The sequence below is a fragment of the Leifsonia sp. PARNA 1/14 genome (genome assembly GCF_055720965.1).
Genome location: NZ_JBVQSP010000003.1, coordinates 234,386 through 279,087, shown reverse-complemented (window position 1 = coordinate 279,087; position 44,702 = coordinate 234,386). Strand labels below are relative to the sequence as shown.

At 70.1% G+C, this 44,702-nt stretch carries 40 protein-coding genes and 1 pseudogene; 31 read left to right on the top strand and 10 right to left on the bottom strand.

The genetic code is table 11. The features are described 5' to 3' along the window. A pseudogene (locus tag AC0HS0_RS10800) lies at positions 1-1,011 on the bottom strand (MGH1-like glycoside hydrolase domain-containing protein); the annotation flags it as partial. Positions 1,012-1,175: 164 nt separating this feature from the next. Here AC0HS0_RS10800 and AC0HS0_RS10795 point away from each other — a divergent pair. Continuing rightward, positions 1,176-2,462: a S53 family peptidase gene (locus AC0HS0_RS10795; protein WP_472963954.1), complete on the top strand. Its 1,287-nt coding sequence runs from the start codon at positions 1,176-1,178 to the stop codon at positions 2,460-2,462. 83 nt (positions 2,463-2,545) lie between these two features. Here the strand turns inward: AC0HS0_RS10795 and AC0HS0_RS10790 are convergent, their stop codons facing one another. Continuing rightward, the gene (locus tag AC0HS0_RS10790) at positions 2,546-3,238 is read right to left on the bottom strand and encodes a FadR/GntR family transcriptional regulator (RefSeq protein WP_472963953.1); all 693 of its coding nucleotides are present in this window, start codon (positions 3,236-3,238) and stop codon (positions 2,546-2,548) included. Then, a complete protein-coding gene (locus AC0HS0_RS10785; RefSeq protein WP_472963952.1) occupies positions 3,235-3,966 on the bottom strand; it encodes an SDR family oxidoreductase in 732 nt (243 codons plus the stop codon). Before AC0HS0_RS10785 ends, AC0HS0_RS10790 begins: the two co-directional genes overlap by 4 nt. A 57-nt stretch (positions 3,967-4,023) precedes the next feature. On the opposite strand from AC0HS0_RS10785, the gene AC0HS0_RS10780 reads away from it, so the two are divergent. Next, positions 4,024-4,785, top strand: a complete 762-nt coding sequence (locus AC0HS0_RS10780) for an SDR family NAD(P)-dependent oxidoreductase (protein WP_472963951.1) — start codon at positions 4,024-4,026, stop codon at positions 4,783-4,785. An 83-nt stretch (positions 4,786-4,868) separates the two neighbouring features. Here AC0HS0_RS10780 and AC0HS0_RS10775 read toward each other — a convergent pair whose 3' ends face one another. Beyond that, complete coding sequence (locus AC0HS0_RS10775) at positions 4,869-7,070, bottom strand: cytochrome P450 (RefSeq protein WP_472963950.1); 2,202 nt, start codon at positions 7,068-7,070, stop codon at positions 4,869-4,871. Positions 7,071-7,295: 225 nt separating this feature from the next. Continuing rightward, positions 7,296-8,087, bottom strand: coding sequence for an SDR family NAD(P)-dependent oxidoreductase (locus AC0HS0_RS10770; protein WP_472963949.1), 792 nt, complete (start codon positions 8,085-8,087; stop codon positions 7,296-7,298). A 162-nt stretch (positions 8,088-8,249) separates the two neighbouring features. Here AC0HS0_RS10770 and AC0HS0_RS10765 point away from each other — a divergent pair, with 162 nt between their 5' ends. From AC0HS0_RS10765 to AC0HS0_RS10735, 7 genes are read left to right on the top strand one after another with little or no spacing between them, the layout of a single operon-like run. Further along, positions 8,250-9,746: an MDR family MFS transporter gene (locus tag AC0HS0_RS10765; RefSeq protein ID WP_472963947.1), complete on the top strand. Its 1,497-nt coding sequence runs from the start codon at positions 8,250-8,252 to the stop codon at positions 9,744-9,746. Between the two features lie 30 nt (positions 9,747-9,776). Then, the gene (locus AC0HS0_RS10760; RefSeq protein ID WP_472963945.1) at positions 9,777-11,375 is read left to right on the top strand and encodes a GMC oxidoreductase; all 1,599 of its coding nucleotides are present in this window, start codon (positions 9,777-9,779) and stop codon (positions 11,373-11,375) included. 29 nt (positions 11,376-11,404) lie between these two features. Beyond that, positions 11,405-11,806, top strand: coding sequence for a C-glycoside deglycosidase beta subunit domain-containing protein (locus AC0HS0_RS10755; protein ID WP_472963943.1), 402 nt, complete (start codon positions 11,405-11,407; stop codon positions 11,804-11,806). Then, a complete protein-coding gene (locus tag AC0HS0_RS10750; protein WP_472963941.1) occupies positions 11,803-12,741 on the top strand; it encodes a sugar phosphate isomerase/epimerase family protein in 939 nt (312 codons plus the stop codon). Before AC0HS0_RS10755 ends, AC0HS0_RS10750 begins: the two co-directional genes overlap by 4 nt. A 2-nt stretch (positions 12,742-12,743) precedes the next feature. Continuing rightward, positions 12,744-14,225 (top strand): C-glycoside deglycosidase beta subunit domain-containing protein, encoded by a 1,482-nt coding sequence (locus AC0HS0_RS10745; protein WP_472963939.1) that lies wholly within the window; start codon positions 12,744-12,746, stop codon positions 14,223-14,225. A 9-nt stretch (positions 14,226-14,234) separates the two neighbouring features. After that, the gene (locus AC0HS0_RS10740) at positions 14,235-15,167 is read left to right on the top strand and encodes an alpha/beta hydrolase (protein WP_472963937.1); all 933 of its coding nucleotides are present in this window, start codon (positions 14,235-14,237) and stop codon (positions 15,165-15,167) included. Further along, positions 15,164-16,063, top strand: a complete 900-nt coding sequence (locus AC0HS0_RS10735; protein WP_472963936.1) for a nucleoside hydrolase — start codon at positions 15,164-15,166, stop codon at positions 16,061-16,063. Before AC0HS0_RS10740 ends, AC0HS0_RS10735 begins: the two co-directional genes overlap by 4 nt. 48 nt (positions 16,064-16,111) lie before the next feature. Here AC0HS0_RS10735 and AC0HS0_RS10730 read toward each other — a convergent pair whose 3' ends face one another. From AC0HS0_RS10730 to AC0HS0_RS10720, 3 genes are all read right to left on the bottom strand, one after another. Continuing rightward, positions 16,112-17,047 (bottom strand): LysR family transcriptional regulator, encoded by a 936-nt coding sequence (locus AC0HS0_RS10730; protein ID WP_472963934.1) that lies wholly within the window; start codon positions 17,045-17,047, stop codon positions 16,112-16,114. Between the two features lie 130 nt (positions 17,048-17,177). Continuing rightward, positions 17,178-18,035, bottom strand: coding sequence for a hypothetical protein (locus tag AC0HS0_RS10725; protein WP_472963932.1), 858 nt, complete (start codon positions 18,033-18,035; stop codon positions 17,178-17,180). Positions 18,036-18,042: 7 nt separating this feature from the next. Continuing rightward, a complete protein-coding gene (locus AC0HS0_RS10720) occupies positions 18,043-18,897 on the bottom strand; it encodes a hypothetical protein (RefSeq protein ID WP_472963931.1) in 855 nt (284 codons plus the stop codon). Positions 18,898-19,252: 355 nt separating this feature from the next. On the opposite strand from AC0HS0_RS10720, the gene AC0HS0_RS10715 reads away from it, so the two are divergent. The 16 genes from AC0HS0_RS10715 (at position 19,253) to AC0HS0_RS10640 (ending at position 36,276) form a co-directional block, all read left to right on the top strand. Further along, positions 19,253-20,545 carry an ABC transporter substrate-binding protein gene (locus AC0HS0_RS10715; RefSeq protein WP_472963929.1) on the top strand — a complete coding sequence of 431 codons (1,293 nt, stop codon included), beginning with the start codon at positions 19,253-19,255 and terminating at the stop codon, positions 20,543-20,545. A gap of 69 nt (positions 20,546-20,614) precedes the next feature. Further along, entirely contained in the window at positions 20,615-21,571 is a 957-nt protein-coding gene (locus tag AC0HS0_RS10710) for a carbohydrate ABC transporter permease (RefSeq protein WP_472963927.1), read from the top strand. 3 nt (positions 21,572-21,574) lie between these two features. Then, positions 21,575-22,417, top strand: a complete 843-nt coding sequence (locus AC0HS0_RS10705) for a carbohydrate ABC transporter permease (RefSeq protein WP_472963925.1) — start codon at positions 21,575-21,577, stop codon at positions 22,415-22,417. Positions 22,418-22,423: 6 nt separating this feature from the next. Beyond that, positions 22,424-23,971, top strand: a complete 1,548-nt coding sequence (locus AC0HS0_RS10700) for a family 43 glycosylhydrolase (RefSeq protein ID WP_472963923.1) — start codon at positions 22,424-22,426, stop codon at positions 23,969-23,971. Next, complete coding sequence (locus AC0HS0_RS10695; RefSeq protein WP_472963921.1) at positions 23,968-26,595, top strand: glycosyl hydrolase family 2 protein; 2,628 nt, start codon at positions 23,968-23,970, stop codon at positions 26,593-26,595. The genes AC0HS0_RS10700 and AC0HS0_RS10695 overlap by 4 nt, the downstream gene beginning before the upstream one ends. After that, positions 26,592-26,963, top strand: a complete 372-nt coding sequence (locus AC0HS0_RS10690) for a nuclear transport factor 2 family protein (protein WP_472963919.1) — start codon at positions 26,592-26,594, stop codon at positions 26,961-26,963. The genes AC0HS0_RS10695 and AC0HS0_RS10690 overlap by 4 nt, the downstream gene beginning before the upstream one ends. Before the next feature lie 12 nt (positions 26,964-26,975). Beyond that, complete coding sequence (locus AC0HS0_RS10685; protein ID WP_472963916.1) at positions 26,976-27,770, top strand: TIM barrel protein; 795 nt, start codon at positions 26,976-26,978, stop codon at positions 27,768-27,770. After that, positions 27,767-29,374: a GMC oxidoreductase gene (locus AC0HS0_RS10680; protein ID WP_472963914.1), complete on the top strand. Its 1,608-nt coding sequence runs from the start codon at positions 27,767-27,769 to the stop codon at positions 29,372-29,374. Before AC0HS0_RS10685 ends, AC0HS0_RS10680 begins: the two co-directional genes overlap by 4 nt. A 30-nt stretch (positions 29,375-29,404) precedes the next feature. Continuing rightward, entirely contained in the window at positions 29,405-29,800 is a 396-nt protein-coding gene (locus AC0HS0_RS10675) for a C-glycoside deglycosidase beta subunit domain-containing protein (protein ID WP_472963912.1), read from the top strand. Continuing rightward, positions 29,797-30,915, top strand: a complete 1,119-nt coding sequence (locus tag AC0HS0_RS10670) for a sugar phosphate isomerase/epimerase family protein (protein ID WP_472963910.1) — start codon at positions 29,797-29,799, stop codon at positions 30,913-30,915. Before AC0HS0_RS10675 ends, AC0HS0_RS10670 begins: the two co-directional genes overlap by 4 nt. A gap of 11 nt (positions 30,916-30,926) precedes the next feature. Further along, a complete protein-coding gene (locus AC0HS0_RS10665; RefSeq protein ID WP_472964181.1) occupies positions 30,927-31,958 on the top strand; it encodes a sugar phosphate isomerase/epimerase family protein in 1,032 nt (343 codons plus the stop codon). A gap of 21 nt (positions 31,959-31,979) precedes the next feature. Continuing rightward, positions 31,980-32,765, top strand: coding sequence for a nuclear transport factor 2 family protein (locus tag AC0HS0_RS10660; protein WP_472963908.1), 786 nt, complete (start codon positions 31,980-31,982; stop codon positions 32,763-32,765). 9 nt (positions 32,766-32,774) lie between these two features. After that, the gene (locus AC0HS0_RS10655) at positions 32,775-33,191 is read left to right on the top strand and encodes a C-glycoside deglycosidase beta subunit domain-containing protein (RefSeq protein ID WP_472963907.1); all 417 of its coding nucleotides are present in this window, start codon (positions 32,775-32,777) and stop codon (positions 33,189-33,191) included. Then, positions 33,188-34,369 (top strand): Gfo/Idh/MocA family protein, encoded by a 1,182-nt coding sequence (locus tag AC0HS0_RS10650; RefSeq protein WP_472963906.1) that lies wholly within the window; start codon positions 33,188-33,190, stop codon positions 34,367-34,369. Before AC0HS0_RS10655 ends, AC0HS0_RS10650 begins: the two co-directional genes overlap by 4 nt. Positions 34,370-34,381: 12 nt before the next feature. Then, positions 34,382-35,389 carry a sugar phosphate isomerase/epimerase family protein gene (locus AC0HS0_RS10645; protein WP_472963905.1) on the top strand — a complete coding sequence of 336 codons (1,008 nt, stop codon included), beginning with the start codon at positions 34,382-34,384 and terminating at the stop codon, positions 35,387-35,389. Continuing rightward, positions 35,389-36,276, top strand: coding sequence for a ThuA domain-containing protein (locus tag AC0HS0_RS10640; RefSeq protein WP_472963903.1), 888 nt, complete (start codon positions 35,389-35,391; stop codon positions 36,274-36,276). Before AC0HS0_RS10645 ends, AC0HS0_RS10640 begins: the two co-directional genes overlap by 1 nt. A gap of 63 nt (positions 36,277-36,339) precedes the next feature. Here the strand turns inward: AC0HS0_RS10640 and AC0HS0_RS10635 are convergent, their stop codons facing one another. Next, the gene (locus AC0HS0_RS10635) at positions 36,340-37,647 is read right to left on the bottom strand and encodes a restriction endonuclease subunit R (protein WP_472963901.1); all 1,308 of its coding nucleotides are present in this window, start codon (positions 37,645-37,647) and stop codon (positions 36,340-36,342) included. Positions 37,648-37,782: 135 nt separating this feature from the next. Beyond that, positions 37,783-39,051 carry an ROK family protein gene (locus AC0HS0_RS10630; protein ID WP_472963900.1) on the bottom strand — a complete coding sequence of 423 codons (1,269 nt, stop codon included), beginning with the start codon at positions 39,049-39,051 and terminating at the stop codon, positions 37,783-37,785. Positions 39,052-39,278: 227 nt separating this feature from the next. On the opposite strand from AC0HS0_RS10630, the gene AC0HS0_RS10625 reads away from it, so the two are divergent. The 6 genes from AC0HS0_RS10625 to AC0HS0_RS10600 all read left to right on the top strand — a co-directional run. Beyond that, entirely contained in the window at positions 39,279-40,298 is a 1,020-nt protein-coding gene (locus tag AC0HS0_RS10625) for a VOC family protein (protein ID WP_472963898.1), read from the top strand. 2 nt (positions 40,299-40,300) lie between these two features. Continuing rightward, on the top strand, positions 40,301-41,314 hold the full coding sequence (locus tag AC0HS0_RS10620; protein WP_472963897.1) for a cyclase family protein: 1,014 nt from the start codon (positions 40,301-40,303) through the stop codon (positions 41,312-41,314). A 47-nt stretch (positions 41,315-41,361) separates the two neighbouring features. Further along, the gene (locus AC0HS0_RS10615) at positions 41,362-42,495 is read left to right on the top strand and encodes an FAD-dependent monooxygenase (RefSeq protein ID WP_472963895.1); all 1,134 of its coding nucleotides are present in this window, start codon (positions 41,362-41,364) and stop codon (positions 42,493-42,495) included. Further along, a complete protein-coding gene (locus AC0HS0_RS10610) occupies positions 42,492-43,511 on the top strand; it encodes a fumarylacetoacetate hydrolase family protein (RefSeq protein WP_472963894.1) in 1,020 nt (339 codons plus the stop codon). Before AC0HS0_RS10615 ends, AC0HS0_RS10610 begins: the two co-directional genes overlap by 4 nt. Then, complete coding sequence (locus AC0HS0_RS10605) at positions 43,508-44,296, top strand: SDR family NAD(P)-dependent oxidoreductase (RefSeq protein WP_472963893.1); 789 nt, start codon at positions 43,508-43,510, stop codon at positions 44,294-44,296. The genes AC0HS0_RS10610 and AC0HS0_RS10605 overlap by 4 nt, the downstream gene beginning before the upstream one ends. Before the next feature lie 22 nt (positions 44,297-44,318). Next, positions 44,319-44,702: hypothetical protein (locus AC0HS0_RS10600; protein WP_472963891.1), on the top strand; the 384-nt coding region annotated here is incomplete at its 3' end.

Sequence of the window (44,702 nt, the reverse complement as noted above, 5' to 3'; positions counted from 1 at the left end):
GAAGCCGTCGCCGAGGTCCTGGGCGTCGAGAGGCGCGGGAGCGCCCGCGGTGCCGCTCAGCCGCACCCGGATCACGCGGCTCTCGCCCGGGCCGAGCTCGACCGCGTAGTGGAGGGCGGCCTTGGTGCCGGTCTGGGCCGGATTCACGGTCTCGGCGCCGCCGACGATGTGGTCGTCGATCCCGTCCTTCGGGTACGCGGGGGAGTCGTCGGCGCTCGCGCCGAACAGCCGCGCGGTGTTCGTCTCGTTGTCGCAGAACAGCGCCTCCGGCGCGCCCTCTCCGCGCAGGGCCAGCCCTCCGGACGGCCCGGCCCCGACGATGCGCTCGCCGTCGAGCCGCAGCGACGGCTTCTGCACGTCGTAGCCCCACGACCAGGTGTTGCGGAACCAGAGCGTCGGCAGCACGTGCAGCGTGGCGGTCTCCGGCCCGGCGTTCTCGACGGTGATGCGCATCAGGAGGTCGTGGGGGCCGTCCTTGGCGTAGTCGACCGTGACCACCCAGTAGCGGTCGTCGTCGAACGCGCCCGTGTCGACGAGCTCGTACTCGGGCTCGAGTCGGCCGCGGCCTGCGTTGGTGGCGATGAGGTCTGCGTACGGATACTCGGCCTGCGGATAGTGGTAGCGCCAGGTGTTCCAGCTGTGCGTGGGGGTGCCGTCGAGGTACCACCAGTACTCCTTGACGTCCTCCCCGTGGTTGCCCTGCGGGCCGGCGAGGCCGAACATCCGCTCCTTGAGGATCGGGTCGCGCCCGTTCCACAGCGACAGCCCGAGGCACCAGGTCTGTTTCACGTCGCAGAAGGCGGCCATGCCGTCCTCGTTCCAGCGGAACGCGCGGCTCCGGGCATGGTCGTGCGGGAAGAACTCCCACGCGTCGCCGTCGGCGCTGTAGTCCTCGCGGACGGTGCCCCAAGCGCGTTCGGCGACGTACGGGCCCCAGTCGCGCCAGGCCTCCGAGCCGGTCTCGGACTGAGTGATTCGACTGTTTTCGGCTTCATCCGAGACCTGCGCCATGCGCTCATTCTGACGGGTGCGCGGGCGGGATGCGAGGACCGCGGCGAGCGTCTCCGGCGGGCTGAACGGTCCTTCAGACTGCCGACTTCCGCTGCGGGATCGCTCCGGCGTACTGTTCCGCTCAGGCCGCCGCGACGAAGCGGTGGCGTGGCAGAAGGAGCACCATGAAATCCAGGTCGTTCGTCTCAGTCGCACTCGCCTTGGCCGGCGCCGCCACCCTCGCGGTCGCTGTCACGGCACCCGCATCCGCAGCCAGCCCCGACACCAGCGGGGTCTACACGGTGCATCCCATCCTCGAGAAGGCCACGCTGTCGGCGAAGGCGATCACACCGGCGCTGACGCCGGCCGAATGCCTGGCGCAGACGGCCGGACGCGTCGCGTGCCAGACGCCGCAGAGCATCCAGGCCGCCTACGACATCCCCGCCACGATCAACGGCGTCCCGGCCGGCACCGGTCAGACCGTCGTCATCGTCGACGCGTTCGGGAGCCCGACCGTGGCCTCCGACCTCGCGACGTTCTCGGCCGCGTTCGGCCTCCCCGCGCCTCAGCTGACGGTCTACTACCCGGGAGGCAAGCCGACCTGGAACGGTCGCGGCACACAGGCGGACTGGGCGGGCGAGACCTCCCTCGACGTGCAGTGGGCGCACGCCGTCGCGCCGGGAGCGAAGATCGCCCTGGTGATCGCGGCGAACGACCACGGCGCCACCATCGACAACGCGATCAAGTACGCGGTCGACAACAAGCTCGGCAACGTGCTCTCGATGAGCTTCGGCGAGTCGGACAACCTGATCTCTTCGGCGAACGCGAACAACGGCCAGGCCAACCAGGCCCGCAAGTCGTTCCAGAAGGCCGTCGGGCAGGGGATGTCGCTCTTCGCATCGTCGGGCGATGACGGCTCCGACAACGGCGCCGGCTTCGCGAACTTCGCGTTCCCGGCCTCCGAGCCGACGGTCACCGCGGTCGGCGGTACCGACCTGTGGGCCGGAAGCGGTCTGAACCAGCCGCGCGAGACCGTGTGGGGCGACTTCTCGAACTGCCCGCTGACCTGTGCGTTCGGCGTCGTCGGCGAGACCGGGGGCGCACCGAGCCTGTTCACGGCGAAGGGCGGTTCCGACGTGTCGTACAACGCCAGCGTCTACACCGGTATGCTGACGTACCTCGGCTACATGGACCCCGCCGATAACGGGTTCTACTTCGTCGGTGGCACCTCGGCCGGCTCCCCGCAGTGGGCGGCGATCACGGCCGACGCCATCCAGGCCGTCGGTCACACCGTCGGCACCGTCAGCCGGTACGCGCAGGGCTGGGCCTCGAAGGGCCTGCTCTACGACGTGACGGTCGGCGACAACACGACCCCGACGTTCAGCGGAGGCTTCTCCGCCACCGCCGGCTGGGACCGCCCGACCGGGTGGGGCACGCCGGACGTCAACGGGATCATCAACGCGCTGAAGTAGCAGCGCCATTTGCGCCGAATGGCGTCTCTCGCGGCTGAGAGACGACATTCGGCGCAAATCGCTTCGTGCTGGGGAGTCGCGGGCTAGGCACCGCGCACGATGCGGGACATGAGGTCGCCGGCCGCGGGCGCGTCGCGGCGGGCGATGGCCGCCGCGAGCTCGGCGTGCAGGCGCACGTCGGCCGGGGCGTCGCGCCAGCGGACCGGCGCGTGCGGCGTGCGTTCGCGCAGCGCCTCCCGCAGCACCGATTGGAGGCGGACGAACAGACGGTTGCGGCTCGCCGCGATCACGAGGCCGTGGAGCGCCTGATCGGCCTCGAAGAAGGCGGTCGCGTCACGGCGCGCGGCCGCGACCTCCAGATCGGCTGCGGCAGCGGCCAGAGCGGCCGCCTCCTCGTCGCTCCGGCGGGTCGCGGCGGAGCGGGCCGCCGCGGGTTCGACGGCGAGGCGCAGCTCGAGCAGCTCGGCGATATGGGCCTCCCGGTCGGCGGAGTCGAGCCGCCAGCGCACGACGTCGCCGTCGAGCGCGTCCCACTCGGTGCCCGCTGTCACGGTGAGTCCCACCCGCTGGCGAGCCACCAGGAGGCCGATCGAGACCAGCACGCGCGTCGCCTCGCGCACCACGCCGCGGGAGGCGCCGGTCTGCTCCATCGCCCACTCGACGGTGATGACGCGGCCCGGCGGGAGGTCGCCGGAGATCACCGCGCGGCCGAGCCGGTCGAGCACGCGCCGGTACGCGCGGCCGCCGTCGGTGGAGGCGCGTGCGGCAGCGCTCATAGCTGCGAAACCGGCGATACGACCACCTCGTCGAACCGCACGTGCGCGGGGGAGTCGAGCACGAACGCGATCGCTCGCGCCACCTCGTCCGCCTGGAGCATCGCCGCGCGCGCGTCGGGCCCCGGCACCTGCGGGCGCCGCTCGAGGAAATCGGTGTTCACATCGCCCGGGCAGAAGTGGCAGGACCGCACGCCGTGCGCGGCCTCCTGTGCGTTGAGGGTGCGGCTCAGCGCCGACAGCCCGGACTTGCTCGCGCTGTAGGCGACGCCCGCGATCGGGTTGAAGGCCCACGCCGCGTACGAGGAGACGAAGACGACCACTCCGCCGGCCTGCCGCAGGTGCGGCAGTGCCGCGGCGACCACGTGCGCCGGGCCCACCAGATTGGTGCGCACGATCTCGTCGAAGCTCGGGAGGTCCTGGTCGCTCCAGCGGCGCTCCGGCGCGTTGAGGCCGGCCGCGAGCACGAGTGCGTCGACGCGGCCCCAGGCGGCGTCGATGACCGAGAGCGCGGAGCGGATGTCGTCGTCGTTCGAGGCGTCGCCCGTCGCGACGAGGGCGTCGCCGCCGGCGGCGCGCACCGCCTCGGCCGTGGCCTCCAGTGCGGCCTCGCGACGCCCGGTGAGCGCCACGCGCCAGCCCAACCGCGCCGCCTCGACGGCGGTCGCGCGGCCCATGCCCGAGCCCGCCCCCGTGATCCAGGCCACCCGGCGCTCATCGTGCGAAACCATCGCGAACCTCCCGCTTCTCGCTACGCTGTCGCCAATAGTATGACTTTTGGAGGTCACATGCTCATCGACTTCGCCGGCCAGGTGGTCGTCGTCAGCGGCGGAGGCCGCGGCATCGGGCGCGGGATCGTAGAGCGGTTCGTCGCCGAGAACGCCACCGTGGTCGCGCTCGATCTGGCGTTCGGCGACGAGCTGCCCGGCGTCCGAAGCCTTTCCTGCGACGTCACGGACATCGCGTCCGTCCAGGCCGCGATCGCGGCCGTCGAGGCCGAGTTCGGCCGCATCGACGTGCTCGTGAACAACGCGGGCATCAACGTCGAGGGGGAGGTCGAGGCGCTCGCCCCCGAGCGCTGGCGCGCCGCCTTCGACGTCAACGTCTTCGGGGTCTTCGCGCTGTCGCAGGCCGTGATCCCCTCGATGAAGCGGGTCGGGCGCGGCCGCATCATCAACGCCGCCTCGTTCGCGGCGGTCGTCCCGAGCGTGGGAGCGGCGGCCTACGGAGCCTCCAAGGCTGCCGTCGTGCAGTTCACGCGCGTGCTCGCATCGGAACTCGGCCCGTGGAACATCACCGTCAACGCGTACGCGCCCGGCATGATCCCGACCGCGATGAACGGCTTCGCCGACCTCCCGGAGGCACGCCAGGAGCGCCTCCTCGACACCCTGTCGCTGCGGCGCTGGGAGCGGCCGGAGGACGTCGCCGACCTGGTCTGCTTCCTCGCGAGCGACTATGCCGGTTACATCACCGGCACGCTCGTCGACGTCTCGGGCGGCAAGTTCGCGACGCAGATCCCGAGCGTCGCGTACGAGCGCGCCGGGCTCTGACGACACCGGCGTGCTCCCGGGACATTTGCGGCAAATGTCGTCATTGAGCGGCTCAGAGACGACATTTGGGGCAAATCTGTGGGTCAGAGGTCGAGCACGAGCCGCTCGCCGACGCATCGGGAGACGCAGGTCATCATCGTGTCGCCGGCGAGCCGTTCCTCCAGGCCGAGCACCGAGTCGCGATGCTCGGGAGTCCCTGCCAGCACGCGCACCTCGCAGGTGCCGCAGGTGCCCTCCCGGCAGGTCGAGAGCACGTTCGCGCCCGCGCGGTTGACGGCATCGAGCGCGGACTCGTCGGCCGCGACACGCACGGTGGTCCCGGTGCGGCGCAGCTCGATGTCGAAGGGGCGATTCGGGAGAGCCGACACAGCCCGGGGCGCGAAGCGCTCGGCCACGACGCTGTCGGCCCGGCCTGCCCGGCGTGCCGACTCCTCGACGGCGAGCAGCAGCTCCTCGGGTCCGCACGCGTAGACCAGGCCACCCGCGGGGAGGCGCTTCCACAGATCATCGACGTCGTAGCGTCCGCGCTCGCCGCTGGGCCACAGGTAGACGTTCGAGCCGTAGCGCTCTTCGAGGTCGTCCGCGTAGGCCATCGTCTCGCGCGAGCGCCCGAGGTACAGCAGCCGCCACGGGGTGCCGGCCGTCTCGGCCTCCGCGACCATCGGCAGCAGCGGCGTGACGCCGATGCCACCGGCGAGGAACAGCGAGAACGGTGCCGGCCGCGGCGCGAAGTGGTTGCGCGGGCCGCGGATCCGCAGCCGGTCGCCGACCGCGACCTGTTCGTGCGCCGCCACGGAACCGCCGCGTCCGGCGGCCTCCCGCAGGATTGCCACCCGGTACCCGGCCTCCCCGGGCTCTCCCGCGAGCGAGTACTGACGCACGAGGCCGTTCGGCAGTTCCAGGTCGATGTGCGCTCCGGGCCGCCATGACGGGAGGCTGCCGCCGTCGGCGACGAGGGTGAGCTCGACGACGCCGGGGACCACCTCGCGGCGGTCGCTCACCCTCACGGGCAGCGACTCCGGAGCCGCTGCGCCTGCGGCCACGGCGCTCCGGCGCGCGGGCGCCGGCGTCGGCGTCCACGCCAGCGGTAGCGAGACGAGCCCGCGCCCCTCGGAGACGACCGTGTGCCGCAGCTCCGGCTCCGGCACGGCGAGCCGGAGGTCGGGGAGGCGCTCATGGAGCACGCCGAGCTCCACACGCAGCAGCAGCCGCGCGAGCGGCGCGCCGAGGCAGGCGTGGACGCCCTGCCCGAACCCGAGGTGCGGCGACTCCCAGGTGCGGTCGACGTCGATCCGGGTGGGCTCGTCGAAGCGGCCGGGGTCGCGGGAGCCGGCGGCGTACGCGAGGAAGACCTCCTCGCCGGCGCGCAGCGGCACGCCGCCCAGGCGCGTGTCGCGCGTCACGAGCCGCTTCATACCTGTGATGGCGGACTCGAACCGGAAGATCTCCTCCAATGCCTGCGCTCGCGACGAGTCGTCGCGTTGCACCCGGTCGTACAGCTCGGCGTCGGCCAAGAAGTGGGAGAGCGCGATGCAGATCAGGTTCGACGACGTCTCGTGCCCCGCCAGCATCAGCCCCGGGAACATCGAGAGCATCTCGAAGTCGGTCAGCTGCACAGCGCCGCTGTCGCGCTGCTCCCAGATGTGGCTGATGAGGTCGTCGCGGCGGTCGTGGCGGCGCTGCTCCATGAGCTCGCGGAGGTGATCGTGGAGGTCGAGCAGCTTGGCCGCCTTCTCGTCGGGCGTACCCGGGTGGTAGATGTCGCGAGGGCCCAGGAAGAAGCCGAGCGCCTCGCCGACCCAGTCCGCGCGCTCGGGGTCGAGGCCGACGATGCGGCTGACGACCCGTAGCGGCAACGGGAGGGCGAACACGGTCTTGAGGTCGGCCTCCCCGCGCTCGGCGAAGCCGTCGACGAGCCGGTGCGCCTCCTCGCGGATCCAGGGCTCGAACCGGGCGAGCCTCCTGGGCATGAAGAAGGTGTTGACGCTCGACCTCAGCCGGTCGTGGTCGGGGTTGTCGATGCCGAGCAGCGTGCCGCGGCTGGGAACGCATCCCTCGAACTGTTCGCGCCACGGCGACGGGACGGTGCCGACCGTCGGCTGCGACGAGAACGTCACGGGGTCGTGGAGGGCGGCGACGATGTCGTCGTAGCCGGTGAAGACGCGGGCCCCACCGAAAGTCTCGGAGGGCGGCGCCCCGCCTGCGCGCCGCGTCGCCTCGAGGTCGGCGAAGAGCCGCTCGGGATCGCTGAAGGGGCACGCCGACGGCGTGGTGGAGATGGTCATTCTCGGCTCCGGAAATGGGCCGCGACCCCGCTGGAGGCATGCACAAGCGGGACGCGTGAGTCCTCGTGCTCGCCCGGCGCGCTGGAGGCGCCGAGGGGGATTATTCGCTGCCGGCCGTGATGCCGGGCGCCCTCACCCCGCCTGTGTAGTCGATGACCTTACTCACTCGGGCGCACTTCTGTCAACAATCGACGAAAGCGCCGCGCCTTCGGCGGGAGGGCGGCGCTAGTCGGCGACGAGGGTGCCGCCGTCGATGACGATGTTCTGGCCGGAGACGAAGGCGCCGGCGGGGCTCGCCAGCCAGACCACGGCGCCGGCGACCTCCCGCACGGTGCCGAAACGGCCGAGCGGGGTGACCGCGCGGCGGGCCTCCGCCAGCGCCTCGTCGCCCGTGATCGGGCGCGCGAACTCGGTGTCGATCACACCGGGCGAGATCGCGTTGGCGCGGATACCCTGCCCTCCCCACTGGATCGCCAGGTTGCGGGCGACCTGCGCGTTCGCCGCCTTCGTGACGCCGTAGCCCGACAGCACCCGGTTGCCGCGGAGGCCGGCGATGCTCGACAGGATCAGGAACGCACCGCCGCCTCCGGACGCCATGACCGGCAGGGACTCGTCGGCCAGGGCCAGGACCGACCGAACGTGGAGGTCGAACATCCTCGTGAGAGCATCCGGAGTCGTGCGGCCGCCGGGAGAGTCGAGCGCCGCGCCGGCGTTGCAGAGCACGGTGTCGATGCGGCCCCAGCGGTCGACGGCGGCGCCGACGATGCCGGAGGCCGCCGTCGCGTCGGTCACATCGCACTCGAACGCCGCGGCCGCGATGCCGAGGTCTGCCAGGCGTTCGGCGGCCGCTGTCGTCGCCGCACCGGGGAGGCCGACGACGAGCACACGCGCGCCGGCCGCGCCGAGCGCCTCGGCGGCCGCGGCGCCGATGCCGGAGGCTGCTCCGGTCACGACGGCCACCTGGCCGTCGCACGAGAACAGGTATTCGGGGGCCAGCGGTGATGACGGGGTCGACATGGTGCCCAATCTAGTAACAGATCCATCCACTTAGGTTGAAAAACAACCTAAGAACGTCATAGACTAACTATGACGTCGGGGCCTTGCGCCCGTTCCTCACCGTGACGTTGCGGCGAGGGCACAAACCGTCGCGTCGATCACCCGATCGTTCGGGTCTCGCGTATGCCGCTCTCGCCACTGAGGTTCCGCCTCCTCGTCACCTCCCTCCTCGTCGTGTCGTTCCTCGGCGCGCTCGACAACACCGTCGTCAGCACCGCGATCGCGACGGTCGCCGGCCAGCTCGGAGCGCTCGAGCACATGAGCTGGATCGTCGTGGGCTACACGCTCGCCAGCACGGTCCTGCTGCCCGTGCTCGGCAAGCTCGGCGACCGGATCGGCCCGCGCTCGGTGTTCCTGGCCTCCGTCGTCGTGTTCATCGTCACGTCGATCGCGTGCGGCTTCGCGAACGGGATCGTCTGGCTGATCGTCGCCCGCGTAGTACAGGGGATGAGCTCGGCCGGCCTCCAGCTGATGTCGCAGACGATCATCGCCGAGGCGACGACCCCACGGCAGCGGCCGAAGTTCATGGCGATCATCGGCGCGGCCTTCCCTGTGGCGATCCTGATCGGGCCGGTGCTCGGCGGCGTCATCACCGACTACTGGGGCTGGCCGTGGGTCTTCTGGATCAACGCTCCGGTCGGGCTCGTCGCGCTCACGCTCGCGATCGTCGCCGTGCCGCACATCGAGCCGGGCCGGTCCGGGAGGTTCGACGTCGCCGGCGCCATAGCGCTCACGATCGGGCTGGTCGCCCTCGTGCTGGCGGTGACCTGGATCGGCGACCGCACGCAGACCCTCGCCACCATCGTCGCGTTCGCCGTCGCCGCCATCGCGTTCGTCGTCTTCTTCGTCGTCGAACTGCGGGTCGACGAGCCGCTCGTGCCGCTCGGCCACTTCCGCGACCGCACAGTCGCCACCGGAACCGTGATCTCCGCGATCGTCGGCATCGGCCTGTTCTCGATCACCTCCTACCTGCCCACCTACTTCCAGATGGCGTACCGCACGAGCGCGACGGTCTCCGGGCTGGTGCCGATCGCGACGGTGTTCGGGATGCTGGTCAGCAACCTCGCCACCGGCTGGCTGGTGAGCCGCACCGGCCACTACCGCGTCTACCCGCTGGTCGGCACCGCGCTCGGCGCCGCCGGACTCGGCGCCATGGCCCTGCTGCCGCTCGGCGCGCCGCTCTGGGCTCCCACCATCGCGATGGCGGTCGTCGGCCTCGGGACGGGCGCCTTCATGAGCCTGATCGTCGCGGTCGTGCAGAGCGCGGTGCCGCGCTCGGAGACCGGCGCGATCACCGCGAGCGTCAATCTCGTCCGCCAGGTCGGGGCGACGGTCGCCACGGCGCTCGTCGGCGGCGTCATCGGCGCGACCGTCGTCGCGCTGTTGCCCGCCGGGCTCGACCCGGCGACACTCACCCCGGCCCTCGTCCACGCTCAGAGCGCTGCCGCGCAGCAGCAGATCGCCCAGGTCTATCAGGGCGTCTTCGTCCCGATCTTCGTAGCTCTCGCGGCGACCTACCTCGTCGGGGTGGTCGCGTCGATCCTGCTGCCGAACAGCCGACTGTCCGACGATCCCGTCCCGCTCCGCGAGGCCGCGACCGAGTCCATCCCCGCCGCCTGAGCACTGAGCTCCGACCCACAGGAGAGCACCATGAACACCACTCGGACCATCGCCGTCGTCGGCAGCGGGCCCATCGGCTCCGCCTACGCCCGCCTCTTGCTGGAGGCGGTGCCCGACGCGCGCGTCGTCCTGTTCGAGGCCGGCCCTCAACTGACCGCCATCGCCGGCGAGAACGTCCGCAACATCCCCGACCCGGAGGAGAAGGAGCGGGCGCGCGAGCGGTCGCAGGGCCCGCAGGCCGGAGCGTTCCGCGAGTCGCTGGGCATCCCGTCCGCGGTGGTCGTGGAGGGCATGTTCACCGCCCGCGGCGGCACGCACCTGCTCGACTTCGGCGGCGACGGCTCCGCGCACACGCCGACCTTCCCGGCCGCCGCGGCCTCCACCAACGTCGGCGGCATGGGCGCGCACTGGACCTGCGCGACGCCGAGCCCGTCGTTCAGCGAGCGCATCCCGTTCATCGCCGACGCCGAGTGGGAGGAGCTGGTCGCCGAGGCGTCCCGGCTGCTGCACGTGCAGACGGCCGCGTTCGCCGACTCCGAGATCGGGTCGGCCATCCGGTCGCTGCTCGCCGAGGAGTTCGCGGACGAGCTGCCCGAGGGCTTCGGCCCCGGCACGCTGCCGGTGTCGGGCGACCCCCAGACCGACGGCACCATGCGCTGGGCGGGCGCCGACGTCGTGCTCGGGCCGTTGCTCGACCCCGAGAACGCGCTCGCCGAGCGCTTCGAGCTGCGCGACCTCTCCCTCGTCCGCCACATCGACCACACCGACGGCCGGGTCACCGGGGTCACGGTCGAGGACCTCCGCAGTCACGAGGTCTACACGGTGGAGGCCGACCTCGTCGTCGTCGCCGCCGACGCGTTCCGCTCTCCTCAGTTGCTGTGGGCGTCGGGCATCCGCCCACGGGCCCTCGGCCACTACCTCACCGAGCACCCGGTGGTGATCTCGACCGTCGCCCTCGACGCCGCGAGCATGAGCCGGTTCGCCACCGAGGAGGAGCTCGATCAGGAGCTCGCCCGCCGTGCGACGAACCCGGCCGACCCGGTCGCAGCCGTCAACCGCATCCCGTTCTCGGAGCCCGACCACCCGTTCTCGCTGCAGGTGATGTACGCGGAGAACCCGCCATTCCAGCTCGATCCGGGGCACCCGGCTGCCGGCAACCGGTGGGGCTACGTCAACATGGGCTACGGGATGCGCAAGCAGCCGCGCTTCGACGACGCCGTCACCTTCGACGACGACGAACTCGACTACCGCGGCTTCCCCAACCTCACCATCACCTACGCGCTCACCGACGGCGAGCAGGCCGAGATCGCGGAGGGCACGGAGCGCTTGCGCCGGGCCGGGAACGCGCTCGGCACGTTCGTCGCCGAGCCGCGGCTGCTGCCGAACGGCTCCAGCCTCCACTACCAGGGCACCATGCGGCTCGGCCCGGACGACGACGGCACCTCGGTGGCAGACCCCTACTCGCGCGTGTGGGGCTACGAGAACCTCGTCGTCGGCGGCAACGCGCTCATCCCGACCGCCACCACGATGAATCCCACGCTGATGAGCGTCGCGATCGCCGTGCGCGGCGCGCGCGAGGCGGCACGGCGACTGACCGCTGTGCCCGAGGCTGCCACCCGAACGAACTGACCGCCGAACGAACTGAAAGGAAGGACGACATGCTCGAAGAACAGCTGATCCAGGCTGCCGGGTTCCGCAACGTCGGATCGGACGACGACCCCACGGGGTTCCAGCTGCGCGTCCGGAGCCCGTACTACCGCGGGCTCTGGGGCAACCTGATCGAGAAACCGACGGTGACCGTCGACGGCGAGGAGTTCGGCGGAGACGACATCGTCTGGACCCTTCCGACGGGAGAGTACAAGTTCGACGAGCTGCAGCGGTCGCCCGACGCCCGCTGGCCGATGGACGCGCCGGCCGTGCTCACGGTGCCCAAGCCCGGCGGGCTCGCCCGCGGCATCCACGACGTGACTCTCGAGCTGCGCCTGCGCATGTCGTACATCCCCGAAGAGCTCCAGCCCTCGATCTGGACCACGAGCCGGAAGGCGGTGATCGTCCGATGAACGCGCTTCCGTTCGGCCTGGGCGTCTCTCTGTACAGCTACACCGAAGACATCGGCGTCACGATGACGGTCGAGGACTGCATCGAGGATGTCGCGGACCTCGGCGCGACCGGGCTCGAGATCCTCGGCGAGGGCCACATCGCGGACTACCCGAACCCCTCCACCGCGTGGATCGACGCCTGGTTCGCCCGCAACGAGCGTCTCGGCCTCACCCCGACCCTGTACGGCTCGTGGATCGACACCCGCCGGTTCCCGGGCCGCACGATGACCGCGGCGGAGGGAGCCGCCCAGCTCGAGCTCGACCTGCGGCTGGCCGGACGGCTCGGCTTCTCGTTCGTGCGGCCGAAGATCGGCGTGATCTCCGGCGACCTCCGGGTCGACCCGATCTGGCAGGAGGCCGTCGAGCGCAACCTCGAGCTCGCGGAAGAGCTCGGCATCGTCATCTGCCCCGAGATCCACTGGCCGACAGTCATCAAGTCCCCGGTGGTCGAGGAGTACCTGGAGTTCAAGGAGCGCACCGGCACCTCGCAGTTCGGCCTGCTGATCGACACCGGCGTCTTCGACGTGCAGCGCTATCAGCGGCGCGGCGGAAGCGCCGCCTTCCGCATGGGCGACGGGGGAGCGATGCCGCCCGACGTGCCCTTCGTGCCGGTGTCCGACCTGGCCGACGTGATGGAGCACACCGTGTACTTCCAGGCCAAGTTCTACGAGGTGGACGACGACCTCGTCGACCACTACATCCCCTGGCGGGAGATCATCGACGTCGTCGTCGACTCCGGCTACACCGGCTGGCTGTCGAGCGAGTACGAGGGCCACCACGAGCCTTACCGTGCATCCGACCAGCTGCGCCGGCAGCACGCCCTCATCCGAACCATCGCCGCCGAGCGCGCGGCCGCCTCCGCCTCCACACCGGCGGCGCTCGCAGACAGGAACTGACCATGCCCAACGGACTCATCGACGACGCGAGCCTCCGCGTCCACCCGGAGGGCTTCGCCCTCGCCCTCACCATCCCCTGGTACCGCAGCCTGTGGCTGTCGTCGGTCACGACGTTCCGGCTGACGTTCGACGGCGTAGAGGTGCCGGAGGAGGACCTCGCGTTCGAGCTCGACGGGGTGCGCTACCGCATCGCCGACCTCCCGCAGCAGAGCGACGTGCTCTGGTACCTGCAGTCGCATCCGTTGCTGATCGTGCGGCGCGACCCGGCCGTCGAGCCGGGCGAGACGCACGAGGTCGAGCTGCACGGCGAGCTGCGGCTTCCGTACATGCAGATCAAGCCGGGGGAGGACGGCGGCCCCGGCCTGTACGTCCCGAACGTCGTGCACCAGCGGCTGACTCTCACCGCGACCGACCACGACGCCCCGCCGCCCGCGCTCGTCACCGATGTGTCGCCGGCGCCGGAGGCGACCGACGCGGACCCATTCAAGCTCGGCCTCACGCTGTACTCGGCCAGCGCGGAGTTCCGCGCAGGCTGGTTCGACTTCGACGGCCTCCTCGACCGGGTGGCCGAGCTCGGCATCGGCCCGGGCATCGAGATCGTCGCCTCGCAGGTGCTGCCGACCTACCCGGTCGTGTCCGACGAGTTCGTCGCGACCTGGAGGGAGGCCTTCGACCGGCACGGGTTCGACGCCAGCTCGTTCGGGGCCAACCTCGACATGGGCAAGCGACGCGACCGCGACATGACGCCCGACGAGGAGTTCGAGGTCAGCGAGCTGCTGTTCCGCGGCGCCGCGAAGCTCGGCTTCCCGCTGGTGCGCATCCAGTCGGCCAAGCCGGAGCTGCTGCGTCGCCTGCTGCCCGTCGCCGAAGACCTCGACCTCAAGCTCGCGTACGAGATCCACGCGCCGATGGGACCGAACGCACCCGAGATCCTGAAGGTGCGCGACGTCTACGCCGAGCTCGACTCGCCGCTGCTCGGCTTCGTCGCCGACTTCTCGTCGACGATGCACAGCATGTCGCCGACGCTGCTGCGCGCCGTTCGCCGCGCCGGGCTGGGCGACGAGGAGGTGCAGCGCCTGCAGGAGATCTGGGCCACGGATGCGTCGATGCGCGACCGCCAGCAGGAGTTCATCGGCTATCTGGACAGCCGCGGCTTCGACCCGGGCCGGCTCGGCTCGTTCGCGCACCTGGCCTTCAACATGCACGGCCACGTCGACCCGCGCGAGTGGGCGGACATCATGCCGCAGATCCAGCACGTGCACGCCAAGTTCTACGACATCGACGAGCACGGCCAGGAGCCCGCGATCGACTACCCGGAGCTCGTGCGGGTGTTCGTCGAAGGCGGCTACCGCGGCTACTGGTCGAGCGAGTGGGAGGGTCACGCGTTCGCCGAACTGGGGGAGGTCGACCCGCTCCTGCTCGTGCGCAAGCAGCACGACCTCATCCGGGCGAGCATGCGCTCGCTGACGACAGCCGGGCGGTAGGGTGCGCGCATGACAACCGAGAACGCGGCGACGGACACCGAGTTCGACATCCGCACCCTGCCCCTGCCGGAGGCGCTGGCCTGGCTGCGCGAGCACGGCGAGCCGGCCGATCCGCGGCCCGGCATCGACACCGTGTCGCTGCGGCGGCGGTTCCCGCGCCTGGCGCACGTGCGCACGCGCGACCTGGTCGTGGAGGCGCCGAGCGGCCCCCAGCCCGCCCGGCTCTACCGCGACGACACGGTCGCGCACGCCGGCGCCGCGCTGGTGTGGGTGCACGGCGGCGCGTTCATCGGCGGGTACCTCGACATGCCGGAGTCGAACTGGGTGGCGCTGGAGCTCGCCGCGCGCGGCATCCCCGTGCTCGCGGTCGACTACGTCAAGTGCCTCGGCGATGTGCACTTCCCTGCGCCGTCGGACGACGTGCTCGCCGCGTGGAGGTTCGCCCGCGCGAACAGCGCGGAGCTGCTGGGCGTCGAGCCCGACGCCCTGCTGCTCGGCGGCGCGAGCGCGGGAGGCAACCTGACCGCGGGCGCCGTGGCGCGGCTCCGCGACGCGGGGGAGGCGGTGCCGGCCGGCCTGGTGCTGGTGTACCCGGCGCTCGACCCGGACGGCGCGCACCCGGGCACGACGCCGGACCCGCAGTCGCCGTTCGCGCAGCTGTCGCTGAACTTCGCCGGGTCGGCCGCCGCCCTGCATGATCCGCACGCGTTCCCGGGGCTGGGCTCGGTGGGCGGCTTCCCGCCGACCCTCGTGGTCGTGTGCGAGCAGGACGCCCTACGGCCGTCAGGGGACGCGTTCGCCGCCCGGCTGACGGCGGCCGGGCGCGACGGCAGCCTCCATGTCGAGCCGGATGCCGACCACGCCCACATCAACGAGCCGTCGCACCCCGGCGCCGCGCGCACGCTGGCCGCGGTCGTCGATTGGATCGGCGAACGCTGGTGAGCTTCCGCCGCATCCCGGTCACTCCGCAGCTGCGCGTGATCGTCGACAACGACTTCGCGGGCGACCCCGACGGACTCGTCGCGCTCGCGCACCACCTGCTCGCCGATGCCGCGGTGATCACGGGCATCACGTGCACCTCGATCGCGATGGACGACCTCCCGTACGAGGTCGGCCATCCCGCCAAGGCGGTGGCCGAGGAGCTCATCGCCCGCCTCGGGCACAGCCCCGCGCCGCCTGTGGCGGAGGATGTGCAGGTCGGGTTCGCAGAGCTCGACGGCCCGACGCCCGGCGCGCTCCTCATGCTCGAGGAGTCACGCCGCGACGACCCGCTGCCCCTGGTGATCGCCTGCGGCGGACCGCTCACCAATGTCGCGTCGGCGCTACGCGAGGACCCGACGCTCGCCGACCGCGCCGAGCTGATCTGGATCGGCGGAGGCGTCCATCCGGATGGCGCGTGGGAGTACAACCTCGCCCTCGACATCCCGGCCGCGCAGGTCGTGTTCAACGAGAGCCGGATGCCGATCGCGCAGGTTCCGCAGCACGTCTACCGGCAGTGCGCGATGTCGGTGGCCGAGCTGGAGGTAGGGCTGCGGGCGGCGGGGGAGTTCGGCGAGTGGCTCTACGACCGCTTCACGTCGCCTCCCGACTTCATCCGCATCGGCGGCAACTGGCCGATGGGCGACAGCCCGCCGGTGCTGTTCACGGCGATCACCACCGAGTCGAGTGCGTCGCGCATCGTCGACGCTCCCTGGATCGACGACGCGGGCGGCTACGCCGCGCATCCCGCCCCGCGGCCGCTGACGCTCTACGACACCGTCGACACGCGCGTCCTCTTCGCCGACTTCTGGGCGCGCCTCGCCCTCCACACCGGCCGAGGGGCACGTAAACGCCCCTAAGACCGCGTTTTGGGGGCGTTTACGTGCCCCTCGGCGGGAGGGCGCGGCTCAGGTGTGCTCGCCTGCGGCCACGATGCGGCCCGCCTCCTCGAAGAGGCTGCGCATCCAGGTGTGCTCCGGGTCGTGCGTGTGCACCGGGTGCCACCACAGCGCGTTGACGATCGGCGTCGGCGCGAACGGGAGGCCGACCACGCGCACCGCGCCGGCGCGCTGGGCGAGCGGCACCAGCGCACGATGGATGATGCCCACGCGGCGGGTGTCCGCGATGAAGTGCGGGATGGCCAGGAAGCTCTCGACCACGACCTCCACGTTGGGCTCGATGCCGAGCTGCTGCACCTGGCGCTCGGCGGAGGTGAAGGCCGAGCGCGACTGGTAGTTCATCACCCAGGGCAGCTTCGACATCTCTTCGCGCGACAGGGCGTCGCCGACCTCGTCGTTGTCCTCCGCGACGATCGCGACCCAGTCGTCCTGCCAGAGATCGACGAACGGCAGCTCGGTGAGGAAGCCGTGCGGGATGACCATCCCGTCCACGGAGCGCAGCCGGTTGGTCGCGTCCTCGACGACGGTCGGGTTGTGCAGCATGAAGCGGAAATGCACGCCCGGAGCCTGCGCGGCGGCCAGCTCGGAGACGACCCGGCCGATTGTCGTGAAGCCGTAGTCGGAGCCGTAGATCGCGAACTGACGCACCGACTCCGAGGGGTCCCAGGTCGCCTGGCTCTCGAACACCCGGCGGGCGGCCTCCAGGGCGATCGTGGTGTGGTCGGCCAGCCGCAGCGCCAGCGGCGTCAGCTCGTAGGTGTTGCCGCGGCGGGCAAGGATCGGGTCGCCGAAATGGATGCGCAGCCGCGAGAGCGAGGCGCTCAGAGCCGGCTGGCTGAGCCGCAGGCGCTCGGCCGCGCGGGTCACGCTGCGCTCGGTGAGCAGGGCGTCCAGCGCGATCAGGAGGTTCAGATCGAGCCGCGACATCAGCGGATAATCGGTCACGACGATGTGATCCTCTCCTACGCGGGCCGGGCGATTTCACTATAAGTTATCGTCGCGCTGGCGGAAGGGCTCGTGGTTTCGCGCGAGTGCGATCGCAGCACCCACAAGGATCGCGTGGCGCGAGAAGCCGCTAGAGCTTTCCGATCCGTAGGTCGTCATGTAGCCAATCCTTCACGCGGTCGCGCACGGTGGATTCGTCTTCCAGGTTCACTGACTTGTAAATCATGCCGATGAAGTCGGTAGGCATCTTGTCAACCGAGCCATCCTTCAACAAGGCACATCGGCGACCGGTCATAATCATCGCCCCAACTTCAATCAGCAGATTGTGGTTGAGGCCACGATCCATGCGGTCCTCGAAGAAGCCGATCCCATAGCGACAGCCCCACATGTGGGCGGTGACATTCGACCAAAGATCATCAGTCATTGCCCGATCGGACGCCAGATGAAATTCGAGGCCGAACTCCTCACAGACTTCTTTCGCGACGGCGAGTGCTCGCCCGACCGGATCTTTCGTCCCGGCCTTTGCGTCCGGAAATCGTGTCATTCCGAAGACGTTCGTATCAAAGGGGTGATCGTCTAAGAAGCCACGAAGCGGTTGAACGAGAGCGGGCGGAGCCAACGTAAAGGGCACGAGCGAGAGCTCCGTCTGACCGAGCACGGGTGCATTGTTGGATGCGCCCTCGGCGATCAGCGCGACCATGTCCATCCCGGATACCAGCTCCGCAACCTTCGCTCTACCGTTGGGCGTGACTTTGTAGGTCGCTCTAGCAGGGAGTGCCGTCAAGTACTTCTTTGTCTTCAGTGCCGAAAACACGTTCGCGATCTTGGCCGGTGCGGGCAATGCGAAGTCATGGAACAATGCGGTCACCGCTGCCGGGGAAGTGGTTGCCGCGTCTGAGCGGTCCGCCGAGAGCAGCGCCAGAACAAGCGCCTGCATGTTGAGGTCTAGCCCCTGGACGCGAAGCGCCACCGGATCGGTCGATGTCATCGCAGGCCTATGCCTCCGCGCTGGTGCCGAGCGCTGCGAGATAGGCGACGCCGCCGTCGGTCACCTTGATGGTGTCGTCCTGCGTGGACCGCACGGCGTATCCCTGCATCTTGGCGGATCGGAAGGCACCTCCGATCTGGCCGTTCGGAATTCCTGTTCCAATGCGATCTGAGATGTATTCGACTTCTTTATTAGTCAGACCGGTTCGTGAGTGCTTGTCACGCATATAGATGACAACCCACAGCAGCCGATCCTTCGCCGTCTTCATCTTCGAGTAGTTCGGGAATCCGTCCATGGTGGGGTGGAATTCTGCGACGTCGGCCAAGGAGTCTGGAAGGTTGGATTTTCCACCTGCTTTGCCGCCATTCTTCTTTGCAACTCGACTCGAGGGCTTGGGAAACGCGAATCCTCCATCGAGGATGCCAGCCACCTTGTTGGTGAGGTAGTACTCACCAGCATCGCCCTCAGCGATCCAGCCCGACGAAATCGCCAGGCTCAAGTCACGCGAGAAGTTCGCCGGGGCCGTCTCGCGTGCACGCCGGAACTGCGTCTTCACGTCCTCAACCTTGAATGTCTCGCCTCCATCCTGCAGAACGTACGCACCCAGAGCGACGATCTTCTCCGGGTTCTTCTTGGCTCCGGAGATGTCGAGCGCATCGCGGGCGTTCTCAACCCCGTTCGACTTCGCCTGCTTCGGCGTGCCAAGAGTCGGTGGCTGCTGAGCGGAGCCAGCCACACCAGTATTGGTGCCGCCTTCTTCGGCATTGAGATAAGCAATGATCTGGGCCGCCTGAGCGATCGTAATTTCGTCGGAATAGGCCACCTTGCCGGTGATCTCTATTTTCGTAGGAATGTCAGTCATTCCTACAGTGTATCACTTGGCACTACTTTGGGTACCAAAGTAGTACATCGGAACATGTTACTACATAGTCGATCCGGGGCGACATACCCCGAAAGGTGCATGGCCAGTTACTGCCTTCCATGCTTACGATCGTGGATTCTTCGTTATCGCGACGCTTGCCAGCTCACCAATCGGTGCTGCCAGCTCGTTCTTGGCGGCCCGTATCGATCGCGTATCGACCCAGCTTATGTCTGGGATAAGCAGAACTACCGTTGTTTATCTGCTTTACCGCTGCGACACTCGAAACTGCCCCCAGGAGGACGGCGACACAGCCGCCGCTCTCACCGACAACGAAGTCCCAGAAGAGGTCATCCCGATGAAGCACACACGCAGGAGCCGCACTGCTCGGCTTGCCTGGCTCGCCATCCCCGTCGCAACGGGCCTCCTGCTCGCAGGCTGCTCCAGCAGCGGATCCAGCGGCGGCAAGGAGCCGCAGACCATCACCTTCGCCTACGGCGCGACGAACGACCAGGACAAGGCGGCCTACGACAGCCTGGCCAAGTCGTTCGAGGCCGCCAACAAGGGCGTCACCGTGACGACCCAGAACCTCCCCGTGCAGAGCTACCCGACGACGATCGCCACCCGCGTGCAGGGCGGCAACGCACCCGACACGTTCTACGCGGAGGGCGGCACCGGCCAGTCCAACTCGATCCTCCCGTGGGCCAAGTCCGGCCTCGTGCTGCCGCTCGACGACGCGTCGATCAAGTCGAACATCCCGGACTCCGCCAAGAGCCTCTACACCTACAACGGCAAGATCTACGGGGTCCCGCTCGGCACCCAGCTCAACGGCGTCATCTACAACGACGAGCTCGCCCAGTCGATCGGCGTGAAGATCGACGCGACGACCAGCCTCGACGACATCATCGCCCAGTGCGGCAAGGCCCGCGCGGCGGGCAAGACGGTCTACGGCCTGGCCGGATCGACCTACCAGAACAACGGCATCCTCGCCGTCGCGCTCGCCACCTCCACGGTCTACGGCCCGGACAAGGACTGGAACACCAAGCGCGCCCAGAACAAGGTCACGTTCGCCGGCACCAAGGGCTGGACGACCGCGCTCGAGTCGATCAAGAAGATGTACGACGCGGGCTGCTTCCAGGACGGCGCGACCAGCGCCGGCTTCGACGCCCTGACCAACGGCGCGTCCTCCGGCAAGATCCTCGGCTTCTTCGCCCCGAGCGCCGCCGCGCAGCAGATCATGCAGGCGGCCGGCGGTCACGTGAAGCTCGTCGCCCTCCCGGTCGGAGCCCCGGACGGCACCAAGACCTACCTGTCGCTGAGCGCCGACCAGGGAGTCACCGCCAGCGCCAAGACCAAGAGCCCGAAGCTCGCGACGCAGTTCCTGAGCTACATCGTGTCGGACAAGGGCCAGGAGGAGTACTCCAAGCAGGTGGGCACCATCCCGGTGAACGTCAGCAGCGACTCCACCCTGCTGCCGCAGTACGCCGGCATCAAGGACGAGATCGCCAAGAACGACACCCGCGGCTACGCGCCGACCGAGTGGCCGAACGCCAAGGTCTACACCGACCTCGGCAACGGCGTCCAGGGCATCCTGACCGGTCAGATGACCGTCAAGCAGGTGCTCCAGCAGTTGGACACCGACTGGGGTTGATCCGGAGACCCGGGCGGCCGGCTCTCTCGGAGGGCCGGCCGCCCGAACCCGGTTGAAAGGAACGAATCGATGACGACGCAGTCAGAGGTGCGGACGATGAGCACGAAGACCCAGACCGAAGCCCCGGTGGCGGCGCCCGAGCGCGCCCCCCGCACCAGGCCCTATCGGGTGAAGCTCGGCAGCTGGTGGTGGGCACTCCCCGCTCTGGTGCTGATGCTGATCGTGATCTACGCCACCACCATCGCCGGAGGGTTCTTCGCCTTCACGAACTGGTCGGGGCTCGGAGCTTTCGACTTCGTCGGCCTCCAGAACTTCGTCAAGATCTTCCAGACCCCCGAGCTGATCGGGTCGCTCTGGAACACGCTGCTCCTGGCGTTCGGCTTCCTGGTCTTCACGAACATCTTCGGGCTGCTCTTCGGCCTGGCGCTCAACCGCACGCTCAAGTCGCGCTACGTGCTCCGCACCCTGATCTTCATGCCGGTGGTCGTCAGCCCGATCGCCGTCTCGTACATCTGGAAATTCATCTTCGACTACAACGGTCCGCTCAATCAGGCGATGACCGCCGTCGGCCTCCCCAAGCAGAACTGGCTCGCCAGCCCGTCGCTCGCCATCTGGTGCGTGCTGATCGTGATGGTCTGGCAGAACATCGGGTTCGTCATGGTGATCTACCTGGCCGGCCTCGCGACCGTGCCGATCGAGATGGAGGAGGCGGCCGCGCTCGACGGCGCCAGCACCTTCAAGCGGTTCCGCTACGTGGTCCTCCCGCAGATCCAGCCGTCGGTCGCCATCGCGACGACGTTGACGCTCATCCAAGGACTGAGAGTGTTCGACCAGGTCGTCGCGCTGACGGGTGGGGGCCCGGCCGGCGCCACTCAGACCCTGGCGCTGGAGGTCTACCAGACGGCGTTCACGTATCAGCAGTTCGGATTCGGTGCGGCGCTCGCGCTGATCCTGAGCCTGCTCATCCTGGTCTTCTCCCTCGCGCAGCAGTACGCGACGCGCGATCGCTCGCTCAAGGAGGCGTGAGCCATGTTCCGCTACACCAAGAAGACCCTCGCGATCGAGATCATCGTGCTGATCGCCGCGGCGATCATGCTGCTGCCGTTCTGGATCCTGCTGGTCGGATCGCTGAAGACACTGCCCGACATCCTGAGCTCGGCCGCGGTCGCGCCGCCGACGAGCCCCACCTTCGACAACTTCATCCAGCTGCTCTCACCGGCGTCCGCGTCGTCGGGCAACATCTGGGCGGGCCTCGCGTCGAGCGTGATCATCACGACGGGCAGCATCCTGCTGCTGGTGGGTCTCGGCTCGGTCGCCGCCTACGGCATCGCCCGCTCGACGAGCAAGTGGAGCCGCCGGTCGTTCTACCTGTTCCTCGTCGCGATCATCCTGCCGACCCAGCTGGGCACGCTGCCGCTCTACATCGGCGCGCGCGACGTCGGCCTGGTCGGCAACCCCTGGGGCATGATCCTCATCTACACGGGGATGCTGCTGCCGCTGTCGGTGTTCCTCTACGCCAACTTCTTCCGCAACCTGACGCCCGAGTACGAGGAGGCCGCCGTGATCGACGGCGCGAACCGCTACCAGGTGTTCTGGAGGGTCGTCTTCCCGTTGATGTCGCCGGCGACCGGCACAGTGGCGATCCTCGCCGGGCTGATCGTCTGGAACGACTTCTTCACGTCGCTGATCTTCCTGAACGGCACGCCCTGGCAGACCCTGCCGGTCGTCATGTACAGCTACGTCGGCTCGCTGGTCTCGCAGTGGAATCTGATCTTCGCGGTCGTCATCGTGTCGATGATCCCGATCCTCGCGTTCTACGCCTTCGCGCAGAAGAAGTTCATCCAGGGCTACGCCGGCGGGCTCAAGGGCTGATCCCGCATGACCGACGCTCCCCGTTCCGGCCCCGACCTGGGGAACGGGACCTTCCTCAACCCCGTGCTGCCCGGTGACCGGCCCGATCCCGCGGTCCTGCGGGCCGGCGACCAGTATTACCTGACGTACTCGTCGTTCGACGCGTCGCCCGGGCTGACGATCTGGCGCTCGCCGGACCTCGTCAACTGGACGTTCGTGACCTGCGCGCTCGAGGAGCCGCTGAGCACGGTGTTCGCGCCCGACTTCATCGAGCACGACGGACGCTTCTTCCTCTACATCCCGTTCATCCCGAGCGCGTGGTCGAGTGCCATCCCCGAACCGCAGATCTGGGTGATCCACGCCGACAGCCCGGAGGGGCCGTGGAGCGAGCCGGTGTTCACGGGGGTCTCCGGCGCCATCGACCCGGGTCACGTGGTGGGGGAGGACGGCGAGCGGTACCTGTTCGTCAACGGCATCCGCCGTTGCCGGCTGAGCCCGGACGGCCTCCATGCCGTCACACCGCTCGAGCCGGTGTACGACGGCTGGCGGTACCCCGACGAGTGGGTCACCGAGGCGTACGCGCTGGAAGGGCCGAAGCTGTTCCGCCGCGGTGACTGGTTCTACCTGGTCAGCGCGGTCGGCGGCACGGGAGGCCCGGCGACCGGCCACATGGTCATCGTCGCCCGGTCGCGCTCGGTGCACGGCCCGTGGCAGAACGCACCGGGCAACCCGGTCGCGCGCACCCGCTCGGTCGACGAGGCCTGGTGGTCGCGCGGGCACGCGACGATCCTCGACGCGCCCGACGGCAGTTGGTGGATGGTGTCGCACGGTTACGCCAACGGCTACCGCACCCTCGGCCGGCAGGCCCTGCTCGAGCCGATCGAGTGGACGGAGGACGGCTGGCCGGTCGCGTCGGCCGCCGATCTCGGCGCGCCGTTGCCGAAGCCCGCGGGCGTCTCCTCGCCGGTCGCGGTCCCGGCGCCCTCCGACGCCTTCACAGCCGCCGCCTGGGGCGAGCGCTGGGTGTTCGACAACCCCGGAATCGACGAGTCGGGCCGCGCGCGCTTCGGTGACGGGCTGACGCTGCGCGGCACGGGCGCCTCGCCCGCGGACTCCTCGCCACTCACGACGTGGGCGATGGACGACGCCTACGAGATCGAGGTCGAACTGGAGGTGCGCGACCGTTCGACCGGAGGTCTGCTTCTCTACTTCGACGACCGGATGTTCTTCGGGATGGGCTGGGACGGCTCGGCGATGCGGAGCTACGCCGGCGGCATCCGGACGCACTGGCGCGAGCCCGCAGAACCGGGAGACACCATCGAGCTGCGCCTGAGGAACGACCACCACATCGTGACCGGCTGGCACCGACGACCGGGCGAGGAATGGGTGCGGCACGGCGTCCGTTACGACACCTCCGGTGCGCACTCGGCGACGATGAACGACCTGAAGAGTCTGCGGCCCGCGCTGTTCGCGACCGGGGAGGGCGAGGTCGTCTTCCGCCGGTTCCGCTACCGGCCGGTGCCGGCCTCCACCGGTTCCACTGTCGAGGATCTCGCCGTGGAGGTCGCCCGATGACCCTCGACCGCCTCCGCGATGTGGTGACCGGCGCCGTCCCGAACGCGATCATGCCGCTGTTCTGGCAGAAGGGCGGCCCGGTCGAGGTCGTGCGCGAGGAGCTGGAGCGCATCGCCGACGCCGGGATCGGCGCCATCATCCTGGAGGCGCGGCCGCACCCCGACTTCCTCGGCGACGGCTGGTGGCGCGACGTGGACGCGGTGCTCGAGATCGCCCACCGCCGCGGCCTGACGGTGTGGTTCTTCGACGACGACACCTTCCCGACCGGGCACGCCGGCGGTGCGGTGGAGACCGCGCCGGCCGAGCTGCGCCGCCGCTTCCTGACCGAGCGGCACACTGACGCGGTGGGCCCGGCGCCCGGCGCCTCCTTCATCGTCGAGCGCCGCAAGTTCTGGGGTCCGGAGGCCGGGCACGAGCCGGGCGAGCTGCTGCGGGTGCTCGCCTACCCGCGCGCAGAGGACTCCGACGAGCTCGTCGGCGACCCGGTCGACCTGACCGACCGGATCGTCGACGGCGTGCTGCACTGGGACATCCCGGACGGCTGGTGGCGCGTCTTCTTCCTGTCGGTGGGCGAGGGCGGAGGGAGCGAACCGCATGCGCGGCACATCGACTACCTCGACGCCGATTCCACGCAGCTGCTCATCGACGCGGTCTACGAACGCATCCACAAGCGGTACGCCGACGAGTTCGGCCGCACGATCGGCGGATTCTTCAGCGACGAGCCCGGGCTCTACAACGACCCCGACACGTTCGACTTCGACTCGCGGCTCGGCAAAGCCGTGCCGCTGCCGTGGAACGACGCCGTCGCCGCCCGGCTGTCCGAGCGGCTCGGCCGGGATGCGACCCCGCTGCTCCCGCTGCTGTGGATGCCGGCCGGCGGACGCGAGCGCGAGCTCCGCTACGCCTACATGGATACGGTGTCGCGGCTGTACTCCGAGAACTTCGCCCGGCGGCTCGGCGATTGGTGCCGCGCGCACGGCGTCGAGCACATCGGGCACGTCATCGAAGACAACGGCTCGCACGCTCGGCTCGGCCCGGGCGCCGGGCATTACTTCCGGGCGATGGCCGGCCAGGACATGGCGGGAGTCGACATCATCGGCGGCCAGGTCGTGCCCGGGTTCTCCCGGGGCCCGTTCGGCAACCTCAGCGGCGCCGCCGACGGCGAGTTCTTCCACTTCGGGCTGGCCAAGCTCGCGTCATCGGCCGCGCATCTGGACCCGCTCAAGCGTGGCAGGGCGATGTGCGAGACGATCGGCGCGTACGGCTGGTACGCAGGGCTGCGGCTGTTCACCTGGCTGACGAACCACCTCCTGGTGCGCGGCGTCACGCACATCGTGCCGCACGCCTTCTCGCCAGCGCCGTTCCCCGACCCGGACTGCCCTCCACATTTCTACGCGCACGGCAACAACCCGCAGTACCCGCATCAGCATCTGCTGAGCGCGTACACGAACCGGCTGAGCCACCTGTTGCAGGCCGGCGCGCACGTCGCCCCGTTCGCCGTGCTCTACCACGCGGACGCCGAATGGCTGGGCGACGCGATGCCGTCCGAACGGCCTCTGCGGCTGCTGATGGAGGCGCAGCTCGACGCCGACATCGTGCCGGCCGACGCCCTCCCCGCCGCCGGAGTCGAGGGGTCGCGGCTGTCGCTCGGCGACGAGACGTACGACGCGCTGATCGTGCCGGGGAGCGCCTTCCTTCCCGCGCACGTCGCGCGGGAGCTGCTGCGGCTCGACGACGCGGGTGTTCCCGTCGTGTTCGTGGGTTCGGTCCCGGAGGTCGCGGGCGACGAGGGCGACGCGAACGCCCTCAAGCTGCGGTTCCGTCAGGTGTCGCAGAAGCGGCTGGTCGACGCGGTGTCCGCGATGACCGACCGCGCGGTGCGGCTCGACCGTCCGGCGGCGTCGCTACGCGTTCTGCGCCGGGACCTCGGCGACGCAGACGTGATCATGCTGGTGAACGAGTCGGTGCGGGAGGCCGTGCACGCCACGGCGACCCTCCCGCGCACGGGCGACGCGGTCGCGTACGACGCCGTGACGGGCACGCTCACCGCGGTGCCGAGCGCCGGCGACAGGTGGTCGGCCTCCGTCGCTCTCGACCTCGGTCCGGGGGAGTCCCTGGTGCTCGTCGTCGGGCCGCCGTCGGCGTGGGAGGGGCTCCCGATCCGGGCGGTGTCCGCACGCGGCGCCGCCGCCGAGCTCGCGCCGACGTGGACGGTCGCCGTCGCGGAGGCCGGCGGGAGCGCGTTCTCGCAGTGGAGAGAGCTCAAGGGCCTCCGAGCGCTCAGCGAGCCCGACCTCCTGCCGCGGTTCAGCGGAACTGCCCGGTACACGGCGTCATTCGAGGCGGAGGCGGCCGAGAGCGGGCACGTCATCGATCTCGGACAGGTCTTCGAGCTCGCGAGCGTGCGCCTGAACGGCGTCGACCTCGGCACCCGGATCGCGCCTCCCTATGCCTTCGAAGTTCCGGAGGGCGTGCTGGCCGAGACGAACACGCTGGAGATCGACGTGACGAACACTCTCGCCAAGGCGCAGCCCGACTTCTTCTCGGCGTTCGCGCAGCAGGAGCCGAGCGGACTCCTCGGACCCGTGACGCTGGCGCCGCTGACGAGGGAGGCCGCCGCATGACTGACGACCGCGCCGCGTTCGAGCGCTTCTGCGACCTCTTCTACACGCAGAAGCGCGTCGCCGACGCCTTCGCGTTCCTCGTCGCCGACGACTACCGGCAGCACAACCCGAACATCGTCGACGGTCCCGCCGCGGCGGTGGAGGCACTGACGCCGAAGTTCGACGGCAGCCCGGACGCGCGCTTCGAGATCCAGCGGATCCTCGTCGACGGCGACCACGCGATGGTCCACGTCAAAGCTTCCCGGCCCGGCGCCCCCGACGCCGCGGTCGCGGACATCTACCGATTCGAGAGCGGCCGGATCGTCGAGCACTGGGACGTGCTGCAGCAGGTCCCCGTGCATGCCGCCCACGACCATCCGATGTTCTGAACAGGAGAACCCATGTACGAGCTCGCACCCAACATCGAGTTGCTCTTCACCGAGGCCGGCGACTACCACGACCGCGTGCGTGCGGCGGCTGCGGCCGGCTTCGGCGCCGTCGAGATGTGGGGCCCGACCGGTGTCGACGCACCGGCGACGCCGAAGGACCTCCCGGCGCTGAAGGCCGCTCTGGAGGAGACCGGCACGAAGCTCACCGCCCAGCTCTCGGAGCCGCGCACCCAGTTCATGATCCCGCCGTGGGACCACAGCGAGTTCTACCGCAAGCTCGACGAGGGCGTCGCCATCGCGCACGACCTCTCGTGCCCGCGCATCGTGGTCGGCAGCGGCACGGGCTTCGGAGGCTGGAAGCGGCAGGTGCAGCTCGACAAGCTGATCGAGATCTACCAGAAGGCGATCGCGCAGATCGACGGGTCGGGCATCACGCTCGCGCTGGAGCCGGTCAACGTGCGCGTCGATCACCCGGGCTCGCTCCTCGACCGCACAGCGGAGGCCGTCTACGTCGCGCGGGGTGTCGATTCCCCGTACTTCGGCGTGCTCTACGACATCTACCACTCGGCCGTCGAGGGCGAGGACATGGCGGCGGAGCTCGAGAACGCGGGCGACCTGATCGCCTACGTGCAGCTCGCCGACGCCCCCGGCCGCGGCGAGCCGGGCTCCGGAGAGCTGGACTGGGCGAAGACGCTCGGCGTCCTCCGCGCCTCCGGCTACGACGGCCCGATCGGGCTCGAGTACTACCCGACCCAGGAGTCCGCGGCCTCCGTCGCGCTCATCCGCGAGCTGGCGGCGACGGCATGAGCCGCTATCCCGACTCCGTCGACGTCGCGATCGTGGGCAGCGGCCCCGTCGGTGCCACGTACGCGCGCGTCTTGAGCGAGCAGGCGCCCGGTGCGACCATCGCCCTGTTCGAGGTCGGGCCGACGGTGTCGGACCCGCCCGGCGCGCACGTCAAGAACATCGAGGACCCCGCCGCCCGCGCCGAGGCGCAGGAGCGCTCGGAAGGCCCCGGCGCCGGCTCCGAGACGGTGAGCTCGCCCGGGGCCGTGACCTCCGGCCAGCGCCGTGGGCGTCCGGGCACCTACCTGCTCGACGACGGCTACCAGGAGCCGGGGGAGGACGGCATGCCCGTCGTCGCCTTCTCCAGCAACGTCGGCGGGATGGGCGCGCACTGGACGGGCGCCTGCCCGCGCCCGGGCGACAGCGAGCGCATCGCGTTCCTGCCCGATCTGGACGACCTCCTCGACGAGGCTGACCGGCTGCTCGGCGTCACGACCGACGCGTTCGACGGAGCGCCGTTCACCGCGCTCGTGCGCGAACGGCTCGCCGGCGCCGTGGACGACGGGAGGCCCGCCGCACAGCGCGTGCAGCGGATGCCGCTCGCCGTGCACCGCCGCGACGACGGCCGGCTGGTCTGGTCGGGCTCCGACGTGGTTTTCGGCGACGAGACCCGCGGAAACTCGGACTTCACGCTGTACGACGAGTCGCTGGTCACCCGGGTCTTGCTCGACGACGGCCGCGCCGCGGGGGTGGAGGTGCGCGACCGTCGCACGGGCGACCTCCACACTGTGCGCGCCCGCTTCGTGGTGGTGGCCGCCGACGCCCTGCGCACGCCGCAGGTGCTCTGGGCGTCGGGCATCCGGCCCGCCGCGCTCGGCCGCATGCTCAACGACCAGACGCAGGTGGTCTACGCCACCCGCATCCGCGACGCCGCGGAGGTCGCGGCCGCGGGCCGGGGAGCCGGCAGCGCCGGCGACGCCACGGACGGGAGCGTCGGCACCGACGAGATCATCGACGGCGCGATCAGCGAGCAGAGCGGCGTCAGCTGGGTGCCGTACACCGACGCGGTGCCGTTCCACGGCCAGGTCATGCAGCTCGACGCGTCCCCGATCCCGCTCGCCGACGACGATCCGGTGGTGCCCGGCTCGATCGTCGGTCTCGGACTGTTCTGCGCCAAGGACCTGCAGTGGGACGACCGGGTGGCGTTCGCCGACGACGACCTCGACTGGTACGGGATGCCGGCGATGCGCATCCACTACACGCTCACCGACCGCGATCGTGCGGTGATCGAGCGCGCCCAGACAGAGATCGTCGAACTCGCGAAAGCGGTCGGCGACCCGATCGGCGACCGGCCGTTCACCATGCCGCTCGGCGCCTCCCTGCATTACCAGGGCAGCGTGCGGATGGGGGAGACCGACGACGGCCGCAGCGTGTGCAGCCCGGACAGCGAGGTGTGGGAGGTCCCCGGTGTCTTCGTCGCAGGCAACGGCGTCATCCCGACGGCGACGGCGTGCAACCCCACGCTGACCTCCGTCGCGCTGGCGGTGAAGGGCGCTCGCCGCATCGCGCGCGAACTCACCGGCGCCGAACCCTTGCTTATGCAGCAAACCAACATTAGTGTGTAGAAACACGGAAAAAGTAGTCAAGGAGGACTCGTGATCCCCGATCGCATCATCGAGCAGGGAACGCTCAGGACCACCGGCACACGTGCCGCGGTCGAAGTGCGCATCCCCTGGTACCGTGCACTCCCGGCGTCCTGCATCTCAGGCGCCACGCTGTCCGTGGACGGCGTGCCCGCTCCGGCCGAGACGCTCCGCTGGGAGCTCAACGGCCGCGAGCGCACCTTCGCAGAGATGGCCGACGACACCGAGTCGTGGTGGTTCCCGCTCGACTCGGCGGTGCTCTCCGGCGACATCCCGGTCGCCGCGGACGGCGAACACGAGGTGTCCGTCGACCTGACCGTCTACATCCCGTACATCATCATCGGCGACGACGAGGTGCTCCACATCGAAGAGCACGACAGCAAGACCATGAAGGCGGTGGCGGCATGACCGACTCGACCTCCCGGCTCGGATCCCCGATCCAGGGCGTGACCCTCTACAGCTTCACGCGCGCGTTCCACGGCCGCGAGTACGACCTCGAAGGCCTCATCCGCAAGGTCGCCGCCGAGGGCTACGGCCCGGGGCTCGAGATCATCGGCTTCTCGAGCTTCCGCGGGTTCCCCTCGATCGACGACCGGTTCGCAGGCCGGTTCCGTGATCTGGTCCAGGAGGTCGGGCTGGTGACGACGTCGCTGGCGATCAACGCCGACATCGGCATCCACCGCGACCGCCTCCTGAACCAGGACGAGCTCATCGAGTACATGCGCCGCCAGATCGAAGCCGCCGCGAAGCTCGGCTTCCCGATCGCCCGCGTGCAGATCTCGATCACGCCCGACTCGATGGCCGCGCTCGCGCCGATCGCGGAGCAGTACGGCGTGACGCTGGCCCTGGAGGTGCACGCCGACCAGTACGCCTCGCACCCGCGCATCCTCGCGCTGCGCGACCGCTACGAGGAGGTCGGGTCGCCGTTCCTCGGCTTCACCGCCGACTGGGGCGCGACGACCGTCGGCTTCGCGCCGTCGCTGCTGGAGGCCTACCGCCGCCGCGGCGCCACGGACGAGCTGCTCGGCCAGGTCGTCGACCTCTGGAACGAGTTCTACGAGTCCGGCCCTCCCGCCGACCAGGCCGACCACGGCCAGCGCTTCGGCCGGTTCATCGGCCTGGCGGCGCAGAACGGCCGGCCCGACCTCGGCATCGACTTCGCCATCAACGGCACCGGGCTGTTCGGCCCGGCGCGCGTCGACGACTGGCTGGAGATCATGCCGTGGATCAAGCACGTGCACGGCAAATTCTTCGGCATCGACGAGAACCACGAGGAGCCCTCGGTGCCGGTGCGCGACCTCATCGCGCTGCTGGTGCAGAACGGCTACAAGGGAGCGATCTCGAGCGAGTACGAAGGCTGGCACTGGAACTACTGGCAGTCCCCGTTCGAGATCATCCGCGACGAGCAGGCCGTGCAGCGCTCGGCCGCGCAGAACGCGGGGAGCCGCATGGTCACCGACGCCGGGGAGGCTCGCCTCCAGCTGACCCAGTGGCTGCCGAGCACCGAAGGAGCGAGCGCATGAGTGACGACCGCATCGGCGCCGGCATCGCCGGCACCGGCATCGAGCTGGGCACCACCCTCTACTCGATGACGAGCGAGTTCGCGGCCGGTGTCTACACGCCGCAGACCCTCATCGCCGCCGTCGCCGAGAACGGCATCGGCCCGGGCGTCGAGTTCAACATCGCCCAGCTGCTGCGCACCTACCCCGACGTCGATGCGGAGTTCGAGAAGCTCTGGTTCGACTCGCTCGAGAAGTACGGCCTCCAGCCCAGCGCAGTTGGCACGAACCTCGACATGGGCCGCCGCAAGGACCGCGACATGACGCCGGACGAGGAGCACGACTTCCTCGCCCGCCAGCTGAAGACGGCGCACACGCTCGGCTTCAAGCGCGTCGTCATCCGCTCGGCCGGGCGGGAGCTGCTGCGCAGCCTCCTCCCTCTGGCCGAGAAGTACGACCAGCGGCTCGGCTACGAGATCCACGCGCCGCAGGGACCGAACGACCCCAAGGTGCTCGGCATCCGCGAGCTCTACGAGGAGCTCGGCAGCGACCGGCTCGGCTTCACCGCCGACTTCTCCTCGACCATGCACAGCCTGTCGCCGACGCTGCTCGCGCAGTTGGCGAAGATGGGGATGGACGAGAAGCATTTCGCGGTCATGGACGAGATCTGGCACGAGCCCACGCCCATGCACGTCCGCAACCAGAAGTTCGAGGACTACCTGACCGCCGAGGGCGTCGACCCGCTGCGGTTCGGCCCGTTCACCCGGCTGGCGTTCAACATGCACGGGCTGGTGCCGCCGGAGGAGTGGCTGGACATCATGCCGCAGATCTTCCACGTGCACGCCAAGTTCTATGACATCGACGCCGACGGCCAGGAGCCCGCCATGGACCTCCCGCGCATCGTGCGCCAGTTCGTCCAGGGCGGCTACCGCGGGTACCTCTCCAGCGAGTGGGAAGGCCACGCCTTCCAGGACCTCGGCGAGGCCGACCCGATCGAGCTCGTCAAGAAGCAGCACGCGCTCATGCGGCGCACCATCGAAGACGCCGTCGCCGGCGTCCCGGCCTGATCCCCGAAGGAGCAGTCAGCCATGTCGGACACCGTCGCTGCGACTAACGTCTCGGAACTCGTCGCCGAGGTCGCGCGCCTGCGCGAGGAGGTCGCCGCCGCGCAGGGGCTCGCCCGCCGCGCCGCCGACCGCGGCGAGATCGAGAACCTGTTCAACCGCTACATGTACCTCCACAACGCGTTCCAGGACGAGCGGATCATCCCGCTCTGGGTGAAGGAAGGCACGGAGGGCATCCGCGCGCGCTACACCAACGCCGGGCAGTACACGACCTGGGAGAGCGTCACCCGCTATCACAGGGGCCGCCCCTCTCCCGAGGGCAAGCTCATCCTGCACGCCACGACGACCCCGGTCATCGAGGTGGCTGCCGACGGCGAGACCGCCAAGGGCGTGTGGATCATGGCAGGCACCGAGTCGGGCCTCACCGACCCGGAGGTCGCGAAGGACAGCCCCGACTTCATGTACTCGCCCGGCGAGGTGCAGGGCAAGAAGGTCTGGGCGCACTGGGTCTGGTGCAAGTACGCGATCGACTTCCTGCGCCAGGACGGCGAATGGAAGATCTGGAAGTTCCGCTGCTACGAGCTCGCCCGTGCGCCGTTCGAGGAGAACTGGGTGAGCTTCGGCGAGAAGAACCAGGCCGCGTTCGACCTCGACCTGATGTACTTCGGCGACGACGGCAAGCCGGTCTTCATGCCGCCCGCGGACGAGCCGGTGCCGAGCCAGAACCACCCGTACAGCCCGTCGACCGTGCAGCAGCTCGAGCCGGAGCCTCCGGCGCCGCACGACACGTTCGTCGACACGTTCAAGTAGGAGGCCGTCATGGCAACGCACAACTCTCTGTTCTCCGAGAAGGACGTCCACCGCACCGCCGACGGGATCGCCGTCTCGGTGCAGCTGCCGTGGTACCGCAGCCTCTGGCTGTCCGCCGTCGACGATGTCGCGGCGACCGTGGACGGCGTCGCGGTCCCGCGCGACGACCTCCGTTTCGAGCTGAACGGCCGCAGTTACCGCATCGAGGAGCTGCCGGAGCAGTCCGAGACGCTGTGGTTCGTCGCGGACCGTCCTGACGTCGTGATCCCGCTGGGCCACGCGCCTGCGGCCGGCGACACGCTCACCGTGGAGGTCGTGCTCACCATGCGCCTGCTCTACATGCAGATCATGCCGGGCGTCGACGGCGGTCCCGGCCGCTACGTGACCAACCGCGTGCCCGTGGAGCGCGAGCTGGTGCTGGCATGACGCTGCGGGTGGCCATGATCGGCTACGGGTTCATGGGCGCCGCCCACTCGGTGGGCTGGCGGCAGGCACCCCGGGTCTTCGACCTCCCGGACGCCGTCGAGATGGCCGTGGTCGTCGGGCGCGACCAGGAGGCGGTGGCGAAGGCTGCGGCCCAGTGGGGCTGGGCCGAGCACGCCACGGACTGGCGGGAGGTGATCGCCCGCGACGACATCGACCTGGTCGACATCGTGACGCCGGGCGACTCGCACGCCGAGATCGCGATCGCGGCGCTGGAGGCCGGCAAGCACGTGCTGTGCGAGAAGCCGCTCGCGAACAGCGTCGAGGAGGCCGAGGCGATGGCGGCGGCCGCCGAGCGCGCGGCCGAGCACGGCGTGCGCGCGATGGTGGGGTTCACCTACCGCCGCGTCCCCGCGGTCTCCCTGCTGCAGGACCTGATCGCGCGCGGGACGATCGGCGAGGTGCGCCAGGTGCGCGCGGCGTACCGCCAGGACTGGCTCGTCGACCCGTCCGTGCCGCTCGGCTGGCGCCTCCAGAAGGAGCACGCCGGCTCGGGAGCCCTGGGCGACATCGGCGCGCACATCGTCGACATGACGCAGTTCGTGACCGGGAGCCTGGTGACCCGTGTCTCCGGGACGGTCGAGACGATCGTCGCGCAGCGCCCCGTGCTCGGCGCGCGCTCCGGCTTCACCGGCAGCTCCAGCGGCGAGCTGGGCGACGTGACCGTGGACGACGCCGCCCTCTTCACCGGACGCCTCGACAACGGCGCGCTCGTCTCGTTCGAGGCCACGCGCTTCGCCACCGGCCGCAAGAACGCCCTCACCATCGAGGTCTCCGGCTCGGAGGGCGCGCTGGCCTTCGACCTCGAGCGGCTCAACGAGCTGCGGTACTACGACCGCAACGCGCCGGGCGAGCTGCAGGGATTCACGACGATCCTCATCACCGAGCCCGAGCATCCGTACGTCTCGGCCTGGTGGCCGCCCGGGCACATGCTCGGCTACGAGCACGGGTTCTCGCATCAGGTCGTGGACTTCGTCACGGCGATCGCTCACGGCACCGAGCTCGATCCGACCTTCGCCGACGGCTTGGCGGTGCAGCGTGTGCTCGCGGCGGTGGAGGCCAGCTCGGCGAACGATTCGGCGTGGGTCGCGGTCGAGGCCGCGGCCTTGGCCCACTCATAGAGGAGGAACGTCATGACCCGACCGATCACCCTGTTCACCGGCCAGTGGGCCGACCTCCCGTTCGAGGACGTGGCCCGGCTGGCCGGCGAGTGGGGCTACGACGGCCTCGAGATCGCCTGCTGGGGCGACCACCTCGACGTCTCCCGCTGGGACGACGCCGACTATGTGCAGACGCGGAAGGACATCCTGGAGCGCAACGGCCTGCAGGTCTGGACGATCTCCAACCACCTCGCCGGCCAGGCCGTCTGCGACGACCCGATCGACGAGCGGCACCGCGACATCCTGAACGACCGGGTGTGGGGCGACGGCGACCCGGAGGGCGTGCGGCAGCGCGCCGCCGAGGAGCTGAAGCTCACCGCCCGGATGGCCGCCGCGCTCGGCGTGAAGACCGTGACCGGCTTCACCGGCTCGTCGATCTGGAAGGCCGTGGCGATGTTCCCGCCGGCCTCCGACGAGTGGATCGCGGCCGGCTACCGGGACTTCGCCGACCGCTTCCACCCGATCCTCGACGTGTTCGAGGAGGTCGGGGTGCGGTTCGCGCTCGAGGTGCACCCTTCCGAGATCGCCTACGACTACTGGACGGCCAAGGCGACCCTGGAGGCCATCGGCCACCGGGAGAGCTTCGGGATCAACTTCGACCCGTCGCACTTCATGTGGCAGCAGCTGGACCCGGTGGCGTTCGTGCTCGACTTCGCCGACCACATCCTCCACGTGCACGTGAAGGAGTCGATCACCAACCTCGACGGCCGCAACGGGGTGCTCGGCTCGCACCTGCCGTGGGCCAACCCGCGCCGCGGCTGGACGTTCGTGTCCACCGCGCACGGCGAGGTGCCGTGGGAGCCGATCTTCCGCGCGCTCAACTTCATCGGTTACGCCGGCCCGACCTCCGTCGAATGGGAGGACGCCGGCATGGACCGCCTCCAGGGCGCACCGGAGGCCATCGCCTTCGTGCGCGAGCTCAACGCCATCACCCCGCCCGACGCGGCCTTCGACGCCGCCTTCTCGACGAAAGCAGAGTGATGGCAGCCGATACTTCCGCACCCGATCTTCTGAACGCGCTCATCCTCTCCGGGCATATGACCCGCGAGCACGACAACGAGCACCGCAGCTTCCGCCAGCACAACGTCTGGCTGACCCAGCTGCTGGAGGACACCGGGCGCTTCCGCGTGCGCGTCGTCGAGGACCCGCGCGGCCTCGGCGCCGAGATCATCGACAAGTACGACGTGGTGATCGTGGTCTTCGAGGGCCGCGACGGCTACCACGAGAAGGCGGTCGGCTTCGGCGCCGAGACGGATGCCGCGCTGCTGAAGTTCGTCCACGACGACGGCAAGGGCATCGTCTGGTTCCACGGCTCGGCTGCGCAGGAGGACGACTGGGGCTACCCCGACGAATACAACACCCTGCGCGGCTCGCGGTTGACGGTCGCCGGAGGCCTGCGGCCGCGCCCGTGGGGCGAGGCGCAACTCGACACCGTCGAGCCGCGCCACGCGATCACCGACGGCATCAGCGCGCGCTGGACCGTCACCGGCGACGACATCCTCACGGGCGTCGAGATCCTGGACGGCGCCCAGGTGCTGCTCACGACCTACGACGACCTGGAATCGTACGAGCGGGCGCCGGTCTGGCCGATGTCGCACTACCCGGTGGCGATCCCCGAGGAGGGCATCGCCGCCCTCCCCGGCATGAACACCGACCAGCCGATCGCCTGGATCAACGAGTACGGCGCCGGCCGCTCGTTCACCATCACGATCGGGCACGACATCGATACGTTCCGCCGCATCGAGTTCATCCGGATGTTCCCGCGCGGCGTCGAGTGGGCCGCCACCGGCGAGGTGGCGCTGAACGGACCCGACCGCCGGGGCGAGCGCCGCTTCCTCCCCTGGCCGTACTACAACCACGAGGGCTGAGCGCGCCGCGCCTCCGCGCCTCCCGCGCCCCCGCGCCTCCCGCGCCGCCGCTCTCGGCGGGTTCTAGAGCGTGGTGCGGGCCAGCGCGAGGTGTGCGCGCGTCTGCTCGGTGGGGTCCGCGTCCAGCCACTCGTGGCCTCCCCACTCGCTGCAGAGTGTGCCGGAGAAGCCGGGAGCGGCGTCCCGCAGCAGAGCGCCGAGGTCGCGCAGCGGCCGCGAGACCCGGCCATCGGTGTCGTCGAGGTCCCAGAACTTGAGGTGGAACGCGCCCACGAGCGGGAGGATGCCGCGCAGCGCCTCCACCGGCGAGCGGCCGAATCGCACGAGCAGGTTCATGTAGAGGGCGTGTGCTGCGGGAGGCACGGCGCCCGACCGCAGGTGCGCGACGACGGCATCGAGCGTCCCGGGTTCCAGCCATGCACCGGTCAGCCGGGCGAGCAGGTCGTCCGGGATGCTCGGCGCGAGCGCGGCGAGGTATGTGACCGGAAGCGCCGGCATCAGCATGCTGGTGTCCACGAGCAGACGGATGCGGGGGTCCTCGAGGGCGGCGATGTCGTCGATCGCGTGGGCGACGGGAGGGGAGTCCGGCGCCTGCTGTCCCTGCAGCTCCTCGTACAGCGTCAGGTTCAGCTCGTGCAGCACGGGCTGCAGCCTCCCGAGGAGTGCCGGGCCCGCCTGGCCGATCGGCAGCCGCACGCCCTCGGCCCCGAGATCGTGGGCGGTCTGCAACTGGGGGAGCAGGAACGAGAACCGCTCGTCGTCGTCGCGCCGACGGCTCGGGCTCAGCCAGTCGTCGAGGCTCGCCCCCACGATGCTGACCCGGCCGCCTGCGGCGGCGATCCGGTCGCGCAGGTCCGTTGCCTCCGCCGTGGGAGTCGCCGGGAACGACCGCCACAGCTGCCCGGGCTCGAGCTCGACGACCGTCGCCACCCCGGAGGTCACGATGCCGACCGCGATGTCGGTCGCCGAACGCTCGGCGCGGATGACCTCCGGAGTCCAGTTGAAGGCGCTCGCTGCGAGTGTCCACGGCACCCGGGGCACGGCCTCCAGCCGCCGCTCGTCGCCGAAGTCGAGGACGAGCGGCGCGTCCGGGCCGCCCGGGAGGTACGGGATGAGCAGCCGGAACGACACCGCGACGGTGTGGGAGCCGGCTGAGAGGGGGCGAACACCGCGCAGCGCAAGCCGGTCCTGCACGAACCACCAGCCGTCGCCGTCCTCGACCTCGACAGCGCACTCCTCTCCGTCGAGGTGGAGGCGCACCTCCGACACGCTCGACAGCGGTAGCGACCGGATCCACGGGAGGCTCACCCGCACGGCGAACCCGTCGGCGGTCGCGGTCAGAGCGTCGTCGCCCAGAACCGGCAGCCCCATGTCGCCCTCTCCTGTCCAGCTTACGACCGCAACCTACACGTTTTGGTCAGAAACCGAAAGAAGTGGTAGTGACATTCGTCACGAATCCCGACATTCGTGCCACGAATCGCTACATTCGTCACGAATCTCGAGGCCCTACGCCGCGGGCCCCTTGATCCCCTCGATCGTCGGACGCCCGTCCGCGAACCAGCGCGGGAACGTCACGTCGAACAGCTCCTCGATCGCGAGCTCGGCGCCGCCGCGCAGCGGCTCGCGCTCGTCGCCGATGGAGCGCACGATCGAGAGGTCGCGGGTGGCGAGCGGCAGAGACAACTCGTAGACGCGCTGGCGCACCTCGGCCAGGAAGATCTCGCCTGCGGACGAGACCGCCCCGCCCACGACGATGACGCCGGGGTTGAACATGTTGACGAGCGCCGCGATCGACTCGCCGATCAGGCGGGCAGAGCGCTGGACCAGCGAGATCGCGAGGGCGTCGCCGTCCTGGGCCGCGATCGACACGGCCTCCGGGGTGATCGGCTCGCCCCGCTCGACGAGGCCGGCGAGGATCCCCGTCGCGTTCTCCTCGAGCGCGCGTTCCGCGTCCCGCATGATCGCCCAGCCGGACGCCTCGGCCTCCAGACAGCCGACCTTGCCGCAGCGGCAGACCGCGGTGGAGTCGCGAACGCGCACGTGACCGATGTCGCCCGCCGCGCCGTTCGCACCGCGGTGGATGCGGCCGTGCGAGACGAGGCCGGCGCCGATGCCGCTGCCGACCTTGCAGTAGATCAGGTCGACGTTGTCGTCGCGTCGGTGACTCCGCTCCGTGAGCGCCAGCAGGTTGACGTCGTTGTCGACCCAGACCGGCGCGTCGAAGCGCTGCTCGAAGCGGCGGCGCACGTCGAAGCCGTTCCAGCCGGGCATGATGGGCGGCGCGACGGGCGAGCCCGTCTCGAAGTCGACGGGTCCCGGCACGCCGACCGCGACCGCCCAGACAGGACGGTCGTCACCCTCGGCGAGGAGTCCGTCGATCATCCCGAGCGCCGTGTCGATCGTCTCGGCCGGCCCGCGGCTGATGTCCCATGCGCAGTGCGCCTCGGCGAGCACGGTGCCGTCGAGGGAGGCCAGGCCGACACGGATGTGGAGGGCGCCCAGCGCGCAGATCACGATCCGGCCCTGGTCCGCGCGGAAGCGGAGCGTCCGCGGGGCGCGCCCGCCGGACGACGGGCCGTACTCGCCGTCCTCCAAGAAGCCCATCTCGATCGCCGCGTCGACGCGCTGCGCCACGACGCCGCGGCCGAGGCCGGTCAGCCGGCCGATCTCGGGCCGGGTGTCGGCCTCCCCGGTGCGGACGAGGTTGACCACGCGCAGGAGGCTCATCACCTCGTCGGTCTGCGCGCCGAATCGGAGTGCGGAGTCCCTAGCCATGCTTGATTCTGACACAACCACACCCCACGAAGGGTAGAACGAGGCCCCACTTGAGCCGCAGAATCCGCATCTTGGGCAGCAGTACGACCAAAGAAGCGCTGATGCCGACCTAGGAAATCAGTCTCATTGATCCCCGGCATAGCCGATACGCGGTTCCCTGATGCGGGCGCGCCCGGCGAAAGTAGAGACCGGGCAATCACATTCCGCCCATCTGGAAAGGATCAAGGATGATCAAGCTTCTCTCCCACTTGTCTTACGTGGAGATCACGTCGCCGGATGTCGAGGCGTCCGTGAAGTTCTACGAGGAACAGGTCGGACTGACCGTCGTCGACCGCATCGACGGCTCGGTGTACCTCCGCTGCTGGGGCGACTACTACGCGTACTCCGTCGTCGTCTCGCCCGGCTCGGAGCCGACGCTCGCGACCATGGCCTGGCGCACCTCGAGCGAGGAGGCCCTCGAGGAGGCCGCCAAGCGCATCGAGGCCGCCGGCGTCGAGGGCGAGTGGCTCGACGACGTGCCCGCCATCGGCCGGGCGTACCGCTTCACCGGTCCGTGGGGCCACTCGATGACCCTGCACTGGGACGTCACGCGCCACCAGGCCCCCGGCCACGTGGCCTCCATCTACCCGGACCGCCCGGAGAAGCGCAGCAAGGTCGCCGGCGCCCCGCGCCAGCTCGACCACGTCACGATCGCGACCAGCGACGTCGACGGCTTCGCCGCCTGGTACAACGACGTGCTCGGCTTCCGCATCATGGCCCGCACCGTGCTCGACGAGGCGCCGATCTCGATCTTCTCGGTGCTCACCACCAACGAGAAGTCGCACGACCTCGGGGTCGTGCTCGACGGCTCGACGCGTGCCGGACGCGTCAACCACTACGCGTTCTGGGTCGACACCTACGAGGAGCTCCTCATCGCGGCCGACACCCTGATGGAGAACGGAGTGCCGATCGAGTACGGCCCCTCGATCCACGGCATCGGCGAGCAGACGTTCCTCTACTACCGCGAGCCCTCCACGCTGCGCATCGAGCTCAACACCGGCGGCTACCGCAACTACGTGCCCGACTGGCAGCCGAACACCTGGAAGCCGTCGCTCGGCTCGAGCAACTTCTACCGCAACGGCGCCATGCCGATGTCGATGACCGAGTCGTTCCCGGCCGCCGACGGGCCGAGCGCGACTGAGGAGGGCGTGCCCGACGAGATCAAGGAAGCGCTGCTCAACCCGTACGCCGTGCAGGGTCGCGGCTGACGATGGCCGCACCGAGCGACGCTGTACCGAGCGAATGGCCGGCCGACCTGGACCGTCAGGACCCGGAGGCCGAGATCGACGCGCGAGCGGAGGCGTACCGCAACTGGGGCCGCTGGGGCGAGGACGACGTGCTGGGCACGCTCAACCTCATCGACGCGGCCAAGCGGGCCGCCGCCGCCGCCCTCGTCCGCGAGGGGCTGGCGATCTCGCTGGCGCAGTCGTTCGACATGAACGGCCCCCAGAAGGGCTGGCGCCGACGCACCAACCCGGTGCACACGATGCTCGACACCGGCACGGACGCCGAGCGCGGCACCCAGGGCTTCCCGCACGGGCTCGGCGGCGCCGACGACGTGATCGCGATGCCCCTGCAGTGCTCCACGCAGTGGGACGGGCTGGGTCACATCTTCGACCACGGCTACGCCTGGAACGGCCGCCGGGCGGGTGACGTGGTCACGAGCGACGGCGACCTGGTCACCGGCATCGAGCACGCGGCCGCCGCGATCGTCTCACGGGGAGTGCTGCTCGACCTCGGGCGGCACCTCCGGCCGGCCACCGGCGAGCTGGAGGACGGCTACGCGATCACCGCCGCCGACCTCCGCTCGTGCGTGGAGGCCCAGGGCGCGTCGAGCGCGGTGGGCACCGGCGACATCGTGCTGGTGCGCACCGGCCAGCTCGCCCGCGTGCGGCGTGACGGCTGGGGCGAATACGCGGGAGGGCCGGCGCCCGGCCTCTCGCTGACCACCGCCGGCTGGCTGCACGACACCGGGATCGCCGCGATCGCGACCGACACCTGGGGGTTCGAGGTGCGGCCGAACGAGTTCGATGTGCCCGCCTTCCAGCCGCTGCACCAGGTCGTGATCCCGAACCTCGGCCTCACCATCGGCGAGATGTGGGACCTCGAGGAGCTCGCAGACGTGTGCGCGCGGCTCGGGAGATACGATTTCCTCCTCTCGGCGCCGCCGCTGCCGATCACGGCGGCCGTCGGGTCGCCGATCAACCCCATCGCCCTGCTGTAGGCTCGCCCGCTCAGCACCGCATCACGCAAGAACAGAGAGGTTCTTCTATGACCGCCGTCACGAAGGTCGCGATCGCCGGAAGCGGTGTCGCAGGTCTGGCCACCGCGATCCAGCTCGCCAAGGCGGGCGTCGAGGTCGACGTCTTCGAGTCCAAGCCGGAGCTGAGCGCGCTCGGCTCCGGCATCACCCTGCAGGGCAACGCGCTGCGCGCCTTCGACACTCTCGGCGTGTGGGACGACGTGCAGGCGAAGGGCTACTTCTTCGAGGGCCTGACGCTGCGCGCGCCGGGGCCGGACGCCCCGGTGGTGGCCGAGCTGCCCGAGGTGAAGAGCGGCGGCCCGGACTTCCCGGCCACCGGCGGGATGTACCGCCCCGACCTGGCACGCATACTGCTCGAGCATGCGCAGGCGGCCGGCGCGAACGTCCGGTTCGGCACGAAGATCACCGGCGTGACCGAGGGCGCCGACGGCGTCGAGGTGGAGGTCGACGGCGCGCCGGCGGGCGCCTACGACCTCCTCGTGGGCGCCGACGGGCTCAACTCCGCCGTGCGCGACCTGATCGGCATCGAGACCAAGCCGCAGCCGACCGGCATGGGAATCTGGCGGTCGTTCGTGTCGCGCCCGGCCTCCGTCGAGCACAGCGAGCTGTACTACGGCGGACCGGTCTACATCGCGGGCTATACGCCCACCGGCGACGACACGATGTACGCGTTCCTCGTCGAGCCGGCGCAGGAGCGCCTCGGCCTCACCGACGAGGAGGCGGTCGCGCTCATGCTCGAGGAGTCGGCGGCCTACGGCGGACCGTGGGACGACATCCGCGCCGACCTGAAGGCGGGAGCGCACGTCAACTACACCTGGTTCACGCAGCACATCGTGCCCGCGCCGTGGAACCGCGGCCGCTCGGTCGTGATCGGCGACGCCGCGCACAGCTGCCCGCCCACGATCGCGCAGGGTGCGGCGCAGGCGCTGGAGGACGCGGTCGTGCTGACCGAGCTGCTGCTCGCCGCCGACGCCGTCGACGACGCGCTCTGGGACGCGTTCCACGCCCGTCGTGTGCCGCGGGCGCAGGCCGTGGTGGAGGCCTCCGTGCAGCTCGGGCAGTGGCAGATCGATCACGACCGGGAGGCCGACGCGGCGGGGCTCATCTTCGGCATCGGCCACCGGATGGCGGAGCCGGCATGAGGATCGCCCGGTGGACTACCGACGGCCCGGCCGACTCCGACGGCTCCGATGGCTCCGACGGCTCGGTCGTCGTCGAGGGTTTCGTGATCGGCGACCGGGTGGTCCCGTTCCCCGACGGGCTGACGGTGTCCGAGGTGCTCGCGGGCGGTCTTGCGGAGGCGCACGGGCTGCTCGCGCGGGCGGAGGGCACCGAGGGCACAGCGCTCGCCGACGTGCGGCTGCTCGCCCCGCTCGCCCCCGCGTCCATCCGTGATTTCGTGGCCTTCGAGGAGCACGTGGAGGGCGTGAGCGCCTCCGTCGACGGCAAGAGCGAAGTGGTGCCGGAGTGGTACCAGGCGCCGACGTTCTACTTCACCAACCCGCACACGGTGCTCGGTCCGGGCGAGCGGCTGCGGCCTCCCGTCAGCTCCCGGCTCGACTTCGAGCTGGAGGTCGCGGCCGTGATCGGCGGCCCCGGCGGCGCGAACCTCACCGCCGACGAGGCCGCAGGCGTGATCTTCGGCTACACGATCATGAACGATTGGTCGGCGCGCGACCTCCAGTCGCGCGAGATGAAGGTGCGCCTCGGCCCCGCGAAGGGCAAGGACTTCGGCATGAGCCTGGGGCCGTGGATCGTGACCGCCGACGAGTTCGAGCCATACCTCGATGGCGACGGCTTCCTCGCGATCGAGGCCGAGGTCTTCGTGAACGACGAGCGCATCGGGCACGACCTGGTGTCGAACATGGGCTGGCCGTTCCCGGAGCTGGTCGCCTACGCATCCCGCAACTCGCGGGTCGTGGCAGGCGACGTGCTCGGCTCGGGCACGACCGGCAACGGCGGCTGCCTGGCCGAGCTGTGGGGGAGGCGCGGCGAGCTCACCCCGCCTCCACTGACCGACGGGGACACCGTGCGCATGGTGGTCGAGGGGATCGGCGAGCTGGTCGGCCCGGTCGGGGCAGCGGTCACCGCGCCCGAGCTGCCGGCGGCGCGCGTGCGGTCGCGGGCGCGGAGCCGCCAGGAGCGGATCGCACCGTGAGCAGCGGCACGGACGGCCTGCTCGGCGGCCTCGATGGCGCGACCGTCGTCGTCACCGGCGCCGCGCGCGGCCAGGGCGCCGCGGAGGCGCGGCTGCTCGCGCGCCTCGGAGCGCAGGTCATCGCCACCGACGTCGTCGAGCCGGACGGCGCGCTCGGCGACGGCGTCGTCTTCCGCCACCTCGACGTCACCGACGAGGAGGCGTGGGCCCGGCTCGCCGCCGATCTCGCACAGACCCTGGGCGGGGACGCGCTCCGCGGCCTGATCAACAACGCGGGCGTCACGCACCGCGCCGGCATCGCCCAGACCGAGCGCGCCGACTGGGACCGCGTGCTCGCCGTGAACCTCACCGGGCCGATGCTCGGGATGCGCGCGCTGGCGCCGCTCATGGGCGACGGATCCTCGATCGTGAACGTCGGCTCGGTCGCCGGGCTGACCGGCCACTACACGGCCGCCTACACCGCCTCCAAATGGGGACTGCGCGGGCTGTCGCGGGTCGCCGCCACCGAGTACGGGCCGCGCGGCATCCGGGTCAACACCATCCATCCCGGCTTCATCGAGACCGACATGACCGCGAACGCCCCCGCTGCGATGCGCGAGGCCCAGCTCGAGCTGACGCCGCTCGAACGCCTCGGCGAGGCTGCCGACGTCGCCGGCCTCGCGGTCTTCCTGATCTCCGACGCGTCCGGGTACATCTCGGGCGCCGACCTCCCCGTCGACGGGGGCTTCGCCTCCTCGGCCGGAGCCAAACACCTCGCCGACCGCATCGCTGCCGGAACGCCGTAACGCCGTAACGAAGGAGCCTCCTGTGTTCATGTACTTCCCGACCAACTACGTCTGGAGCCTCGCCGTCGTCGCGACCCTCAACAACGGCGGTTACATCGACGAGGTCGACCGGGCGTGCAAGCCGGTGCTGCTCGCCTCGCAGAACGGCGACGACGCCGGCACCGCCGAGCTGTACGCCGCGTGGGAGGCCGTGGCCGACCGGCTCGTCGCCAAGGCGCGCGCCGACGAGGCGGCCGGACGCCGGATCGGCGCAGGGGCGACCTACTACCGGGCGTCGCTCTACACCTCCCAGGCCGAGCGGCTGCAGTCGCCGCGGTGGGAGGGGCGCAATGCGGCGTACCAGAAGTCGATCGACCTGCTGCTGAAGCACGTGGAGCTCAGCGGCGTCCCGCTGACCCGCGTCGAG

What these genes read in the sequence shown, in the direction of transcription:
- AC0HS0_RS10790 (WP_472963953.1), bottom strand. Translation starts at nt 3,238, where the DNA reads ATGAGCGCTGCCGCACGCGCCTCCACCGACGGCGGCCGCGCGTACCGG.
- AC0HS0_RS10700 (WP_472963923.1), top strand. Translation starts at nt 22,424, where the DNA reads ATGACCGACGCTCCCCGTTCCGGCCCCGACCTGGGGAACGGGACCTTC.
- AC0HS0_RS10690 (WP_472963919.1), top strand. Translation starts at nt 26,592, where the DNA reads ATGACTGACGACCGCGCCGCGTTCGAGCGCTTCTGCGACCTCTTCTAC.
- AC0HS0_RS10655 (WP_472963907.1), top strand. Translation starts at nt 32,775, where the DNA reads ATGGCAACGCACAACTCTCTGTTCTCCGAGAAGGACGTCCACCGCACC.
- AC0HS0_RS10625 (WP_472963898.1), top strand. Translation starts at nt 39,279, where the DNA reads ATGATCAAGCTTCTCTCCCACTTGTCTTACGTGGAGATCACGTCGCCG.
- AC0HS0_RS10760 (WP_472963945.1), top strand. Translation starts at nt 9,777, where the DNA reads ATGAACACCACTCGGACCATCGCCGTCGTCGGCAGCGGGCCCATCGGC.
- AC0HS0_RS10785 (WP_472963952.1), bottom strand. Translation starts at nt 3,966, where the DNA reads ATGGTTTCGCACGATGAGCGCCGGGTGGCCTGGATCACGGGGGCGGGC.
- AC0HS0_RS10635 (WP_472963901.1), bottom strand. Translation starts at nt 37,647, where the DNA reads ATGGGGCTGCCGGTTCTGGGCGACGACGCTCTGACCGCGACCGCCGAC.
- AC0HS0_RS10650 (WP_472963906.1), top strand. Translation starts at nt 33,188, where the DNA reads ATGACGCTGCGGGTGGCCATGATCGGCTACGGGTTCATGGGCGCCGCC.
- AC0HS0_RS10610 (WP_472963894.1), top strand. Translation starts at nt 42,492, where the DNA reads ATGAGGATCGCCCGGTGGACTACCGACGGCCCGGCCGACTCCGACGGC.
- AC0HS0_RS10670 (WP_472963910.1), top strand. Translation starts at nt 29,797, where the DNA reads ATGACCGACTCGACCTCCCGGCTCGGATCCCCGATCCAGGGCGTGACC.
- AC0HS0_RS10780 (WP_472963951.1), top strand. Translation starts at nt 4,024, where the DNA reads ATGCTCATCGACTTCGCCGGCCAGGTGGTCGTCGTCAGCGGCGGAGGC.
- AC0HS0_RS10740 (WP_472963937.1), top strand. Translation starts at nt 14,235, where the DNA reads ATGACAACCGAGAACGCGGCGACGGACACCGAGTTCGACATCCGCACC.
- AC0HS0_RS10755 (WP_472963943.1), top strand. Translation starts at nt 11,405, where the DNA reads ATGCTCGAAGAACAGCTGATCCAGGCTGCCGGGTTCCGCAACGTCGGA.
- AC0HS0_RS10725 (WP_472963932.1), bottom strand. Translation starts at nt 18,035, where the DNA reads ATGACATCGACCGATCCGGTGGCGCTTCGCGTCCAGGGGCTAGACCTC.
- AC0HS0_RS10745 (WP_472963939.1), top strand. Translation starts at nt 12,744, where the DNA reads ATGCCCAACGGACTCATCGACGACGCGAGCCTCCGCGTCCACCCGGAG.
- AC0HS0_RS10615 (WP_472963895.1), top strand. Translation starts at nt 41,362, where the DNA reads ATGACCGCCGTCACGAAGGTCGCGATCGCCGGAAGCGGTGTCGCAGGT.
- AC0HS0_RS10640 (WP_472963903.1), top strand. Translation starts at nt 35,389, where the DNA reads ATGGCAGCCGATACTTCCGCACCCGATCTTCTGAACGCGCTCATCCTC.
- AC0HS0_RS10770 (WP_472963949.1), bottom strand. Translation starts at nt 8,087, where the DNA reads ATGTCGACCCCGTCATCACCGCTGGCCCCCGAATACCTGTTCTCGTGC.
- AC0HS0_RS10715 (WP_472963929.1), top strand. Translation starts at nt 19,253, where the DNA reads ATGAAGCACACACGCAGGAGCCGCACTGCTCGGCTTGCCTGGCTCGCC.
- AC0HS0_RS10750 (WP_472963941.1), top strand. Translation starts at nt 11,803, where the DNA reads ATGAACGCGCTTCCGTTCGGCCTGGGCGTCTCTCTGTACAGCTACACC.
- AC0HS0_RS10720 (WP_472963931.1), bottom strand. Translation starts at nt 18,897, where the DNA reads ATGACTGACATTCCTACGAAAATAGAGATCACCGGCAAGGTGGCCTAT.
- AC0HS0_RS10775 (WP_472963950.1), bottom strand. Translation starts at nt 7,070, where the DNA reads ATGACCATCTCCACCACGCCGTCGGCGTGCCCCTTCAGCGATCCCGAG.
- AC0HS0_RS10765 (WP_472963947.1), top strand. Translation starts at nt 8,250, where the DNA reads ATGCCGCTCTCGCCACTGAGGTTCCGCCTCCTCGTCACCTCCCTCCTC.
- AC0HS0_RS10620 (WP_472963897.1), top strand. Translation starts at nt 40,301, where the DNA reads ATGGCCGCACCGAGCGACGCTGTACCGAGCGAATGGCCGGCCGACCTG.
- AC0HS0_RS10710 (WP_472963927.1), top strand. Translation starts at nt 20,615, where the DNA reads ATGACGACGCAGTCAGAGGTGCGGACGATGAGCACGAAGACCCAGACC.
- AC0HS0_RS10680 (WP_472963914.1), top strand. Translation starts at nt 27,767, where the DNA reads ATGAGCCGCTATCCCGACTCCGTCGACGTCGCGATCGTGGGCAGCGGC.
- AC0HS0_RS10660 (WP_472963908.1), top strand. Translation starts at nt 31,980, where the DNA reads ATGTCGGACACCGTCGCTGCGACTAACGTCTCGGAACTCGTCGCCGAG.
- AC0HS0_RS10795 (WP_472963954.1), top strand. Translation starts at nt 1,176, where the DNA reads ATGAAATCCAGGTCGTTCGTCTCAGTCGCACTCGCCTTGGCCGGCGCC.
- AC0HS0_RS10645 (WP_472963905.1), top strand. Translation starts at nt 34,382, where the DNA reads ATGACCCGACCGATCACCCTGTTCACCGGCCAGTGGGCCGACCTCCCG.
- AC0HS0_RS10705 (WP_472963925.1), top strand. Translation starts at nt 21,575, where the DNA reads ATGTTCCGCTACACCAAGAAGACCCTCGCGATCGAGATCATCGTGCTG.
- AC0HS0_RS10630 (WP_472963900.1), bottom strand. Translation starts at nt 39,051, where the DNA reads ATGGCTAGGGACTCCGCACTCCGATTCGGCGCGCAGACCGACGAGGTG.
- AC0HS0_RS10685 (WP_472963916.1), top strand. Translation starts at nt 26,976, where the DNA reads ATGTACGAGCTCGCACCCAACATCGAGTTGCTCTTCACCGAGGCCGGC.
- AC0HS0_RS10695 (WP_472963921.1), top strand. Translation starts at nt 23,968, where the DNA reads ATGACCCTCGACCGCCTCCGCGATGTGGTGACCGGCGCCGTCCCGAAC.